Below are 55,541 nucleotides of genomic sequence, written 5' to 3' on the forward strand. Positions count from 1 at the left end.
CATCGTTACTCCACACAAGTCACGATGATCAACGGTGGCCGCACCCGTCTCCGCACCGGCCTCGCCCAGCAAGATCACGATCTACAGCTGGAGTATTAGGGGTCCTTTCACCATGCCCGTGCGGGTCGCGCGGCCTGGCACCGCACCTCGCCGCGTTGCCGAAACGCCCACGTGGCTCCTCCCCCACTCTCGGCTTCGTTCGAGCGGGGGGACTCCCATCGAGGGCGCTCCTGCGCCTTGCGATGCACGGCACCAGACCACGCGACCTGATCGGACGCGCATAGTGAGAGGACCCCTTAGGTGCGCCATCCGAGTTGACGTCCCCAGGAATTTTCTGACGGCGTGTGACCTGCGCCGATATCCGATTGTGCGGTAATCGGTCGGCGTGTCCTCTCACCAGGACGGACCAGCGCCGAAATGCGCGCTCGTGCACGACATCTGAGGGTCTTTCTGGGAGACGCTTTCTCGCCGATCGACCGGGGACGGGTCCCGGGGCGTCTTCCGCGGAGGATCACATGCGTACCACTCGTGCCCTGGCGGCGTCCGCCGCCGCGGTCGCCGTCCTCGGGATCGTCGCCCCCGCGTCCGTCGCGCGGGACGGCATGCCCAGCCCGAGCAACATCGTGGCCCTGCCCAGCGTCATCGCCCGGGGCGGACAGCTGACCATCACCGTCAACAACTGCAGCACCCCTGCCACCGCGAGTTCGGACGCCTTCCGGCCGGTCCAGCTCACCTCGCGCAACGGCACTCTGGCGACGGGCACAGCGACCGTCAACCGCGACGCACGCCAGGGATCGCACAGCATCAGCGTCGTCTGCGCCAACGGCACCGTGATCAACCCCGCGGCCTTCTCCGTCATCGGCGGCGTCCAGGGCGGTCTCGGCGGCAGCAGCTCCAGCGGGGCCACACCGACCGACGTGGCGATCGGTGGCGGGCTGGTGGCCGCGGCCGTCGTCGGCGGCGGGGTGTTCTGGATGCGCCGCAGGGCGGAGCGGCGGATCTGAACCTGCACCCGTTGGGAGGACCGATTCGCAGGACCCGTCGCACGTGAAACGCCGTGGTCTCGGATTCCGTCGAGGATCCGGGACCAAGGCGTTGAGTCAGGCGCCGCGGCGCTGCGAGAAGTAGTGGGCCGCCCCGATGGAGCCCAGGATGAGCGCGGCCCCCATGCCGATCTCCTTCAGGTCGAACCCGGTGATGGTGCCGCCCTCACCGGCCTGCACGGCGCGGTGGGGATTGACGGGGTTCACCGGCACCGGCGTGGGGCCAACCGGTCGGCCGCCCGCGATGGTCAGCCCCGCGGAGCCGCTCGCCCCGTCACAGGTGAACGTCACCTGATGGACCGCCCCCGGCTTGGCGTCCCAGTCGACGGTCGCCACGGCCACGGAGCTGCCCCGGGGGATGGTGACCGTGTCGAACACCGCCGAGCTCACCGTGGCCGGTCCTCTGCAGCCGCCGTCGCGGTGGAGTTGCAGCGCGACCTCGCCGCCCGGGGCGACGGTCGAGGGCAGGACGCTGAAGCCGAACGGTGTGATCGGTGCGATGGTGCCGGCAAGGGAGGCCGGTGCGGTGAGGGCGAGGGCGCTGACGGCCAGCAGTGCGGCCGAAGCGACGCGTATCGCGCGCATGGTGGATCCTCCGGTCCCCGAGGAGCAGCTGCGAACCTTTTCCGCTTGCGCCAGGAGATTGCGCCATGAATGCACCTCGATGACCGAAACGCTAGGAACAGGTGTGCGCCTGCGCGATCGCAGTCGGGCGAATGGGGCACGCGTGTGGGCCACCCAGGGGACACGCGCGGCGTGGCGGGTGTCGTCCGGGTGGCCCGTCGGGTGAGGGCCTGTCAGCCCTTGATGTGCGGGAAGAGATTCAGGAAGGGCTCCGCCGAGGCGGTGATGCCGCGGCTGTAGGGCGCGTCGAAGTCCCAGATCAGGAAGAGCAGGAAGGCGATCAGGGCGGAGAACAGCCCGGCCAGGATCAGTTCGCGTCCGGTCCGCCGGATCTGCAGGGCGAAGATCATCCCGATGGTGATGACGGCCCCGGACAGCAGCCCGAACCAGACCACGCCCGGCATGGTGGCCCCCAGCGAGTCCGCGCGGGCGGTACGCGCCTGATCGGCCGCGGTCACCTGGTCCAGCAGCGGCTGGTAGGCCTGCCCCTCGAAGTCGTTCTTCGGCTGGTAGTCGGTGACGTCCTCGCGGATGCGCTGGAAGAGCTCGTCACCGCGCGCGGTGACCTTGCCGTGGTCCGCCATCGCCTTCCAGTCGACCGCGACGACGTGTCCTGCATAGGCGTTGACATCGGCGCGAATGTGGTCACGGACGTCGGGAGGATAGACCCGTACCCGCTCCGAGATCTCGTGCAACGCCATCGCCTCCGCCTGCACATGGTCCTGGGCGGCGCTGCGGCCCTCCCAGACCCCGGCGATGGCCAGGCCCAGGACGATGGCGTACACCACGCCGATCCACATCGTCATGTACTCGATGACGTCCGGGGTCTCGCTGGGGTCCTCGTCGTCGGGTGCCGCCTTGTGCCGTACGAGGGTGATGACGACCACCACGACACAGGCGGCCAGCATCGCGAGGGTGAGGGCAAGCCAGTCCGGCAAGAGGTGCCTCCAGATTCAGCGCGGGCGCAGCGCGGCGACGGCGATCGCGGCCGGTGCGGTGATGAGCAGGACGAAGGTGAGCGGCGACGGGCCGTCGTGCGTGGGCCGGTGCGGGGCCGGCGGGCGGTAGTGCGGATAGCTCACCGGGGTCACGGACGGGCGCGGGGTGGGCTTGGGCGGCGGCGTCGGCTTCGGCGGCGGAGGTGGAGTCGGTGCCGGGGGAGGCGGGGGTGGGGTCGGGCGGGGTGCCACGTGCCGGGGCGGTGGTGGGGGCACGGGTTTCGGGGTGGGTCTGGGGGCCGGGGGCGGGGTCGGTCTGGGGGCGGGCCGGGGCTTCGGGGGCGGGGTGGGCGTCGGAGTCGGGCTCGGGCACGACGGCGTCGGGGTCGGTGGCGGAGGAGGTTCCGGACAGGCCGGAGGGGTCGGCCAGGACGGGCTTCCGGCGACCGCCACCGCCTGAATGCCGTCCGGGCCGGTCGAGGCGTACGCGCAGGCGTCGGCGGCGGCCGGCGCGGCAGGCGCCCCCACCAGCAGCCAGGTCAGCGCCACCAGCGCCAATGCCCGCGCGGCGAAGGCGGTTTGCGTCGGTTCGGGTCCATGCACGACCGAGATCATGAGCCCTGTCGGGCGCTCCCACGCCGGAGGGCGGGGGGATTGGCCCGATCGGGGGATCACGGGCGTACTCGGGTTTGACCGGCGCCACTTCGAGGGTCCTTCGATGCGCACGCGCGTGCGAGTCGGGGGGGGCGGTGGCACAGGTTCCGAAAAGAAATTTGTGAGGCGGTTGAACACAACCGCTGGTCCCATGCGTACCCATGCTCGTGCGGCGGCGCAGCAGGGCGCTGCAACACCCGTGCGATTATGGGGAGTTGTTGACGATGAAGACCTCCTGGCGGAGCGCCTCCATGGTGGTGGGTGCCGCGGCCATCCTGGCTCTGACGACCGCGTGCGGCCAGGGGAGCGGAACCTCTTCGGTGGGTAGCCAGAACGTGGGCGCCACCGCGCCGGCCGGCGGCGGCTACGGCAGTGTCGGCACCAGCACCGGTGCCGGTGCCGGTGTCAGCGCGAGCCCGAGCAACGGTTACGGCGCCGACGGCCAGCAGGGCGCGGCGAGCCAGAACTCGCCCGCCGGCCAGCTCGCCGTGACCCAGAACGCCGAGCTGGGCAAGGTGCTGACCGACAGCGCCGGTCTGACCCTCTACCGCTTCGACGAGGACACGGCCGAGCCGCCCAAGTCCAACTGTGAGGGCGACTGCGCCAAGGCCTGGCCGCCCGTCTCCGCGGACGACGCCTCGGCCGGCGCCGGTGTCGACAAGTCCCTGCTCGGCGAGGTCACCCGGCCTGACGGCACCAAGCAGCTGACCATCGCCGGCTGGCCGGCGTACCGCTACGCCAAGGACGCCAAGGCCGGCGACATCGCGGGCCAGGGCGTGGGCGGCAAGTGGTTCGCGCTGGCCCCCACCGGCAAGAAGGCCACCCTGGCGAGCCTGCCCGGGCTGTCCGTGCGCAAGGACCCCAAGCTCGGCGACATCGTCGTCGACAAGAACGGCATGACGGTCTACCGGTTCATCAAGGACCAGGCCTGGCCGAAGGTCATCTCCAACTGCACCGGTTCCTGCCTGGAGAAGTGGCCGGCCGTCGCGCCGGTCGACCCCGGCGACACCAAGGGCATCGAGAAGAAGGGCCTGATGGGCTTCACCCGACCCGACGGCGTCAAGCAGATGACTGTCGACTGCTGGCCGGCGTACACCTTCTCCGACGACACCAAGCCGGGGGACACCAACGGTCAGGGCGTCGGCGGCACCTGGTACGTCATGGCCCCCTCCGGAAAGCCGATCGGCGCGCCGAAGAAGTAGGCGTCACCTCCCCAGGGTTGATCGCACCGAGGCGCGTTCGATCGCAGGTCCGCCCCCTCCGCACCGCACGGAGGGGGCGGACCGCTTTTCACGTGCGGCCCGTGTGCGGCCGACGCGGCCGTTTTGCTATGTTTTGGCCGGGCGAATGCGGCACGTGCCGCAGGCAGTGACCGGGAACGGATGGTCAATTTCCGTTTCTGCTCGCCCGGTTGGCAGGCGATCAGTAGCCTCAGCTCGAACACCGGATCGCCTACGCCCTTGGAGAGATAGATGGAGCGTCCCGCCTGGGCCCCCCGGAGCATCGACATCTCGGTGCCGAGCGTCTCGCGGATCTACGACTTCTACCTGGGCGGTTCGCACAACTTCGAGGTCGACCGGGAAGCGGCCCGCAAGGCCATGGAGTTCATGCCGGGACTGCCCAAGATCATGCAGGCGAACCGGGCGTTCATGCGGCGCGCGGTGCGCTTCGCCGTCGACGAGGGCATCGACCAGTTCCTGGACATCGGTTCGGGCATCCCGACCTTCGGCAACGTCCACGAGGTGGCCCAGGCGGCCCGCCCCGGCGCGAAGGTCGTCTACGTCGACCACGACCCGGTCGCCGTCGCCCACAGCCAGGCGGTTCTCGCGGGCAACGAGGACGCCGGCGTGGTCGCCGCCGACCTCCGCAAGCCCCGGGAGATCCTCGCCGGCGCCGAGGTGGAGCGGCTGATCGACCTGAACCGGCCGGTGGCGCTGCTTCTCATTGCCATACTGCACTTCGTGGAAGACGCGGACGACCCGTACACGGCGGTGGCCGAGCTGCGCGAGGCGCTCGCGCCCGGCAGCCTGCTGGTGCTCACCCATGCCTCGTACGAGGGAATCCCGCTGCCGCCGGAGCGGGCGGAGGGCGCGGTGGACGTGTACAAGGACATTCGCAATCCGCTGATCATGCGCTCGCGCGACGAGATCGCGCGGTTCTTCGAGGGGTACGACATGGTGGAACCGGGATTGGTGCCGCCGCCGCTGTGGCGGCCGCAGGAGGCACCGGAGGACGAGGATCCATATGCCTTCTCCGGGTTCGCCGGCGTTGGGCGCACGGCGTGATCGCGGAGCCGGACGGGCCGGAGGACAGACTGCGCCGGTTCGCGACGATCTGGAGCCGGGCGGTGTTCCCGGTGACCTCCACGTCGCTGACCCGACCGGAGTTCGAGGAGCGGCTCCTGCCGCTGGCCCGGCGGTTGAGCCAGGCCCTGCACGCCCGCCCGCTGGACGCGGACGAGGGCAGGGCGGTGGGCGCCGGCCTGGTCACCGCGCACTGCACCGACCCCGAGGCGCTCAGCCGCACCCTCGACTGCGTCGACGCCTACCTCGTGCTGTACTGCGGGGCCGGCGGCGACCAGGAGGAACTGCGGGCGCGCTGCTCGCGGTTGCAGCACGCCATGGCCGCCGGGTTCGCCCAGGCGCTGCGTGAGCGGACGCTGGCCGAGCAGGAGGCCATCTCCGCCGCCGCGCTGCAGGCGCAGGGCGTGGTGGCGCAGGCGTTGCACGCCACCGAGGCCCGCTTCCGCGCGGTGTTCGAAGGCGCGGCCATAGGGATCGGCATGGCCGACCTGGACGGCAACATCCTCCAGGTCAACGGTGCGTTGCTGCGGATGTTCGGCCACTCCGAGCAGAACATGCGCGCCCGCAACGTCAAGGAGTGGACCCACCCCGAGGACGCCCCGCAGACCTGGACCCTCTACGAGGAACTCGTCCGCGGCGAGCGCGAGCACTACCACCTCGAGAAGGCGTTCTACCGCCCCGACGGAACGGTCCTGTGGACCAACCTCACGGTCTCCCTGCTGCGGGACGCGGACGGTAACCCGCAGTACCAGCTCGCGCTCATGGAGGACACCACCGAGCGCCGGCTGCTCAACCTCCGGCTGCGCTACGAGGCCACACACGACGCGCTCACCGGCCTGCCCAACCGCACCTTCTTCTTCGAACGCCTGGAGAAGGCGCTCGGCGCCGGCCAGGGCCAGCGCTTCGGCCTGTGCTACCTCGACCTCGACGGCTTCAAGACCGTCAACGACAGCCTCGGCCACGCGGCCGGTGACCGGCTGCTCGTCGAGGTCGCCGACCGGCTCCAGTCCTGCGCCACCGCGCCCGGCGAGATGGTCGCCCGGCTCGGCGGTGACGAGTTCGTGGCGCTGACCACCGGCCCCGACACCGAGCGCGAGGTCGACGAGCTCGCCGCCCGCATCATGAACGCCCTGCTCGCGCCGATCAGCATCGACGGCCGTGAGCTGACGGTCCGCGGCAGCATCGGCATCGTCGAGGGACCGGCCGGCACCCGCAGCCCGGCGGAGGTGCTGCGCAGCGCCGACATCACCATGTACCGGGCCAAGTCGGCGGGCGGCAACCGCTTCGAACTGGCCGACGAGGAGGCCGACGCCCGCGCCATCACCCGGCACGGCCTGACCACCGCGCTGCCCGCCGCGCTGGAGCGGGGCGAGTTCTTCATCGAGTACCAGCCGCTGGTCCACCTCGGCGACGGCAGTGTGCGCGGTGCGGAGGCGCTGGTGCGCTGGCTGCATCCGCAGCACGGTGTCCTCGGACCGGACCGCTTCATCCCGCTCGCCGAACACACCGGCCTCATCGTGCCGCTGGGGCGCTGGGTGCTGGAACAGTCCGTCCGGCAGGCGCGCGAATGGCGAGAACGGTACGACGACGCAGGGCCCCTGCGGATCAATGTCAACCTCTCGCCCTGCCAGCTCACCCACCCCGGCCTGGTCCAGGACACCGTCGACATCCTGGAACGCGCGGGCGTCGACCCCGACGTGCTGTGCCTGGAGGTCACCGAGTCGGCGTTGATCGGCGCGGACGACGACCTGCTCAAACCCCTGCGCCGGCTCGCCGAGATGGGCGTCGACATTGCCCTCGACGACTTCGGCACCGGCTACTCGAACCTGGCGAACCTGCGCCGCCTGCCGGTCAGCATCCTCAAGCTGGACCGCTCCTTCACCCAGAGCATGCAGCAGTTCCCCGCCGACCCCGTCGACCTCAAGATCGTCGAAGGGATCGTTTCCCTCGCCCACAGCCTGGACCTCGCGGTCACGGTCGAGGGCGTGGAAACAGGCGCACAGGCCGAGCAGTTGCGGATACTGGGCTGCGACACGGCCCAGGGCTGGTACTACGCCCGCCCCGGCCCACCGGACCGCCTCCACGAACTGGCCCTGGTCGACGCGACGGGCTGACCCCCCGGGCCCCCGCCCTCTGCCCTGAGCCCGAGGCGGCCCCGGGCAGCAGCGTGCGTCATGCACGCATGACAGGTGCGGGTTCCACCGCGGGGCGTGCACGGGAACGCGGTGAGCCGACCCGACGCCCGGCCCCACGCAGCGGATCCGGTGCCCGGGAGAGTGCCCTGCTGGACGTCACGGCCCGCGCAGGCGACGGAGCTGGGGGCAGCGGCGTCGTACGGGTGGCCGGGGCGGAGCCGAGGGCCGGGCTGGGCACCAGCGGTTGGCCGACGCGGCCGTGCTCCCGGGCGGCCCACTATCCGCTGTGCGCCGTCGTGTTGAGGCGGTGACCGGGTGGTGTTGGCGGGGCTGCACCGGGGTTGGCCGCTGCGGCGGTGTTGTGGGGCGGGGTCTGCTGTGCGGTGGGCTGTCGCGTTGCGGCGGTGGCGGGGGTGGTGTTGGCGGGGCTGCACCGGGGTTGGCCGCTGCGGCGGTGTTGTGGGGCGGGGTCTGCTGTGCGGTGGGCTGTCGCGTTGCGGCGGTGGCGGGGGTGGTGTTGGCGGGGCTGCACCGGGGTTGGCCGCTGCGGCCGTGTTGTGGGGCGGGGTCTGTTGTGCGCTGGGCTGTCGCGTTGCGGCGGTGGCGGGGCCGCACTGGGGCTCGCCGACGCGGCCGTGCTCCCGGGCCGGGACGCCATCCGCCGCGCGCCGTCGTACGCGGCCGGTCACCGCTCCAGCAGCATCCGCTGCAACTCCCGTGCCGCCCGCGGCGGGGCCACATCGCTGCGGTGCGCCAGCGCGATCGTGCGGTGCAGACCGGGCCGGGCGATCGGGGTGACCCGTAGTCCCCGCCCCGACCGTGTCGCGACCATTCGGGGTACGACGGCCACCCCCAGCCCCGCCCGGACGAACCCCAGCACCGCGTCCATCTCCCCGCCCTCCACCGCGAACACCGGCTCGAACCCCTCCGCACGGCACGCGGCCACGGTGAGTTCCCGCAGGTCGTAGGCGTGCCGGAACATCACCAGGCGCTCGCCCTCCAGGTCCGGGACACGGACGGTACGGCGGCCCGGACCACCGGGCGCGGGCGCCTCCGGGGAGGAGACCACGACCAGGTCCTCGCGCAGCAGCTCGACCGTGGTCAGGGCGGGGGAGGGCGTCGGCAGCGGCAGCACCACCAGCGCGAGATCCAGCGCGCCCCGTGCCAGAAGCCGTACCAGATCGTGCGAGCCGCCCTCCTCGATCAACAGCCGGATGCCCGGATAGCGGTCGTGGAAGGCGCGCAGCACATCGGGCAGCAGACCGGTGCACAGGCTCGGCGTCGCCCCCAACCGCACACGGCCGCCCCGCAGTTGGGCCAGCTCCTGCACCTCCTGCCGGGCGGTGTCCGCGTCGGCCAGGATGCGCCGGGCGAGCGGCAGCAGTGCCTCGCCCGCGTCGGTGAGCGTGATGTTGCCCCGCGCCCGCTGGAACAGATCCGCGCCGAGCTCCCGCTCCAGCGCCCTGATCTGCTGCGACAGGGACGGCTGGGCGACATGGACCGCCTCGGCGGCCCGGGTGAAATGCCGGGTCTCCGCGACCGCCACGAAGTACTGGAGCTGCTGGAACTGCACCCCCTCAGCATAGTCTGCGTCTATCGAAACGAGCCGGACCATGTCTTGGACCGATGGGGCCGTTCGGCCCTAGCGTCTGGAGGCATGGCTCTGGCAACGCGGACGGACCGACGGCCGTCCATGGCACGCACCGTGTGGGACTCCTCCGTCGGCAAGAAGACCGTGATGGCGGTCAGCGGCCTGATCATGCTGCTGTACCTGGTCGTCCACATGATCGGCAACCTGAAGATCTTCTTCGGCGCGGGCGAGTTCAACCACTACGCACACTGGCTGCGCACCATCGGCGAACCGTTCATGCACTACGAGTGGACGCTCTGGCTGATCCGCGTCGTCCTCGTCGTCGCCGTCGTCGCGCACGCCGTCTCCGCCTACCAGCTCAGCCGCCGCGACATCAGGGCGCGGCCCAGCAAATACGTGCACAAGAAGCCGAAGGCCACCTACGCGACCCGGACCATGCGCTGGGGCGGGATCATCCTCGGCCTGTTCATCGTCTGGCACATCCTGGACCTGACCACCGGCACCGTGCACTCCGGCGGCTTCCAGCCGGGCCATCCGTACCAGAACGTCGTGGACACCTTCTCCACCTGGTACGGCGACGTCATCTACATCGTCGCGATGCTCGCGCTCGGGCTGCACGTGCGGCACGGCTTCTGGAGCGCCGCCCAGACCCTCGGCGCCGGCAGTCGCACCCGCGACCGTGCCCTGAAAGCCGTCGCCAACGTCCTCGCGCTGCTGCTCACGGCCGGTTTCATCGCCGTACCCGTGGGCGTCATGACCGGAGTGGTGAGCTGACATGACCTACACCGACTACGTCACCGGTGAACCCGTCGCCGACACCAAGGCGCCCGCCGGGCCGGTCGCCGAGCGCTGGGACAAGCGCCGTTTCGGGGCCAAGCTGGTCAACCCGGCCAACCGGCGCAAGCACACGGTGATCGTCGTGGGCACCGGCCTCGCGGGCGGCTCCGCCGGCGCTACCCTCGCCGAACAGGGCTACCACGTCGTCCAGTTCTGCTACCAGGACTCCCCGCGCCGCGCCCACTCCATCGCCGCGCAAGGAGGCATCAACGCGGCGAAGAACTACCGCAACGACGGCGACTCCGTCCACCGGCTCTTCTACGACACCGTCAAGGGCGGTGACTTCCGGGCCCGCGAGTCCAACGTCCACCGCCTCGCGCAGATCTCCGTCGAGATCATCGACCAGTGCGTGGCACAGGGCGTGCCCTTCGCCCGCGAGTACGGCGGTCTGCTCGACACCCGCTCCTTCGGCGGCGTCCAGGTCTCGCGCACCTTCTACGCACGCGGCCAGACGGGCCAGCAGCTGCTGCTCGGCGCCTACCAGGCCCTCAGCCGGCAGATCGCGGCGGGCAACGTCGAGATGCATCCGCGCACCGAGATGCTCGACCTGATCGTCGTCGACGGGCGGGCGCGCGGCATCGTCGCCCGGGACCTGATCACCGGGAAGATCTCCACGTACTTCGCGGACGCCGTCGTCCTGGCCAGCGGCGGTTACGGCAACGTCTTCTACCTGTCGACGAACGCGATGAACTCCAACGCCACGGCCATCTGGCGGGCGCACCGCCGCGGCGCCTACTTCGCCAACCCCTGCTTCACCCAGATCCACCCCACCTGCATCCCGCGCACCGGCGACCACCAGTCCAAGCTGACGCTGATGAGCGAGTCGCTGCGCAACGACGGACGGATCTGGGTGCCCAAGGCCAATGGCGACGACCGGCCGCCGAACCGGATCCCCGAGGACGAGCGCGACTACTACCTGGAGCGCATCTACCCCTCCTTCGGCAACCTGGTCCCGCGTGACATCGCCTCCCGCGCCGCGAAGAACGTGTGCGACGAGGGACGCGGGGTGGGCCCCGGCGGACAGGGCGTGTACCTGGACTTCGCCGACGCGATCAGGCGGATGGGGCGAAAGGCCGTCGAGGCCAAGTACGGCAACCTCTTCGACATGTACCAACGGATCACCGACGAGGATCCGTACGAGGTGCCGATGCGCATCTACCCGGCCGTGCACTACACGATGGGCGGGCTGTGGGTCGACTACGACCTGCAGACCACGATCCCCGGCCTGTTCGCGATCGGCGAGGCCAACTTCTCGGACCACGGGGCGAACCGGCTGGGCGCCTCGGCGCTGATGCAGGGCCTGGCCGACGGCTACTTCGTCCTCCCGGCCACCATCAACGACTACCTCGCCCGCAACCCGCACCAGGAGCCGGTGACCGATCAACACCCGGTCGTACAAGATGTGTTGGCGGAGACCGAGGACCGGCTCAACCTGCTCCTGTCGGTCGACGGCGACCGTACCCCCGACTCCTTCCACCGCGAAGTCGGCGAGCTGATGTGGGAGTTCTGCGGCATGGCCCGCACGGACGCCGGTCTGCGCAAGGCCCTGGAGCGCATCCCGCAGATCCGCGAGGAGTTCTGGCGGCGCATCAAGGTGCCCGGTACCGGCGAGGAATTCAACCAGTCGCTGGAGAAGGCGAACCGCGTCGTCGACTACCTCGAGCTCGCCGAGCTGATGTGCCTCGACGCGCTGCACCGCGCCGAGTCCTGCGGCGGCCACTTCCGCGAGGAGTCGCAGACCCCGGACGGCGAAGCGGCCCGTAGGGACGAGGAGTTCGCCTACGCGGCCGCCTGGGAGTTCACCGGCACCGGCGAGGCTCCGACCCTGCACAAGGAAGACCTGGTCTTCGAGTACGTCCATCCCACCCAGCGGAGCTACGCATGAAGCTCACCCTGCGCGTCTGGCGGCAGCGCGACGCCGACGCCGACGGCGCAATGTCCACGTACGAGGTGGACGGCATCTCCTCCGACATGTCGTTCCTGGAGATGCTCGACGTCCTCAACGAACAGCTCATCCTGGCCGGCGAGGACCCGGTCGCCTTCGACCACGACTGCCGTGAGGGCATCTGCGGCGCGTGCTCGCTCGTCATCAACGGCGACGCGCACGGCCCCGAGCGCACCACGACCTGCCAGCTGCACATGCGGTCCTTCAAGGACGGCGACACGATCGACGTCGAGCCGTGGCGGGCCGCGGCCTTCCCGGTGATCAAGGACCTGGTCGTCGACCGCTCGGCCTTCGACCGGATCATCCAGGCCGGCGGCTACATCACCGCGCCGACCGGCGCTGCCCCCGAGGCGCACGCCACACCGGTGCCCAAGCCGGACGCCGACTTCGCCTTCGAGCACGCCGAGTGCATCGGCTGCGGGGCCTGCGTGGCCGCCTGCCCCAACGGCGCGGCGATGCTGTTCACCTCCGCCAAGGTCAACCACCTGGGCGTCCTGCCGCAGGGCGCGCCCGAGCGGGAGACCCGGGTGCTGGACATGGTGGCGCAGATGGACGAAGAGGGCTTCGGCGGCTGCACCCTGGCCGGGGAGTGCGCCACTGCCTGCCCCAAGGGCATCCCGCTGGTGTCGATCACGAGCATGAACAAGGAGTGGCTGCGCGCCACGCGGAAGGTGGCGAAGAGGTAGCGGCCACCCGGGCATGAAGACGTTCGCCTCAAGGTGCGGACGGGCGGGGTCGGGAGGTGCTCCCCGGCCCCGTCTCGCCTGTCCGGGGTGTGTAGGGTTCGCGCATGATCTTCGGGCGCAAGGGGAGGAAGCGGTTTCTCGAGGCCGTCGCCGGGTTCGAGGCCGCTGTGCGGGAGAAGGACGGGGAGCGTTCGCAGCGCGCCGTGCGGGAGATACAGGAGTGCTATGCGGACGCCACCGACGACGAGTTCCACGAGGCCGGGCCGCGCTTGGCGGCACTGCTGCCGCAGGTGCCACCTGGTCCCTCCGGCCTGATCGCCGTACTGATCGGAGCCTGTGTCGAGCGCGGTGCGGACGCGACCGACTGCGCGCCCCACATCTTCGACGGGCTCGCTGAAGCACTGGGCGCGGCAGGGGAGTTCTGCGCACGCTGGGAAGCGACCGGCGGCGGGGAGATGCCGGAGCCGGACTCGGTGGACGAGGAGGCCCTCCAACGGGTCGGCCAGGACGCGGCGGTGGGCTGGTGCACGCTCCCGCAGTGGGAGATGGCGTCCGTGGCCATGCTCAACCACCCGGCCGTCCGCACCGGACCGGGCGCCGCCCGGCGCACGGATCTCCTGCGGGCGCTGCACCCCGTACAGGAGGCCTCCGGACACGACTTCAAGTGCCTCCACTACGCCCTGCTCGTCCTCGACGACGAGCCCCTGATCGTGCTGCACCGCCCGACCGGCACCGGCTACGCCCTGCGCATGTCCGGCATCGGCGACAACTTCCAGCTCCACACCCTCCTCGCCGACGCCCTCGTCGGCGGCGGCCACGTGCCCGGACACGCACCCTCGGCGCAGGAGGTCGCCGTGTGCCGTGACGCGCCGGGCCAGGTGCCGACGACCGGCTCCTTCAACCTCGCCACCCCGGGCGGGGAATGGGTGTGGAACGAGGGAACTCCCTCCGACATCCCCGTCGTCGACGGCGTACGACTCCTCGTCCTCGACCCGCCGCCGTACGCCCGCGGCTGGCCCGCCGGCCGGTTCTTCCCCGGCATGGCCGGAGACCTCGTCCTGGAGCGCGTGCTCGACCGGGCGGAGACCGGCAGATGGCTGGAGCACTGCGCACCGGCGAACTGACCGGTACCGTCCGAGCCGTTCAACAACCGCACATCAACGCTCTCTGCGCCCGTCACGCGAAGGTCAGCCGGCATCGGAAGAACAGGGGCGGCAGATCGCACGCCCCGGGTCTGCTCCCCGCTCCGCCGACCCGGCCCGTGACCAGGAGAGAGCCATGACCGGCGTAACGACCCTCGACCGTCCCCCCAAGCCCGCGGCCCCCACCCGCTACACCGTCTCCCTGGCCCGCGACGAGGCCGACGTACGCGCCGCGCAGCGGCTGCGCCACGAGGTGTTCGCCGGTGAGATGGGCGCCCTGCTGTCCTCCCCGCAGCCCGGCCACGACATCGACGCCTTCGACGCCTACTGCGACCACCTGCTGGTCCGCGAGGAGACCACCGGGCAGGTCGTCGGCACCTACCGGCTGCTGCCGCCCGAGCGGGCCGCGGTGGCCGGACGCCTCTACTCCGAGAGCGAGTTCGACCTGACCCCGCTCGACGCGATCCGCCCGGGCCTGGTCGAGGTCGGCCGCTCCTGCGTCCACCCCGACCACCGCGACGGCGCCGTGATCGGCCTGATCTGGGCCGGCATCGCCCGCTACATGGTCGACCGCGGCCACGAGTGGCTGGCCGGCTGCTGCTCCATCCCGCTCGCCGACGGCGGCGCGCTCGCCTCCGCGACCTGGGACCGGGTGCGGGCCAAGCACCTGGCGCCGCAGGAGTACCGCGTACGGCCCCTGCTGCCCTGGGTCCCGAACGCCGCCGCCCCCGCCGCCCCGGCCGAACTCCCGGCCCTCCTGCGCGGCTATCTCCGCCTCGGCGCCTGGGTGTGCGCCGAGCCCGCCCACGATCCCGACTTCGGGGTCGCCGACCTGTACGTGCTGCTGTCGATGCGCCGGGTCAACCCGCGCTACCTGCGGCACTTCCTGTCCCTCGTGCCGGCCTGATGAGTGTCTGGCAGCCCAGCGCGCCCTGTACCCCTCGGGCCTGCATAGAGGCGACGGCGTCCGCCACGGCCGTACCCCGTGCCGTGCTGCGGCTCGCGGCGGTCACGGTCCTGATGCTCACCGGGATCGTGCTGTCGCCGCTCGGCGGGAGGATCCCCGCCGAGTGGGTCAGGCGGTGGTGCCGGTGGATCGTACGGGCCGCAGGGGTCCGGGTCCGGATCACCGGCACCACCGTCCCCACCGGTGGCCTGCTGCTGGTCGCCAACCACATCTCCTGGATGGACATCCCGCTGCTCGCCGCCGTCCGACCGGCCCGGATGCTCGCCAAGTCCGACATCCGGGACTGGCCGGTGGCCGGTCCCGTCGCGGCCCGCGGCGCGCTGTTCATCGACCGCAACCGGCTGCGTGCCCTGCCCGGCACGGTCGCCCGCATCGCGGACGCGCTGCGTGACGGGCAGGCCGTCGGGGTCTTCCCCGAGGGCAGCACCTGGTGCGGCCGCGCCCAGGGCAGCTTCCGCCGGGCCGTCTTCCAGGCCGCCCTCGACGCGGACGTGCCCGTCCAGCCCGTCCACCTGCGCTACCGGATGACCGAGGGCTCGGCGAGCACGGCCCCGGCCTTCATCGGGGACGACTCCCTGCTGGCCTCGGTGTGGCGGGTGGTCCTCACCCGCGGCCTGGTGGCCGAGGTCGACGTCCAGCCCCTCATCCCGCCCGGCACCCACCCCGACCGCCGCTCCCTGGCCCGCGCGGCCCAGCCCGGAGCCACAGCCCAGCCCGACTGGACCCACGCGGCACTGGTGGCCTGACCACCCGCCTCCACCCGCCTCCGCCCGAACTGCCGGGGCGGGGGCTCTGGGTCCGTCCCGGCAGATCCGGGTGACCGCGTCCTCCACGGCGGTCGGTGTCGGCGGTCGGAAATTCCGAGGCCCGGGCGTGACGCAGCTGCTAGCGTCGAGGTCATGAACGTCATCAGGCGAACCAGCACCGCAGCCGCGCGAGCGACCAGCTCGCCGGCTGCCGACGCCTGACCTCACCACACACCCCGGCGGCCGGAAACGGACCGCCGGGGCGTTCTCGTAAGTGACTCCCGTGTTCTCGCGCGGTTCTTTCCGGTCCCCGTGATCCGAAGGAAGACCGCCATGAACAGCAACATGCACAGGAACATGAACACGGACCAGGTCATTCGGACCTTCACCGACTTCTACCAGGACCGCGGACACCAACTCGTCACCGGCAGCACACTGTTGCCGCCGCCCTCGGACCCGGTGCTGTTCACCACGTCCGGCATGCACCCGCTCACCCCCCATCTGCTCGGCCGTCCGCATCCGCAGGGGCGGCGCCTGGTCAATGTCCAGCGCTGTCTGCGCACGACCGATCTCGACGAGGTCGGTGATTCGACGCATCTGACGGTGTTCGAGATGCTCGGCTCGTGGTCCCTCGGTGACTACGGCCACTCGCAGAGCCTGCGATGGGGGTACGAGCTGCTGCGGGACGGCTTCGGCATCCCGCACGAGCGGCTGTACGCCACCGTCTTCGGCGGCGACGACCAGGTCGGCCCGGACACCCATTCCCTGCGCACCTGGCGGCAGTCGGGCGTCCCCGTCGAGCCGACGGGCGAGGACAACTGGTGGTCCAACGGCCCGGTCGGCCCGTGCGGCCCCGACTCCGAGATCTTCGTGTGGACCGGTGGTCCCGGCACGCCGCCCGAGGGCACGCCGACCACCGACCCGCGCTGGGTGGAGATCTGGAACCACGTCCACATGCGCCACCTCCGCCGCCAGGACGGCACCCTGGAGCCGCTGCGGCAGCCCGCCGTCGACACCGGCATGGGCCTGGAACGCCTGGTGACCGTCCTGCAGGGGCACGACTCCGTCTACGGGACCGACCTGTTCGAGCCGTGGATGCGGACCGTGCCCTCGTTGTGGCACCTGGACGACGAGCCGTCGGTCCGCCTCGTCTGCGACCACCTGCGCTCGGCCGTCGTCGTCCTCGGCGACGGAGTACGGCCCTCCAACACGGGCCGTGGCTACGTCCTGCGGCGGCTGATCCGCCGTCTGCTCACCACCCTGCGGCGCGACGACCCCACCCGCACCCTCGCCGACCTGCCTCCGGAGCCGATCGGCCACACGCTGGACCACTTCCGCCAGTCACGTGGCGTCGAGGCCGTGCGTGACCAACTCCTCGACGAGGAACGGAGGTTCACCCGGCTTCTCGAACGCGGGCGGCGCGTGTTGTCGCGGCCGGAGTTCCAACGGCCGCTGACCGACGAGGACTACGGCTACCTCCACGACACCCACGGCCTGCCTCGGGAGCTCGTCGCCGGGATGCTCACCACGCGATGACGCCGGCGAGGCGGCGTCCGGGGCGGCGGGTGCACGTACCGCCCCGGACGCCGGCCGCGTCAGCGCTGGGTGTAGATGAAGCCGATCTTGTCGACCTCGTCGCCCGAGCGTCCGTGGAAGCCGGCGATCTGCCAGCCCGACGGCGCGGTGCGGGTCACGCAGTCGGAGGTCGTGGTGCCACCGGCCAGGGTACGGCCCAGGTTGGTGGTGAACTTGGCGTAGAAGACACGGGTGTGGTCGTTGTACGAGCCCTGGCACAGGTAGGCGGTCGTGACGTACTCGCCGTTGCCCAGGGCCAGGGAGGACGCGGTCCCGCCGGTGCCGCCGTGGGCGAGCGTCGTGCCGTTGGCCAGGGTGAGGTTCATCTGGTCGACCCGGGAGCCGGAGCGCAGGCCGATGGTGGTGGCGCGAGCGCCGGCCGGCACGCTGTCGATGTCGTTGTAGTAGTCGCCGTGCGGGCCCCCGAACTGGTCGCTGAGCTGGAAGGCGGAGTTGCGCGACCAGGTGAAGCCGACCGTGATCGGGTCGTGGTCGGAGAGCATGAGCCCGTCGTCGGTGAGGAACTTGGCGTGCTCGTTGTTGTACGAGGTCGCGTTGAGCGAGACGAGCTTGCTGCCGCGGTAGAGGACCTTGTCGACGACCTCGCAGGTGTTGGGCACGGTGGCGCCGGACTGGTCGCAGACCAGCGCGTCACTGCCCTTGGCCGGAGGGGTGCCGCCGCGGACCAGCTGGACCCAGGCGTCGGTGAGCCCGTTGGACGAGGCGAACTCGGCGATGGTGTCGGCCGTGCGGGTGTAGCGGGTGTTGGTGTCGCCCATGACCACCACGGCGTTGCCCGCCGAGTGCGTCTTGATGAAGGCGGTGAGCTGGTTGAGGTTGTCGGCGCGGGAGGCCTCGTCGCCGTCATTGGTGCCCGCGTTGGTGTGCAGGTTGTAGAAGTCGACGTAGACGCCCTCGGCCAGACGCTCGCGCATGAAGGTGAAGCCCTTGGGGGTCAGACAGTCACCCGAGTCGATCTGGCAGGAGTTCCAGTGCACCCGCTCGAAGTCGTCCGTGTCGTACGGGATCTTCGACAGGGTGTTGAGCCCGCTGCCGATGCCGGCCCCGCCGCTGGTCGGCGTGCGGTAGGCGTGCGTGGTGTCGCCGGCGTAGAGGTACGCGTGGTAGTTGAAGTCCTCCTCGACGTGCACGATGTCGTACGGCGCGATTCGCTGGCCGATCGCCGTGGTGCTGGTGTCGCGGGGCGTGGACGCGCTGGAGAGGCTCTGCGGCAGGCCGGCGACGTTGTAGCTGAGCACGCTGAAGCTGCCCGAGTCGGCGGCGGCCGCGGAGGGCGCCGCCATGGTGAGCCCGCCGAGGGCGGCGGCTGCCGCCGCCAGGCAGGCGAGGAGTCTGCGCATGGGGGTGTGTCTCCTGGGGGAGTGAAAGCGGTTGCGGTGAGCCAGTGATTGAAGTTACCGCTGGTTACCCCAGTCTGTCGCGACCCTGACAGGAGATCGTTCTGTGGGAGTGGAGGACGGGTTAAAGGTGCGGGAACTCAGTGCACGCCCGATGGCGTGCCCACCCTCCACCTCTCGTCCATCTATGTGAATGCGAAACAAGCACCGGGACTATTGACGGGCTCGGGGCGGCGGTTTTACGGTCCGCGAGAAAGCGCTTTCCATCTGTCTGTCTCTTCGTGCCTCCGTCAGACGCCCCAACCGTCCTGGAGATCAACGATGAATCCGAGACCCCTCATCGCGTGCGTCAGCCTGATCGCAGGCACCCTTGTCGCCCTGTCCGGCACCACCGCGCAGGCAGCCCCCACCCGTTACGAGGCCGAGAGCTCCTCGGCCGTGTGCACCGGCACCGTCGACTCCGACGGGACCGGCTTCTCGGGCAGCGGTTTCTGCAACGGCACCAACGCGTCAGGCGCGTACGCGCAGTTCACCGTGACCGTACCCGCATCGGGCACGGCGACCCTGCAGATCCGCTTCGCCAACGGCACCACCACCGCGCGCCCCGCCTCCGTCAGCGTCGACGGCGTGAGCGCCGGCACGGCGGCCTTCGGGACCACCGGCGCCTGGTCGGCATCGTCGACCGAGACACTCACCGTGCCGGTGGCCGCGGGCTCCAACACCGTCCGGCTCGCCCCGACCACCTCCGCGGGCCTGCCCAACGTCGACTACCTCGACGCGGACATGTCCTCCGCGGCGGCCGGCACCGTGCTGTACGTCTCGCCGAGCGGCACCGACAGCGCGGCCGGCACGCAGTCGGCGCCGACCACGCTCACCTCGGCGATCAGCCGGATCACCGCCGGCGGCACGATCTACCTGCGCGGCGGGACGTACAACTACTCCTCCACGGTCACGATCCCGGCCGGCAAGGACGGCACCTCCGGCGGCCGCACCACCCTGTCCGCCCATCCGGGTGAGACTCCCGTGCTCGACTTCTCGGCACAGAGCGAGAGTTCGTCCAACCGGGGTATCCAGCTGAACGCCACCTACTGGCACCTGTACGGGCTGACCGTCGAGCGCGCCGGCGACAACGGGATCTACGTCGGCGGCGGCAACAACGTCGTCGAGCGCACGGTGACGGCGTACAACCGCGACACGGACTGCAGCTGGGCCGGATCGCCTCCACCACGCCCAGCTCGCAGTGGCCGTCGAACAACCTCGTCGTCAGCTCGGAGTCGCACGACAACGCCGACCCCGACGGCGAGGACGCAGACGGCTTCGCGGCGAAGCTGACCACCGGCACCGGGAACGGCTTCCGCTACGACGTCTCCCACAACAACATCGACGACGGCTGGGACCTCTTCACCAAGACCGACACGGGCGCCATCGGGCCGGTGACCATCGAGTACTCCCTGTCCTACGACAACGGCACCCTCAGCGACGGCAGTCAGAGCGGCAACGGCGACCGCAACGGCTACAAGCTCGGCGGCGACGACATCGCCGTCGGCCACGTCGTCCAGCACAACATCGCCTACCGCAACGGCCATCACGGGTTCACCTACAACAGCAACCCGGGCACGATGACCGTCACGGGCAACGCGAGCATCGACAACGCCCAGCGCAACTTCTCCTTCGACGCGGGGACTTCGGCGTTCCGGGGCAACACCTCGTGCCGCTTCTCCGTCAGCGGCTCGAACGACAAGACCGTCGGCGACGCCGACAGCTCCAACCAGTTCTGGACCGGCACCAACGGCTCCCGCTGCTCCTCCTACTCCGGCGCACTGGGCTGGTCGTTCGCCTCGGACGGAAAGCTCGCCGTCACCTTCGGCGGCAAGGTGGTGACGCAGTAACCACACGCTCGGCTCACGAGCCGCCGCCCGCGCGACCGGCCGCCTCAGCCGCGCAGATGGCGGCTCACGTCGCCGACCGGCTGGATGTGGACCTGCCGCTCCGCGAACCTCTCTGGATACGCAAGGTTCAGGTGGGCCACGGCCGCGATGTCTGCTGCGCTCATGACCGGCGAGGACAGGTCACCGTACGGGCCGGGACGGTGTCCCGTATTCGGTGGACAGAGATCATCGCCCAGGCAGACTGGCCGCATGAGCATCGAATCCGACCCCAAGGACGTCGTTCGCTTCTATCTGCAGAACGCCCGGGACGCGCTGCTGTGGAAGCTCGAGGGTCTGTCCGAGTATGACATCCGCCGGCCCTTCACACCCACCGGCACCAATCTGCTGGGCCTGGTCAAGCACGCCACGTCTGTCGAACTCGGTTATCTGGGCGACACGTTCGGGCAGCCTTCCGATCTGCCAAAACCCCTCTTCGGGGAGGGCGCGGACGCCAACGCCGACATGTGGGCCAGGGCCGACGAGTCGCGCGAGGAGATCGTCGCCCGCTATCGCCGCGCGTGGACGCACGCGGACGCGACGCTGGCGGAACTGGAGTTGGACGCGGTCGGCACGGTGCCCTGGTGGCCCAGCGGCGCCGACGAGGTGACCCTGCACCACGCGATCGTGCGCGTCATCGCCGACACCCACCGGCACGCCGGGCACGCCGACATCATCCGCGAACTCATCGACGGAGCAGTCGGGATGAACGAGAACAACACCAGCATGCCGCAGGGGGACACGGCTTGGTGGGCGGAGTACCGGCAGCAGTTGGAGAGCGTGGCCCGAAAGGCGTCGGGGCAGGAGTGAAGTCGGGGCCGGAGTGAAAACGCCTGCCCACCCCGGGGGCGGGGTGGGCAGGGGGGTGGCATGGGTGTTGACGGGTCGTCAGCCGGCCGCGAGCAGCTCCAGCGTGTCGATCACGCGGTTGGAGAAGCCCCACTCGTTGTCGTACCAGGCGACCACCTTGACGTGCCGGCCGTCGACGCGGGTGAGCGCCGAGTCGAAGATCGAGGAGGCGGGGTTGCCGGTGATGTCGGAGGAGACCAGCGGGTCCTCGGAGTACTCCAGGATCCCGGCGAGCGGTCCCTCGGCCGCCGTACGGTAGGCCGCCAGCACGTCCTCGCGCGTCACGTCACGGGCGACGGTCGTGTTGAGCTCGACGATGGAACCCACCGGCACCGGCACCCGGATCGAGTCGCCCGACAGCTTGCCGTCGAGGCCCGGCAGCACCAGACCGATGGCCTTGGCGGCGCCGGTCGTGGTCGGCACGATGTTGACGCCCGCGGCCCGCGCCCGGCGCGGGTCGCGGTGCGGCCCGTCCTGCAGGTTCTGCTCCTGCGTGTAGGCGTGCACGGTCGTCATGAAGCCGTGCTCGATACCTGCGAGTTCGTCGAGCACCGCGGCGAGCGGAGCGAGCGCGTTGGTGGTGCAGGAGGCGTTGGAGACGACGGTGTGCAGCTCCCGATCGTAGGCGTCGGTGTTGACGCCGTACGCGAGAGTGACGTCCGCGCCGTCCGAGGGGGCGCTGACCAGCACCTTGCGCGCGCCGGCGTCGAGGTGGGCGCGGGCGGCCTTGGCGGAGGTGAAGCGGCCGGTCGCCTCCAGCACGATGTCGACGCCGAGCTCGGCCCACGGCAGCTGGGCCGGCTCACGCTCGGCCAGCACCCGGATGCGCCGGCCGTCCACGACGAGGGTGTCCCCGTCGACGGTGACCGGGCGGCCGAGGCGGCCGGCCGTGCTGTCGTAGGCGAGCAGGCGCGCCAGAGCCGTGGGCTCGGTGAGGTCGTTGACGGCGACGATCTCGAGAGTGCTGTCGCGTTCGAGCAGGGCGCGCAGCACGTTGCGTCCGATGCGGCCGAATCCGTTGATGGCGATGCGCGTCATGAGGGGTGTTCCACCTTTGAAGTCGTCCCTTGGGTTCGCCCCCAGGGTCGCTCGCGGCATCCGTCCGGGACAGCGGCGCGATCGCCATGGTTCAAAAGGATCCCGCCAGGCCGGCCGCGACAGGTCACTCGCCTCGTGCGAAGGTGTGCCGGTACTCGCTGGGCGTGGTGCCGAGGATCCGCTGGAAGTGCAGCCGCAGGTTCGCCCCCGTACCGAGCCCCACGTCGGCCGCGATCTGCTCGACGCTGCGCTGCGAGCGTTCCAGCAGCTCACGGGCCATGTCGATGCGGGCGCGCATCACCCACTGCATCGGTGTGTAACCGGTGTCCTCGACGAAGCGCCGGGACAGGGTGCGCGCCGACACCCCCGCGTGCCGGGCCAGCACGTCGAGGCTCAGGTGCTCGTCGAGCCGGCGCAGCGCCCACTCCCGGGTGGCGGCGAAGCGCTCACCCAGCGGCTCGGGCACACTGCGCGGCACGTACTGCGCCTGACCGCCGCTGCGGTAGGGGGCGGCGACCAGGCGCCGGGCGGCGTGGTTGGAGGCGGCCACGCCGAGATCCCCGCGCAGGATGTGCAGGCACAGGTCGATGCCGGAGGCGGCCCCGGCCGAGGTGAGGACGCTGCCCTCGTCGACGAAGAGCACGTTCTCGTCGACCTTGACGCGCGGATGCTTCGCGGCGAGCGCCCGCGTGTAGTGCCAGTGCGTGGTCGCGCGTCTGCCGTCGAGCAGTCCGGTGGCGGCGAGGGCGAAGGCACCGGTGGAGATGGCCGCGAGCCGCGCGCCCCGCTCATGGGCGGCGATCAGCGCGTCGACGACGGCCCGCGGTGGATCCTCGCGGTCCGGGAAGCGGTATCCGGGGATGAACACGATGTCGGCCCACGCGAGCGCGTCGAGGCCGTCGGCGACGGAGTACGACAGCCCGTCGCCGCCGTTGACGAGCCCCGGTGCCGCCCCGCACACCCGCACCTCGTAGGGCATGCTCGCCCGCGTCGTGAAGACCTGGGCGGGAATCCCGACGTCGAGTGGCTTGGCACCCTCCAGCACGAGGACGGCGACACGGTGGAGACGGGAGGCTGACACGGGGACAGGGTACGAGGCAGGTCAGGCCGGGCCGCCGCACCGGACACGCGCCGCGGCGGCGGGTCGCGGGGTCGGCAGGCTTGTGTCGTTCGTCGACTCGGCCGCAGCCTGCTGCCGCCGCAGACCGGACAGGGAGCGCTGGTAAGGAAGCGTTCCGCCCGGGCGCGCAGGGTCGCGCTCCTGGAGTCCGAGAAGGTCTTCATGACATACCGGTGGGCGCTCATGTACGTGCCCTGGTACGGCCGTTGGATACGGTCCGCGTCCCGCACCGGGTGCACGGTGACGACCGGCTGTTCCTCGGTGAACAGGATCCACTCCCGCTGCTCGGCGGGCAGTGCACGCCAGGGCCGGTCCACGGCGTGGCACTCCGGGCAGGCTCCGACGGCCGTGTTGGGGGAGAAGGAGTCGGAGTCGAGGCGCTCGGCGGGTAGTCGCCGGCGCGGGAGAAGAGCATGCGCGGCGAGTTGGAGAGTTGGTGACCGTGCCGACGCAGGAGCGGGAGGTCGGCGCCGAGCGGCGCTGTTCGAGCGAGACCGCCGGCGGCAGCCCCGTGATCTCGCCGACCTTGGGCGCGCCCGCCTGGTGGATCAGCCGGCGGGCGTACGGGGCGACCGACTCGAAGTAACGCCGCTGCGCCTCGGCGTAGATCGTGCCGGACGCCGGCGAGGACTTCCCCGACCGGGACACCCCCGTGAACACCGCCACCACGTCCCGGGGAATGTCGACGTCCACGCCCTTGACTTTGTGCTCCCGGGCTCCGCGGACACGGACGTACGGGTCGTGTGGGCTCGACATGCGGGGACTCCGTACGGACGTCGACCAGGGCGGGACAAACTCCGTAATTCTATGCGAGCGACGCACGCGACGGCCGTGCCCTGCCCGAGCACGGGCATATTCGGCATGGCACCCGGTCTGAGGTGTCACGATTCAATTATCTTGGCGGCGGGGAGACGGCTCTCGCAGAGAGGGCTGTCTCACGGAAGGAGTTCCGCACCATGCCGATGTTCGGCAGACGTGAGAGAAGCGAAGAGGCCTTCGGCGAAACGCGGAGGTCGGCGTTACGGGCCTTCGCGATCTCCGACGAGGACCTGCGCACCCTCGAACGCGTCACAAGCCACGCGCGCACGCAGCTTCTGCGGCTCAGCGACAGTGACCTGGAAACGATCGACAACGGCAGCGGGTACCGGCTGATGCCGCTCATGTACCAGCGCGCCGGCGCGGCACGCGTCCTCGGCCACCCGGGCATACCCATGCTGGTCACCGAGGTGGGCAACGTGCAGGCCGCGGTGCTCAACCTCGAGTCGTACCAGGGCGATCCCATGCTGGTGCTCGAGGGCTACGACCTGCTCAACAGACTCACGCTCCTTGCCGAACTGGCCCACGTACCCGAGGAGATCGGCGGCGTGGTCACCCTGCCGAACGAAACACCGGGCGCCCCCGCCCACCGCTGAGGGCGGCCAGGATCGGCAACTGCCCAGTGACTACTGGCGGGCGAAGATTCCGGCCAGGCTCCGGTAAGAGTCCAGCAGGGCCGTCCGGTCGTGCGTGCTCGTCGTCACCAGGACCTCCTGGGCTCCCGTCTCCTTCAGGACCGTCTCCAGCTCATGGGTGACCTGCTCCTCGGTCCCGGCGAGATGGCCGGTGAGCCCGGACTCGTAGAAGCCGCGTTGCTTCTCGGTCATCGTCAGCGCCTCGACGCGCTCGGCGGGCGGCAGGGGCGGGAACGTGCCGTGCGTGCGCGAGTACGCCATCGACCAGGCCTCCGGAATCAGCAGCCGCCGCGCCTCCTCCGGCGAGCCGGCCACCGCGATCGTGCCCGAGATGACGACGTACGGCTCCCGGGCCCAGGAGGAGGGGCGGAACCGTTCACGGTAGTGATCGATGCCGCGCTGCATCTGCTGCCTGTTCCGGAGGTCGCCGATGACCATCGGCAGACCGGCGCGGGCGGCGATCGCGGCGCCCTCGCCCATCGCCAGCACGAAGGGCGGCACGGACAGCCCCTCGGCGGGGCGCGCGTGTACGCCCGTGGGGGACGATCCGGTGAACCAGCCGAGCAGTTCCTCCAGTTGGCCGGCGAAGTCCTCGGCGTCCCCCTTGTCGCGGCCCAGCGCCCTGCGCACCCCGTCGGTGAAGCCCACCGACCGCCCCAGCCCCATGTCGATCCGGCCCGGGAACAGCGACTCCAGCACCCCGAACTGCTCGGCCACGACGAGGGGTTGATGATTGGGCAGCATCACACCACCGGTGCCTACCCGTATCGTCCGAGTCGCCGCCGCGACGGCGGAGGCCAGCACGGTCGGCGCGGAACCGGCGACCCCGGGCACGCCATGGTGCTCCGACACCCAGAAGCGGTGATATCCCAGCCCCTCCAGCTCCCGCGCCAGCCGCACGGTGTCCCGCAGCGCCTCCGCGTCGGTGTGCCCCTCGCGGGTCCGGGAACGGTCGAGAACGGAGAAGCGGGTCCGGGCGATCAGGGAGCTCATACAAAGCTTCAACGCCTGACGGACCCCAGGATTCCTGCCCCTGCTCCGACGCGCGGAGATGAAATCGATTGGGTCGGGAGCGGCCGGCATGGTCCGATGCTCGTTGTGAAACAGCGGGTGCACATCCACGGAGTTCGGCTGGGGAGCAACGAGTTCCGGGTGGTCCGGGCCGACTCGACCCCGGCCCGACTGGCCTTGCGCGACGACCGTCACTGGCTGTCGATGTACGCGGACCGGCCGGGCGCTGCCTCACTCGTCGCCCTGTGGGCCTTGGCCGCCCGGTCCGCCCATTCGCTGGTCTACCTGCCGATCCGGGCCAACCCGGTCCCTGACGGCGTCATGAGTGAGGGGGAGCCGGTCTCACTGGACCTGGTGCTGGTCCACCACAGCCTGCGGTTCCCGACCGCCTCGTGGAAGCAGATCCGGGCACGGCTCGGCGTGGGCAAACCGCACACGACGGCCACCCCGGCCGAGGACTTCCCCGACGAGAGCGCCATCGACTACGCGCGGCGACACCACCCGGCGTACCGCGACCACCTCGCATTCCACATCGCCGCGCACACGCTCTTCGTCGTGGGCAGTTCCACCGCGTTCCGCGAGTACGGCACCGCGCTCCGCGGTCTCGTCGACGAGGCCCCGTCCTATCTCCACCGCCATCCGAACGCGGGGCATTTCTGCGTGGAGATCAATCCGGGCTCCTGGCCCGTACGGACCCGTCGCCATGTACCTGGAAGCCTGCACATCCAGTACTCCAGCACCTGGCAGATCTGAGGGCCCCCGAATGAGGCGAGGTCAACCACCAGGCCCTGTTCGGCCGGGTCGCGGCCGTCGTGCACCATGGAGGCGCGGGCACCACGCAGACGGCCGCCCGGGCCGGGGCGCCCCAGGTGATCGTCCCCCAGATCGTGGACCAGCCGCGCTGGGCCGCCCGCGTCGCCGAACTGGGCATCGGCGCCGCCCACGACGGCCCGACACCGACCGTCGAGTCCCTCTCCGCCGCCCTCAAGACGGCCCTGACGCCGGAGACGCAGGACCTCGCGAGGTCCGTGGCCGCCAGGGTCCGCACGGACGGAGCGAAGGTGGCCGCCCAGCTGCTGCTCGACGGGTTTCCGGACGCCTGAGCAGGCCGGCCACATGCGGGCGTGAGTGCCGGAAGGTGTCTGCCTAAGGTGGGGGCGTGACCGACAGCAGTGATCGTCCCCTCGCCGTCTTCGACCTGGACAACACCCTCGCCGACACCGCCCACCGTCAGCGCTTCCTGGAGCGCAGTCCGCGGGACTGGGACGCGTTCTTCGCCGCCGCGCCGCAGGACCCGCCGCTCGTGGAGGGCATCGCGCTGGTGCTGGAGAGCGCGAAGGAGTGCGAGGTGGTCTATCTGACGGGGCGGCCCGAGCGCTGCCGCCGGGACACGCTGGCGTGGCTGACGGCGCAAGGGCTGCCGGAAGGGCGGGTGTTCATGCGGCGCGACGACGACCGCAGGCCCGCCCGGCGTACCAAGCTGGAGATCCTCCGCCGTCTCGCCCGTACCCGGGAGATCCGGGTGTTCGTGGACGACGACGAGCTGGTGTGCGAGGACGCGGAACGGGCCGGGTTCCGGGTCGTATGGGCACGCTGGACCGCCCCCTCCGCGGCGCTGAAGAAGGCGCAGGAGGGGGAGGGGCGTACCTGAGGTTCGGGGAAGGCCCGGTGAAAGCGGTCCGTCAGTCGGACTCGTCGAGCCGGAATCCCACCTTCAGGCCCACCTGCCAGTGCGCGATCTCTCCCTCCTCGATCTGGCCGCGTACCTGCACCACCTCGAACCAGTCCAGATTGCGCAGCGTCTGGGAGGCTCGGCTGATGCCGTTGCGGATGGCCTGGTCGACGCCGTCCTGCGAGGTGCCGACGATCTCGGTGACCCGGTAGGTGTGGTTCGACATGCGGGTGCTCCTCTCCGTACGCCCCTGATGACCGGAGCGTCACGTGTGTCGCGCGTCACTCCACCGTGCCCCAAGCTGCGGCGGAGCGCGAGACGTCCGGTTACTTGCCACGGCGCCCCTTGACGCCCGGTATTGGTCCATACCAAACTCCCGGGCACGCCCGTACGAGCTACCGCTCGTCCCCCCACGCCGGGACCTTCGCCCTGTCCGTCAGACAGAACAGGACCCCCCGTGAGACGTCGAAGCCTTCTCTCCCTCGCCTCCCTCGGCCTGCTCGGCGGGTGCGGATTCATGCCGGGCGGGGGAGGCAGACGCACCGTCACCGTGTGGCTGATGAAGGACAGCGCCTCGCCGGACTTCCTGCACCGCTTCACCGAGGCGTTCGAGCGCGACAACGGCCATTTGCGCCTGGACATCCGCATCCAGCAGTGGAGCGGCATCGGCCAGAAGGTCCAGCGCGCGCTCGACGACGACTCGGGCACCGGCCCCGACGTCATCGAGGTCGGCAACACCCAGGTCCCGCAGTACGTCGAGGACGACCGGCTGCTGGACCTGACACTGGAGTCGGCCCTGCACTGGGGCAGCCGCGACTGGCTGGCCGGCCTCGCCGAGCCGGGGCAGCTCATGTCCCACCAGTACGGCATCCCCTGGTACGCGGCCAACCGTGTCGTCATCTACCGCAAGGACCTCTTCGCGAAGGCCGGCATCACCTCCCCGCCCCGCACGCACGACGAGTGGCTCACCGTCACCGAACGCCTCAACTCCCGTGGTAATCAAGGCATTTACCTCGCGGGACAGGACTGGTACACCCTGGCCGGCTTCATCTGGGAGGAGGGGGGCGGCCTGGCGGACGACGGAGGCAGCGACGGCGCCGGCTGGCGGGGCTCGCTGGACACCCCGGCCGCCCTGCGCGGCATGGACTTCTACCGGCGCCTGCAGGCACTCGGCGACGGTCCGACCGGCGCCGACGAGGAACACCCGCCCCAGGCCGGCGTGTTCGCCAAGGGGCGGGTCGCACAGATCATCGCGCTGCCCGGTCTGGCCCGCACCGTCGTCCAGCAGAACCCCGGCCTGCAGGGCAGGCTGGGCTTCTTCCCGGTGCCGGGCAAGGTCGCCGGGCGGCCCGGCGCCGTCTTCATCGGCGGCTCCGACCTCGTCGTACCGAACAACACCCGCGACCAGGACGGCGCGGTGGCCGTCGTCGCCGCGCTCACCGGCGCCCGGTGGGACACCGAGCTGGCGCGCGCCATGAACTACGTCCCCAACAAGAGGTCCCTCGCCAGGCACGTCGCCGGTGAGGAGGGGGTCGCGGCCATGGCGGCCGGTGCCGCACGGGGCCGGGCGACCCCCGCCACCCCGCAGTGGGGCGCGGTCGAGGAGGACAACCCGATCAAGCAGTACATGACGCGGGTGCTCACCGGCGCGGACCCGGCGACCGAGGCCCGCAAGGCCTCCCGGCGCATCACGGCGGTCCTGAACCGCCTGGACTGAGGAGTCCGGCGGTCAGCGCACCACGCTCAGCGACAACGCGAACCGCCCTTCTTCGTCCGTCCACCAGTGCTCCAGATCCAGCCCCGCGGAGGCCAGTTCGGCGCGGATGCCCTCCTTGCGGAACTTCGCCGACACCTCCGTGCGCAGCTCCTCGTCCTCCGCGAAGTCGACGGCGAGATCCAGTGCCGGGATCTTCACCGTCTGGGTGGTACGGGAGCGCAGCCGCATCTCGATCCACTCGTTCTCCCGGTCCCACAGGGCCACGTGGTCGAAGGCGCCGGGATCGAAGTCGGCGTGCAGTTCCCGGTTGACGACGGTCAGGACGTTCTTGTTGAAGGCTGCCGTCACCCCGGCCGCGTCGTCGTACGCCCGCACCAGCACCTTCTCGTCCTTGACCAGGTCCGTGCCGAGCAGCAGCGCGTCACCGGGGGAGAGCAGGGAGCGGATCGCGGCGAAGAACGCGGCCCGTTCGACCGGCAGCAGGTTGCCGATCGTCCCGCCCAGGAAGGCGATCAGCCGGGGACCCGGCGTGTCCGGCAGGGCCAGACTCGCCGTGAAGTCGGCGATGAGAGCGTGTACCTGGAGCCCCGGGCGTTCGGCGATGAGCGCGTGCCCGGCCTGCGTGAGCGCGCTCTCGCTGACGTCCACGGGGACGTAGGTGTGCAGTTCGCCGAGCGCGTCGATGATGTACCGGGTCTTCTCCGAGGAGCCGGAGCCCAGTTCGACGAGCGTACGGGCCCGGGTCGCCGCGGCGATGTCGCCGGCGCGGGCGACGAGGATCTCGCGTTCGGCGCGGGTGGGGTAGTACTCGGGCAGTTCGGTGATCTGCTCGAAGATCTCGCTGCCGTGGGCGTCGTAGAACCACTTCGGCGGCAGGGTCTTCGGCGTGCCGGCCAGGCCCTGCTGGACGTCGGCGCGCAGGGCGGCGTCGGTGGCGTCCTCGGGCAGGGTGCGGGTGAGAAGGAACGGACTCACGTACGGGGCTCCTTCGACGGTGCGGTGGCCAAGGTCTCGCTCGGCTCCTTCAGAGGGGTGAGCAGCACGTCGGTGCGGCTCGCCGCGAGCAGGGTGCGGTCGGGGACCTCCTGCCAGTGCGGATCGTCGTCGTAGGGCTCGGAGGCCACGACGGTGCTGCGGCCGGGGGAGGTGAGATACCAGAGGGTGTCGCCCCAGGCGGTGGCGGTGATGGTCTCGCCGTTGGTGAGCAGCAGGTTGAGCCGGGAACCGGGGGCCGCCTCGGCGACCTCCAGCACGGTGTCGGCCAGCGCCTGCCCCTCCTCGTCGCCGGCCCGCAGCCGGGCCAGGACCAGCGCCCAGACGAGCGCCGAGTCGTTGCGAGCTTCCAGGGACAGCACGTCGACCGCGGGCAGGCTCTCCACCAGCGGCGCGAGCGACCGCGGCCAGCCCTTGACGGCACCGTTGTGGCTGAACAGCCAGGGCCCGGTGGCGAAGGGGGCCGCCGCGGCCTCTGCGTCGGCGCCCGAGAGGGTCGCGTCGCGTACGGCGGCCAGCAGCGCGCCGGTGCGGATCACCCGCGCGAGGTCCGCGAAGGACAGGTCCGCCCAGATGGGTCCGGCCCGCCGGTAACGGGCCGGCACCGGGTCGCCCTCGGCATACCAGCCCACCCCGAAACCGTCGGCGTTGACCGTCCCGTACCGCTGCCGCCGGGGCTCCCAGGACTGGCGGTACAGGCTGTGCGCGGGCTCCACGAGGAGCCGGCCCAGCGGCTCCTCGGGGCCCAGATACGCCAGATGACGGCACATCAGACGTCTCCCGCGGACCGGGCGGTGCGGAACCCGGAGAAGATCTGCCGCCGGATCGGGTAGTCCCAGTTGCGGAACGTGCCCCGGCAGGCCACCGGGTCCACGGCGAACGAGCCGCCGCGCAGCACCTTGTACTCCGGTCCGAAGAACACCTCCGAGTACTCCTTGTACGGGAACGCCTCGAAGCCCGGGTACGGCAGGAAGTCGCTCGCCGTCCACTCCCACACGTCACCGATCAACTGCCGTACGCCGAGGGGCGATTCCCCGGCCGGGTAGCTGCCCGCCGGGGCCGGGCGCAGATGCCGCTGGCCGAGGTTGGCGTGCTCCGGGGCAGGGTCGGCGTCGCCCCACGGGTAGCGCGTCGAGCGGTTCCCGGCCGGATCGTGCCGGGCGGCCTTCTCCCACTCGGCCTCGGTGGGCAGCCGCCGCCCGGCCCAGCGGGCGTACGCGTCGGCCTCGTACCAGCACACGTGGACGACCGGCTCGTCGGGCGGCACGACCTCGGTGACGCCGAAGCGGCGCCGCAGCCACTGCTTGCCGTGACGGCGCCAGAACAGCGGGGCGGTGATGGAGTGTTCGCGGATGTGCGCCCAGCCCTCCGCCGTCCACCAGCGTTCGTTGTCGTAGCCGCCGTCGTCGATGAACGCCTGGTAGGCGCCGTTCGTGACCGGTGTGGTGTCGATGTGGAAGGAAGCCACCTCGCGCCGGTGCGCGGGGCGTTCGTTGTCCAGCGCCCACGGCTCGCTGGAGGTGCCCATGGTGAACGGGCCGCCGGGGACGAGGACTTCGGCAGGCCCGGTGGACAGCGGGACCGGCTCCGGGTCGGGAGCCGTCAGGGCCTGCGGACCCTTGCGGAGCTGATGGGTGATCAGCATTGTCTCGTCGTGCTGCTGTTCGTGCTGGGCGATCATCCCGAAGGCGAAGCCGGCCTCCGTCAGCCGAGTGCCGTGGAAGTCGGCGCGCTCCAGCACGTCCATCACCCGCCCGCGCACCTCGGCCGCGTAGGCGCGGGCCTCGGCGGGCGGCAGCAGCGGCAGCGAGGGCCGCTCCGAACGCGGGTGCTCGAAGGCGTCGTACAGGCCGTCGATCTCGGGACGTATCGCCTCCCGGCCGGCGACGCCCCGCAGCAGCCACAGCTCCTCCTGGTTGCCGATGTGGGCGAGGTCCCACACCAGCGGGGACATCAGCGGCGAGTGCTGGGCAGTGAGGTCGGGCTCCTCGACGCAGCTGGTCAGCAGCGTGGTGCGGTCGCGCGCGGTGATCAGGGTGGTCAGGGCCCGCTCACGGAGCGTCTCGGCGTCGATGGCGGGGTCGGTCATGTGCGGAGGTCCTTCCCGTGGGTGCGCCCGGCCGTGTCGTACACACGATCGAGCAGCTCGTCGGCCGGGGTGCGGCCCTGAACGACATAACGGTCCCGGTACGCCGTGACGGCGGCCGTGACCTCGGGGGTGGCGCCGATCCGGGGCAGCGCCTCGATCGCCGCGGCGAAACAGGTGATAGCCGCCTCGTGCAGCTCGGGGTCCGCGAGACCCGAGCGGGCCGCGTCCAGCCACAGCGGGTTGTGCGGCGCGGGCAGTGCCATGGCCCGCTCGGCCAGGGGCTTCACCGTGCGGTAGGCGGTCTCGGCGGCCCAGGGGTCGTCGAAGAGCGCCGTGGTCACGGCGAGCGGGACGATCCAGCCGTCCTCGCCGGGCTGCGCGTCGATCATGCGCAGCTCCAGGAAACCGCGCGGTCTGACCGGCGGGAACAGGGTCGTGATGTGGTAGTCCAGATCGGCGCGGGTCGGCCGCCCGGACCTGGTCCATTCCCGGAAGGTCAGCCCCTCCGGAACGTCCCAGGGCCCGCCGTCGCGCCGTACGCACATCACCGGCGAGTCCAGGACGTGCCGGGCCCAGGCGGCACGCGGATCGCCCTCCAGCGGGGGTCCGCCCGCCCGGTCGGCGCCGATCTCCATCCAGGTCAGCTGCCGGGTGGAGCGCCAGCCCGTGGGCTCGCGGTCGGCCAGCGGCGAGTTGGCGAAGGCGGCCACCAGGACCGCGCCCAGCTGGTGCGCCAGCCACCAGCGCCGTCCGTGGCCGAGGGGACCGGGCTCCTCGTACCCGGCGTCCAGGCACACCTGCACCGACGCCGAGGTGCACATCATGCGGCGGCCGGCCGGACCGGTGCGGTCCAGGCAGGTCTCCATGGCGTCGTAGCGCGGCTCGTGCAGGAACCGGCGCGGGGAGTGCCAGGGGTCGTGGCCGATGCCGGCCAGGCCGAGACCGTGCCCGGCGAGCGCCGTACGGACGGCGTCGAGGTCGGCGGACACGATACCGATGCACTCCGTCAGGGAGGCGGCGGGCGGCGAGCTCAGCTCCAGCTGGCCGCCGGGCTCTATGGTGAGCGCCGACCTCAGGGGCACGGTCCGCACTGCGGCGTAGGCCGCTCGGAGTCGTTCGTGTGTCACGGGGAGCCGCGGGTCGCGCAGCTCGTGGACGAGCCATTCCAGTTCGACCCCGACGCCTCGGGGCGGGCCGGTCTTGAAACATATGCCCCGTACCAGGGCCTCCACCTCGGCTTCGGTGAGGGCGGTGCGAGGCTCCGTACAGTCGCTGCAGTCGGTCGCTGAATCGGACATGTCGGATCCCTTCTGAGGTTCCACCGTGCCGTCGACCGGAGCGCCGGGGCGCCCGGACGGCGACACCCGTCCCACCCAAAACCCTCGCGTCGATTCGCACAAGGGTGCGTACCGGCACGTTCCGACTCGGTAATCTCCTCGATCCGTGTGTTTCCTGCGGTTTTCCAGGGTGTTCACGGGAGCGGAAAACTCCGTTGCACCGCATGTCCAGCATCACCCAGGATGCGTTCATGAGCACGACGGGGGAGCGCGCACGGGGTGCGCACATGGCGCCGACGGGGGTGGCGCCATGAGCGCGCGCCTGCGCGGCATCGCACACGAGACCGAGCAGATCGTGGCGGCGGGCACGTATCGCGCGCCCGACGGACGCGAGGTGTCCATCGCGGCGGCGGTGGCGGCGGCCCGAGCCGGTACGGCCATGTACGGGCCCGATCCGATACGGACACCGCGGGCCGTTTCCGCCGAGACGTTCTTCGAGGTAACCGGCGAGAGCAGTCCGGAGGCGGCCCGCCGGGTCGGCGGCGAGGTCGCGGTGCTGAACTTCGCCTCGGCCCGCAACCCCGGCGGCGGCTTCCTGAACGGCGCACAGGCCCAGGAGGAGGCTCTGTGCCGCGCCTCCGCGCTCTACCCGTGCCTGCTTCAGGCGCCGGAGTTCTACGAACACCACCGCGCCCACCGTGACCCGTTCTACACGGACCGTGTCATCCACTCACCGGCCGTCCCCGTCTTCCGCGACGACCGCGGCCGCCTGCTCGACGAGCCGTTCACCGCCGGCTTCCTCACGGCGGCGGCCCCGAACGCCGGCGTCGTCCGCCGTACGGCGCCCGAGCGGGCCGCCGAGCTGCCGCGGGCCCTGACGACACGCGCCGAGCGGGTGCTGGAGACGGCCGCGGCCCAGGGCTACCGCCGCCTGGTGCTGGGCGCCTGGGGCTGCGGAGTCTTCCAGAACGACCCGGCGCAGGTGGCGGGGGCCTTCCGCGCGCTGCTCGGCCCGGGCGGCCGCTTCGCCGGGACCTTCGAGCACATCACGTTCGGCATCCTGGACCGCACGGCCGGTCAGATGGTCACAGCGGCGTTCGTACGGGCCTTCCCGCAGCGCCGGCTCCAGCCGTAGCCGAACCCGCTTGTCGCGCGCCGGAAGCCGGCGAGTCCCCCGCAGACGGGGGATGCTGCGGGGGACCCACCCGGCTAGACGGACGAAGGACGGGCGGAGTTCCCGAGTCGGCGAGATTGTTCAGCCCGCCCGGCTGATCCGCATGCCGGGGCGGCGGCGGTGGTGGATGGTCAGACAGGCGAGGCCGCCGGCAGATCGCCCGGGGTCAGCCCTCTCGACGGTGTGAGGCAGGCAGCCGGGTCAGCTCCACCCGTAGCGTTCCGCGAGCCGCTGCCGCACCAGGTTGAACCGTCCCCGGTCGAGCGCACAGGCCTCGCGGCGCATTCCCTCCTCGTGCAGGCGCAGCACCCTGTCCACGTCGACCCATGAGTCACGCCCCGAGCGGTCCCAGGGCCCGCTGCCGATCGCGACCCACTCGCGGTCGTCGTCGTGCCGCTTGCTGGACAGCTGGACGGCGAGCAGGGTGCCGGTGGCCTCGCGGGCGACGACCAGGACGGGGCGGTCCTTGCCGCGGCCGTCGTTCTCCTCGAACGGCACCCACGTCCACACGATCTCGCCGGGGTCGGGGTCGCCGTCATGCGCGGGGGAGTACTCGGTACGCACCGCGCCCACCTGGCGCGGATCGGCGTCGGTGGTGGCACTGGAGCCGCAGCGGCCGGGAACGTTCTCATCGGTAAACGCAGTCACGCACGCACCTTAAGGTCTGTCCGCACGGCGGTGCGCGGGCAGGTTCAGTCGGAGGACTCTTCCGCGGCCTGTGCGCGCAGCCGCTCCACCAGGTCCTTGGCCTTCTCCACGCCGGTGTCGATCTGGTCGCCGTACTTGCCGTCCGTGCGGTCGTCGATGATGTCGCCCGTCTTCTCCAGCCCTTCTCCGATGGCCTCGCCGTGCGCTTCGGCGATGTCCTCCGCCTTGTCCTTGAGGTTCTTCAGGGGCTCGAACACGGGGCGTCCTCCTCGAGTCGCGGCCGTGACCGCGTGACCGGATACAGGGCGATGCTCGCCGGGTACGACGGCGGCGGACAAGAGGGCGCGTGATGCACACGGGGCACGAACCGCGAGCACCGGCGGCGCACACGGGCCGGGGGCCCTCGAAGCCGAGGACCCCCGGGTGTGCTGTGCGGACCCCCGTCCGCTAACCCTCCTTCTCCACCGGCACCTTCTGCGACGGCGGCGCCGCGATACCGTTCAGTGACGGGGAAGTGCCGTTCGTGGGCTGGGAGTTCTGGTTCATCGAGGCGAGCAGCTGGCGGGCGAGGCCAAGGCCCGTACCGCCCATGGTCAGTGCCTTGGCGAGCATGTCGGCCATGCCGTCGGCCCCGTTGAGCACCACCATGTTGTCGACGCTGCCGAAGGCGGACGCGCCCGCCTTCACGATCTCCGGCCAGTTCTCGGCCAGTTGCTGCGCGACGACGGCCTCCTGGTTCTCGGCGAGGGCGGCGGCGCGCGCCTTGATGGCCTCCGCCTCGGCGAGCCCCTTGGCCTTCGTCGCCTCGGCGTCCGCCAGACCCCTCGCCTGCGCGGCCGCCGCCTCGGCCTCACCCGTGGCCCGGGTGGCGGCCGCCGTGGCGGACCCCCGGGTCTTGGTCGCCTCGGCCTCGGCCCCCGCGGCCGTCTTGACCCGCGTCGCCTCGGCCGCCGCCGCGAGCTCCGTCTCCTTCGCCTTGGCCTGCGCCGCCGAGATCCGCGCGTCACGCTCGGCCTCGGCCAGCGTGCGCTTCTCGTAGGCCTTCGCGTCCGCCGGCTTGCGGACGTCCGCCTGCAGTTGCTGCTCCCGCCGGTGCGCCTCGAGTTCGGCGACCCGTGTCTCCTGGACGACGACCTCCTGCCGTGCGCCCGCGTCCGCCAGCGGACCGGCCTGCCGCGCCTTCGCAGCCGCCTTGTCCCGCTCGGCCTGGTAGCCGGCCTGCAGGATCTCACTGTCCCGGGTCGCCTCGGCCATCCGCGCGAACGACTGCTGCTCGGCCTCGGTGGCCAGCCGGTTCGCCTCCGCCTGGGCGATGCGGGCGTCCCGCTGGACGGCCGCCGCGTGCGGCATCGCCAGGTTCTGGATGTACCCGGTGGGATCCTCGATCTCATGGATCTGCAGGGAGTCGACGATGAGCCCCAGCTTCTCCATCTCCGTGCCGCAGGCGGCGCGGGTCTGCGCGGTGAGCTTCTCCCGGTCGCGGATCATGTCCTCGACCGTCAACCCGCCGACGATGGACCGCAGATGACCGGCGAACACGTTGTGCACCCGCTCCGCCATCAGCTTCTGCTGGTCCAGGAACCGCCGGGACGCGTTGGCGATCGACACGAAGTCGTCGCCCACCTTGAAGATGACCACGCCCCGCACCTTGAGCGGGATGCCCTGGTGGGTCACGCAGTCCACGTGCAGTTCGGTCTCGTTCAGGTCGAGCGAGAGCTTGCGCACCGCCTGCACCCCGGGCAGCACCAAGGTGCCCCGCCCGGTGACGATGCGAAATCCCATGCCCTCCTCCAAGCCCTCGGTACGGTGCTTGGAGCCGGAGATGACCAGCGCCTCGTTGGGTTCCGCGACACGCCACATCGCCTTGAACAGACCGATCAGAACGAGAATGGCGGCGACCACCACTCCCGCAACGACGCCGACAACCATCGGCATACGCCCCCTTTGCATGGTGCCCTCTCGGCACCGAACGAAGGGAGTGTGCTCCCGCGCGGCGCTGGGGTGAAGACGCCTGCGAATCCTTGTCGTTTTCTTGACGCACACCCCCTTGAACAGGCTCTCACCTGCGCGGGAGCGGGCTCACGTGTTGTCAGGGAGCCGGGCGAGGGGGCGGCTCAGACGTCGTACGCCTCGGTCACGTAGACCGTCCGCGGCGGCAGGTACTCCACCACCATCACCACCGTGCCCCGCTCGATGCGCGCCGTCCCGGTGGCCGGATACGCGAGGAAGTGCTCGGCTCCGCCGCGCACCCGTACGATCACCTCGCCGACCAGCCCGGGCCCGACCGTGCCGGTGACCCGCCCCATGAGCCCGACCATCGACGCATCGTCCATGGTCACAGGGTACGGGCCCGCCCCGCCTACGCCGCCGGTGAATCGGTGACGACCTGCGGCGGCCACGCCTGGTGCCAGCGCAACTCGGCCTCCGCCTGCGCCGCGAGCGAGATCAACAGCGGTTCGCTGCCCGCGGGGCCCAGGAGTTGGGCGCCGACGGGCAGTCCGTCGACGAACCCGGCCGGGATGTTGACGCCGGGCCAGCCCAGTACGTTCCACGGCCAGGCGTAGGGGCAGGCGGCGATCATCGCGCGGTCGGTGGCGAGCCCGCTCAGCGGCAGCATCGCGCCGATGCGCGGCGGTGGAGCGGCCGTGGTGGGCGCGAGGACGACGTCGTACGAGCGGAAGAACGCGCCGATACGACGGTGCAGTACCGCCTCCTGCTGCCGCGCCACCCGTAGCGGTGCCCCACCGAGCAGCCGCCCCAGCCGCGCGGCGTCGCGGGTGCGCCGGTCGAGGAGGGCGGGGAAGGGGGCCTCGCGGACGCGTTCGGCGAGGCCGACGGTCGCGCGGGGGATGAAGGTCAGCCCGATCTGGCCGTACGGCGGGTCGGCCTCTTCCACCAGGTGCCCCAAGGAGCCGAGTTTTTCGGCGAGTTGGACGACGCGTCGGCGCACCTCCGGCTGCAGGCGGGCCGGCAGGGCGGTGAACGGCGGCTTGAGGGCGAGTGCGATGCGCAGCCGGCCGGGATCGCGGCCGACCGCCTCGGAGGCGTCGATGCGGGCCGGGCGGTGGGGGTCGAGGTCGTGGTTGCCGCTCGCCGCGTCGAGCAGCAGGGCCGCGTCGGCGACGGTACGGGCGAGGGTGCCGTTGACGGTGATGCCCTGGAAGGACTCGCCGCGGGGCCAGGTGGAGATGCGGCCACGCTGGGGCTTGATGCCGATCAGGTGGGTCCAGGAGGCGGGGATGCGGACGGATCCGGCGCCGTCGGAGCCCAGTGCGGCGGGCACGAGCCCGGCGGCGACGGCGGCGGCCGAACCTCCGGAGGAGCCGCCCGGGGTGTACTCCGGATTCCACGGGTTGCGGGTCGCGCCGAACGCGGGGCCCTCGGTGAAGGGCCACTGCCCGAACTCGCAGGTGTTGGTCTTGCCGACGACGACGGCTCCGGCGGTCCGCAACCGCCGCACCGCCTCCCCGTCCTGGGCCACCGGCGGGAACGTCCCCTCGCACCCGAACGCGGTCGGCTCGCCGGCCACATCCATGTCGTCCTTGACGGCGACGGGCACGCCGAGCAGCGGTTTGCGGACGCCGGCGGCCAACTCCCGGTCCGCGGCGTCCGCTTCGGCGAGGGCGGCTTCGCCGCGTACGACCCGAAAGGCGTTGAGGGAGGACTGCGTCGCGTCGATCCGTGCCAGCGCCTGCTCGACGAGCGCACGGGAGGTCACCTCACCGGCGGCCAGCGCCCGTGCGGACTCAGCCAGTCCTGCGGCACGGTCGAGCGTCATGGGGCCACCTCCGGGAACGTCTGTCTACCGAACGGTAACGTCCGCGGACCCGTGGCGGTACGGAATCTCGAACATCCCTGCCCTGAGGGGGACTTGATCGAGCAGTCAGGGCATCAGGGGGGTGTCGGGGAGGTAGTCGTCGGCGCGTTCGCCCGTGACGAGGTAGACCACGCGGCGGGCGACGGAGACGGCGTGGTCGGCGAAGCGCTCGTAGTAGCGGCCGACCAGGGTGACGTCGACGGCCGTCTCGACGCCGTGGTGCCAGCGGTCGTCCATCAGGTGGTGGAAGATCATGCGGTGCAGCTCGTCCATGCGGTCGTCGTCCTGCTCGAGCCGCAGGGCCGCGTCGACGTCCTGGGTGATGAGCACGTCGGCGGCCTGGGCCATCAGCCGCTGGGCGAGCTGGCCCATCTCCAGGATCGTGGGACGAAGATCCTGCGGCACGGCGTGCGCGGGATAACGGCGGCGGGCCACCGTGGCGACATGCCGGGCCAGCACACCGCAGCGCTCCAGGTCCGCGCTCATCCGCAGCGAGGTGACCACCATCCGCAGGTCCGTGGCGACCGGCTGCTGGCGGGCCAGTACCGCGATCGCCCGCTCCTCCAGGTCCCGCTGCAGCTCCTCGATCCGCTCCTCGGTGGAGATCACCTGCTCCGCCACCTGCAGGTCGGTGTCGAGCAGGGCACCGGTGGCGCGCCCCATGGCCGAACCGACCAGGTTCGCTATCTCGACCAGTGCCTCGGTGATCGTCTCTAGTTCCTTGTGATACGCCTCGCGCATTGGATCTTCACCATCCCGTTCCTGGGCCCGTGCCACCCCTGCCAGACTCGCACATCGCACCGGCCCGGAGGCGAAAGGACCGGTCAAGACCTGCGGCACCGGAACGGCTCCTCACCACTGATCAATACGGGTGATCGACCTGACGTTCCCGGGTGAATTCTCCGTGAACGTTGCCCGGTGGCGTCGTGGCATTCCCGCAGCATGCTCCAGCTCCCCCAACTTGACCTATTAGACGGCGTGTTGAAGTTGCGCAGGAAGGGGAGGGCGGCTCTTGGAAGCGTGACTTCCGGTGGTAGCATCCCCGCATCTGCGACCTTGATCCACTCACTTCAGGCGCTGACTTGAGGTCAGCCTGCTCTCCGCGCCACCGCGCTCGGGCAGGCGCTGTGTGTGTCGCGGGTGCGTACTCGCGGGGGAGTGCATCCGTCTACGTCTGCATTTCATGCGTCGGGAAAGGTTTCCATGAGTCGAGACGTGCTTGCGTGGTGCCTGGTTGCGGTGACGGCGATAGCCGTCGCGGTGATCGTGGTGCTCGTCGTCCGCAACAGGGCCCTGGGGGAGAGAAAGCGACAGACCGAGGCATCGCTGACGAGCCAGCTCAACGCCGCCCAGACCCAAGTGCTGTCTGTTCAGGCCGCCTTGCAGAAGTACCAGCAGGAGTTCGATGGCACGATCCGGGAGGCCGAGGAGGCCTCCGAGGAGAGCACCAAGGCGGTGCTGAAGGGCTCGGCCCGCTTCCTGCAGGGTCTGGCCGCCGAGCAGATGGCGGTCCTGGAGGAGCTCCAGCGCAAGTACGGCGGCCACGCGGTGCTCGGCGATCTTCTGGAAGTGACCCACGCCAACGCGCAGATGCAGCGCAAGTCGCAGGGCATCGCCGTGCTGTGCGGTGCGCCGGTCGGCCGCCGCAACCGGGCCGCGAGCGTCTACGACGTGGTGCGCAGCGCGCAGGCGCAGATCCGCAGCTTCCGCCGCGTCGAGATCATGCAGCAGACCGGTTTCGCGCTGAAGGCGTCCGCGGTCTCGCCAGTCTCCCTCGCGGTGGCCGAGCTGCTGGACAACGCGGCGAGCTTCTCGCAGCAGGACGCGCCGATCGAGGTGACCTTCCAGCGCGTCCAGCGCAACCTGTGCATCATCATCGACGACGCCGGCGTCGGCATGAACGACGAGGACCGGCAGCGGGCCAGCGCCCTGCTCTCCGGTGACTTCGTCCCGCGGCTGTCGCAGCTGGGCACCCAGCCGAAGTTCGGTTTCCCCCTGATCGGCCTCCTCGCCCGCCAGCACGGCTTCCGGGTGGACGTCACCGGTGTCTCCCGCTACGGCGGAGTCCGCGCCGTGGTGCTGCTGCCCGAGGAGCTGTGGACGGAGGAGCAGCCCTCCCCGGTCGACCAGGCCACCCCGGTGAGCATCGTCCGAGGGGCCGACGGCGGGACGGGTGACAGGCCCCGCACGGTGCACGGGCTGCCCAAGCGGACCAGTCGGCAGACGCCCGTCGCGGGCGTCTCGGGTCAGGACGGGCGCGCGCCGTCCCGGGCGGGCCAGGACGCGGGCCGCGCCTCCGGCCGCAGTCTGGGCGCCCTCGGTGCCCTGCAGCGAGGCACGCTCTCGGGCCGCAACCTCGACTCCGCGTCCAGCGAAGGGTCCCAAGACGCATGACCACCGACCTGTCGTGGATGCTCACGGACATCGTGACCAATGTGCCCAAGGCACGTCACGTCGTCCTGCTCTCCGCGGACGGCATCCCCCGCGGGGCCACCGACGGCCTGCTGGAGAGGGATGTCGAGACCATCTCCGCCGCCATGGCCGGGATGCAGTCGCTCAGCCGGGCCACGGCGCACTTCATCGAGCCGGTGGAGGACCCGCAGTGGCACCAGACGATCATTGAGTTCTCCCACGGGTGGATCTTCCTGATCGGCGCGGGGCAGGGGGCCTACCTGGCCGCCGCCGCGGAACCCGACGTCGACATCCAGCAGATCTCCTTCCGTATGCACCGGCTCGTCGCCCGGCTGGGAAACAACCTGACCGCGCCGCCGCGTGTGGAGGCGGAGGAGCCGCCTCAGGGCGCGGCCGGCACGGCCCGGGACGCGGGCGCCGACCGTTCGGGACTGGTCCTTGACGACCTCGACGAGGTGATCGCCGACGTGCGCGGAGCCCGGCACGCCGTGCTCCTCGGGATCAACGGCCTTCCCCGCGGGGCGACTTCGGGCATCAACCGGGATCTCGTGGACACCATCTCCGCGGCCATGACGGGCATTCACGCCTACAGCCGTGTGACGTCCCGGTTCGCGGGCGTTCAAGACGACGCCGGGTGGCGGCAGACGGTCATCGAGTTCCAGCACGGCTGGATCTTCCTGATCGCGGCCAGCGGCGGCTCCTTGCTGGCCGCGGCCGCCGAACACGACACCGACATCGAGGAGTTCACCACTCGCCTGCACCAGGCGGTGGCCCGGCTGGGCGAGTACCGGATGCCGCGGGAGGGGGTGCGCAGCGATGTCTGACGAGTACGGGCAGGAGCCGCATCTGGAACTGACGTCCTCATTAGTGCCACTGTTCGTGATCACGAACGGGCGTGCTCTGCCTCCGGACCAGGAGTACGAGCGCACCGCTCTCGTGACCGCGCGCAAGGAGGGCGCCGCCGCGGCCCGCACGCTGTCGCCGGAAGGCCAGGTGATCATGGACCTGGTCGCCGACGGCTTCCTGTCCGTGGCCGAGGTGGCCGGCCATACGCACCTGCCCCTGGGTGTCGTGCGCATTCTCCTGGCACAGCTGGAGGAGAGCGGTCTCGTCCTCGTCAGAAAGCCCGTGCCGCGCGCCGATCCTCTCGACCGAGAGCTGCTCGGTGCCGTCCTCGATGGCCTGAAATCCCGATTCGGAGCGTAGCCCGTGTACCTGGATCCAGACGTCCTGCGCTCGGTGAAGATCCTCGTCGTGGGGCCCTTCGGAGTCGGCAAGACCACCTACATCGGCAACATCTCCGAGATCGAACCCCTGCAGACCGAGGAAGAGATCACCGAGGCCAGCGTGGGCTTCGACGACCTCTCCCGCACACCCGACAAGACGACCACGACCGTCGCCATGGACTTCGGCCGGCTCACCCTCAGCGAGGAGCTGGTCCTCTACATCTTCGGAACGCCCGGACAGGAGCGCTTCAAGGAGATGTGGGAGGAACTCTCCCGGGGAGCGCTGGGCGCGCTGGTCATCGTCGACCCCCAGCGGTTGGACGAGTCCTTCGCCGTGCTGGATCTGGTCGAGCGGTTCGGCCTGACCTACGCCATCGGCGTCAACCACTTCGAGGGCGCCACCACGTATCCGCTCGACGAGGTCCGCGAGGCGCTGAACCTGCCCGCGGACACCCCGGTCGTGGCCTGCGACGTGCGCGACCAGCACTCGGCGGCCCAGGCCCTCATCACCCTCGTGCAGCACCTGAAGTCCCTTCTCGCCTAGGAGCCCCGCCATGCACCAGCACGACGACGCGCAGGAGATACCGCCCGGGTGCCCAGCCCACGGCAAGGTCCCGCTGTACGGCCCCCAGTTCGGCTCCGACCCCGAGGCCACCTACGCCTACCTGCGCTCCCTCGGCCCCAGCGCCGCCGTGGACATCGCGCCCGAGGTCGAGGTCGAGCTGGTCACCAGCTACGACGCCGCCCTGTACATCCTGCAGAACCCCGGCTCCTTCGTCCGTGACTCGCGCCGCTGGAACGCGCTGAACGAGGGGCGCGTGCCCGAGGACAGCCCGGCGCTGCCCATGATGGGATACCGGCCCAACGCGCTGTTCAGCGACGGAGCGGCGCACGCCCGTCTGCGCCAGGCGGTCGTCGACAGTCTCGCCACCGTCAACGAACTCAAGCTCGTACGGCAGACCCAGCAGTCCGCCGACTACCTGATCAGCCAGTTCGGGGCCGAGCCGCGCGGCCAGGCCGAGTTGATGGCCGCCTACGCCCAGCCGCTGCCGCTGCTGGTCTTCAGTGATCTGTTCGGCTGCCCGCCGGAGCTCGGCGACCGGGTGATCGTCGGCATCAGCGGCATCTTCGAGGGGACCCCCGGCGCGGACGAGGTGCTGGGCGGGGCCCTCGCGGAGCTGATCGCCCTCAAGCGCCGCCGGCCCGGTTACGACCTGACGACGAAGCTGATGGAGCACCCCGCCCAGCTGACCGACGAGGAGGTGCTGCACCAGCTGGTCACCCTGCTGTCCGGCGGCACCGCGCCGCTGGCGGCCGCCATCGGCACCAGCGCCGCGCTGTTCCTCAGCGAGGACGGCCAGGCCGCGCTGCCCGTCGAGGACGCCGTCGCCCGGACTCTGTGGAACTACGCGCCGATCGCCAACTACGCGGGCCACTACGCCACCCACGACGTCGAGTTGGGCGGCCGGGTCCTCAAGGCGGGCGACCCCATCCTGATCTGCTTCGCGGCGGCCAATACCGACCCGAAGCTGGCTCAGCACCGCGAACAGCTCAGCACCAAGGCGCACTTGGCCTTCGGTGCGGGCCCGCACGCGTGCCCCGCGAAGGACCCCGCCTTCATGATCGCGGTCACCGCCGTCGAGTCCCTCCTCAACCGGCTGCCGGACATCGAGATGCGGGTCCCGTTCAAGGACCTGACCTGGGCACCGACCCCCTGGAGCCGCTCCCTGGTGACCCTGCCGGTGCGATTCACACCGCGGACCCTGCGCGCGGCGGCCGCCGCCGATCCGGCGCGTGCCCACACGGCGCAGCCGACCGCGGCCGCTCCCCAGCGGACCGCGACGCCGACGCCTCAGGCACCCAAGGCCCCCGCGCAGCCCCGGGGTCTGTTCAGCCGATTCCTGGCATGGACCAGAGGGGAATGACCAAGGGAATTGACGAACACAAGTGACGAAGGTAACCCTCACTTAACTCGGTATAGTGGATGGTTCAATTTACCCATGGGTACGTATGGCGGCTGATTCCCCAAGAAAAGGAGCCGTCATCGTGGTGGTTGACGCACACCCGTCGCACGACCGCCGTTCGGCCGTCGCCCTCTTCTCCCGTCTCCGCACGGCGAAGGGGCAGGCCGACCCCTTCCCCCTCTATGCGCAACTCCGCTCCATGGGCCCGGTCACCCCGGCCCCGTGGGGCGGCCTGCTCGTGACCGGCTTCGACATGTGTGACCAGGTACTGCGCGACCGCGAGTGGCTGGAGCCGGACAAGCGCTGGCGCGAGAGCCAGGGCCCGCGCACCCGCTGGAGCGCCCCCTCCTCGCGGGAGATGAGCAACACCATGCCCGCGCTCAATCCCCCTGAACACACCCGAATACGCAGGGCGGCCGGCACGTTCGGCCGCACTGCCATGCAGCGGATCGGCCGGATGATCAGTCAGGCCACCGATCAGCTCCTGACCTCGCTGGCCGAGCAACTCCACCACGGAGAGGCGGACTTCGTCGCCCTCGTCAGCGAGGAACTCCCGGTGGCCGCCATCGGCGACTGGCTGGAGGTGCCGGCCGCCGACCGGCCCCGACTGCGCGAACTGACCCACGACCAGGTCTTCACCCAGGAACTGCTGCCGACAGCCAGCCAGTTGGCGCTCTCCGACGCGGCCACGGCCGAACTGCGGGCCTACTTCACCGACTTGGTCCGCCAGCGGCGCAAACGCCCCGGCGAGGACCCCGTGTCGATGTGGATCCAGACCTGGGACACCCTGGAACCCGACCGCGACAAGGCCGACCAAGCCGTCTATTTCATCGCCCTCTTCGTCCTCCTCGCCGCGCTCGAGACCACCTCGACGCTGCTGTCGACGATGGTCCTGCGGCTCGTCGAGCATCCCGAGCGCTGGGACCAGCTCGCCGCCGACCCCTCCCTCGTCCCCGCGTTCGTCGAAGAGACCCTGCGCCACGACCCGCCCACGCACGTGATCAGCCGGATCGCCGCCACCGACAACGTGATCGGCGGATTCCCCGTCCGCGGGGACGACATGATCCACCTCATGGTGGGCGCGGCACACCGGGACCCGACCCGGCACCCGGATCCGGACCGGTTCGACCTCCGGCGCGAGCGGCCCGACCATCTCGCCTTCAGCGGCGGCATCCACTACTGCCTGGGCGCACCCCTCGCCCGCCTCGAGGCGCAGACCCTCCTCCACCACCTGCTCAGACGCCTGCCCCGCCTCACCCTGGTACGACGCCCGTCCTGGGCGCCCCGGGTCGCGTTCCGGCGTCTGCTGAACCTGGACGTCACCTTCGCATGAACGAAACCGGCGACACCCTCCTCGCCCGCGCGCACAAGACCGTGGCCGTCGACCAGGACGGCCCGGTGCTCCACGTACGCCTCAACCCCACCCGGCAGGACGACACGCTCGGCGTCGCCGTCCTGGACGACCTCATCGCCGTACTCGACGACCTCCACGGGCGGCCCGACATCCGCGTTCTGGTGCTGTCCTCCGAGGGGGACGACTTCTGCCTGGGAGCCGACCGCACCGAATACGAGACGGCACTGGCCACGGACCCGACCGGCGCCGCACTGCGGCGGATCACGGACCGGGCCCACCGGCTGTGCAACGCCCTGGAGACCACTCACGCGATCACCATCGCCCGCCTCCACGGCAAGGTGATCGGTGCCGGTCTCGCGCTCGCCGCCTTCTGCGACCTGCGGGCAGCCGCCGACACCTGCCGCTTCCGGATGCCGGAGGTGGGCCTCGGTCTCCCGCCGGCCTGGGGTGGAGCCATGGGCCGCCTGATCTCCGAGGCGGGCGTCGCCAGGATCCGCGAACTCCTGCTGACCTGCGACGTGTTCGACGCGGACACCGCCCACCGGCTCGGCCTGGTCCATGAGATCGCGCCCCTCGACCAACTGGACAAGAAAGTCGGCGCATGGACGCGGCCCCTGCTGAGGCGCTCGCCGGAAGCCCTCGTCCTGACCAAACGCATGCTCGCCGGCTACGCACGCGCCGACCGCACGGCCGACGTGTCCCTGCTCGACTCCCACCTCCTGACCCCGTATCTCGTCCCGATCCGAAACCAGGGTCCGGCCGCCGACTGAGAACTCCTCGAAGGGCGCGGCCGAAAGGACGCGCATCGCCGCGGGCGACGACCCGAGTTCGTCGCCCGCGGCGATCGCGTATCCCTGTGGAGCGAGCCGGTCCTACGAGGCGGTGAACGCCTTCACGCGGACACCGGTGTCGCAGATGCGCACGGTCGTCTTCTTCCCGCCGCCGCCCGTGAACGCCGGGCCGAGGGGGCGGGACTCGCCGGGCGGGACGACGTCGACGCCCGCGACGACGTCACAGTCTTCGACGCTGGTGAAGGTGAGCGCGGCGGAAGCGGAATCACCGGGGGAGAGGCTGACCTTCGCGGCGTCGGCGGCCGACCCGGCCCAGTCGACCGGGAGTTCCATGCGGCCGGCCGTCCCGACGAACATGAGGGACGGGAAGCCGCGCACCGTGCACGAGCCGTCCCCCTTGTTGGTGATCACGACCGAGGCCCGGCCCTGACCGGTGCTGACGGCCGTGCCCTTGAGGTCCTTGGTGCGGCAGTGGTCGGCCGCGGGGCTCGGCAGGGAGTCCGCTCCGAAGAGCACCCCGGCCGACGGGGACGCCGTACCACCGCTCTCGGCCCGGCCCTTGGCCGCCGTATCCGACGAACTCGACGAGCCCGGCGACCTCGAAGCGGAACCGCTTTCCGGACGGTCCGCCGACCCGGGCGACGACGAGGAGGAGGCCGACGAACACCCCGCCGCCCCGACGAGCACCAGGAGGGTGACGGCGATCGGTAGTCGGCGCATGGCTCCTGCCTGCTGTCGGACGGACGCTGTTGAACGGACGGTTTCGAGCAGATTGACGGCCCGGGACTCGCAAGGGTGAGCGTATTGCATAGAATCCTCGCCGATCACGTTCACCGGCGCTGCGGAGCGTGCACCGCCACGGGGGGAGAGGTACGCGCGTGCAGTCGAGCAGCGACGCCACGGGCACCGACGGGATGCGCAGAAGGCGCTTTCTCGGCGCGGGGGCCCTCACGCTGGGAGCCGCCGGCGCGGTGGCGGGCGGACAGCTCCTGACCGGGAACGCCTCGGCCTCGGTGGGCGGTTCGACGGCACCGGCCGGTGCCGGTGCGTCGGTCTCCGGCACGGTCTTCAAACTGGGCGTCGCCTCCGGTGACCCGCTGCCCACCGCGATCGTGCTGTGGACCCGGGTGACACCCGTCAACCAGGGCAACTCCGGGATCCTGCCGTCCAGTGTCCCGGTGACCTGGGAGCTGGCCTCGGACAGCGGCTTCACCAAGATCGTCAAGAGCGGTACGGCGACGGCGAGCAGCAGCCTCGCGCACAGCGTCCACGTCGACGTGACGGGCCTCACCCCGGCGACCGACTACTGGTACCGGTTCAAGGCGCTCGGTCACACCTCCCGCACCGGACGCACCCGCACGGCACCCGCCGCCGGGAGCACTCCGGAGAAGCTGCGGATCGCGCTCGCCTCCTGCCAGAACTGGCAGCACGGCTACTTCACCGCCTACCAGGACATGCGCGCCCAGAGGCCCGACCTGGTGCTGTTCGTCGGTGACTACATCTACGAGAGCTCCGCCTTCTCCTACCGGGTACGCCGTCACGAGGGCTCGGCCGCTCCCGTCACCCTCGCCGAGTACCGCTCCCGCCACGAGCAGTACAACACCGACCCGGACCTGCAGGCGATGCGCGCCGACGCCCCCTTCGTCGTCGTCTACGACGACCACGAGGTCGAGAACGACTGGGCCGGCGACGTGGCGAACGACCCGGCCGCCTGGCCCACCGACAAGTTCCTGGCCCGTAGGGCGGCCGCCTTCCAGGCCTTCTACGAGCACATGCCGATCCGCTCCGCGCAGAAGCCCAACGGCCCGGACGTTCTGATGTACCGCAAGCTCGACTTCGGGTCCCTGGCCCGGCTGCACGTCCTGGACACCCGCCAGTACCGCGACGACCAGGCCACTACCCAGCAGGGCGCCATGGCGAGCGGCCGCGTCATCATGGGTGACACCCAGCGCGACTGGCTCGTCGACAGCATGCGCACCTCGGGCAAGCGATGGAACCTCGTCGCCTCCCAGGTGATGATGGCCGAGACCGACATCCTCGCCGGCGAGGGCAAGGAGTGGCTCTACGACGCCTGGGACGGCTACCAGGTCGAACGCAACGCCCTGCTCGCCGACTTCAAGGACGTCCGCAACCCCGTGGTGCTCTCCGGCGACCGCCACCGCACCATCGTCAGCGACCTCAAACTGGACTACTCCGACCCCGGTTCGACGGTCGTCGGCGCGGAGTTCGTCGGCACCTCCATCTCCAGCAACGGCGACGAGGACCTCGAGGCCTTCGCCGCCGAGTGGGCGCCCAAGCTGGCGGACAACCCGCACTGGAAGATGATCGACGCCCGCCGCGGCTATCTGCTCCTGGACATCACCCCGACCGGCATCGACGCCCAACTGCGAGCCATCTCAACGGTGTTGACCAAGAACGGTACGACCAGTACGGCAGCGACCTTCCGGGTCGACAACGGGGTGCCGGGCGTCCACCGGGCCGACGCGCAGCCGGAGGCACCGGCGAGCGAGAGCGCGGACGCACCCTCGAGCCCGACGGATCGGGCGACCCCGACGGACACGACCGAATCGCCGACCGAGAGCCCCGCCGGCAGCTCCACCGGCACCTCCACCGAGGTGTCACCCACCGACGTGACGACCACCGCCTGACTCCCGGGAGAGAACGTGCTCACCCTTCGATCCCGGCGCGACGGGAACCACCGACACCGGCGCCCCGTCGCCGTCAAGGCGTCCCTGCTCGCCGGCACCGCGGCCGTGCTCGTGGCCGGCGTGCTGACGGTGCTGCCCTCCGACGCGGACGCGAGCGGGCCGGCCCGCGGCGACTTCGACGGCGACGGCACCTCGGACCTCGTCTACCGCAATGTGGCGGGCCAGTTGTACATCAACACCGGTTCGGCCGAGACCATGGCCCTCGACGCGGACGTCTCCAAGGTCAAGGACGTCCTGGCCCCGGGCGACCTCGACGGCGACGGCGTCCAGGACGTGCTCACCCTGAGCTCCAGTGGTGTCCTGTCCTTCCACTACGGCATCTTCGCCCGCGTCCCCGGCGGTCTGGGCTCACGCAAGACGGTCGCCACCGGCTGGCAGGTCTACAACAAGATCGCCGCTCCGGGTGACATGAACGGCGACGGCAAGGTCGACCTGCTGGCCCGCACCCCCGCCGGAACCCTGTACTTCTGTCCGGGCCTGGGCACCGGGGCCTTCGGCAGCCGGGTCAAGATCGGCACCGGCTGGCAGCAGTACGACGAACTGATCGGCGCCGGCGACCTGAACCGGGACGGTGTGGGCGACCTGCTGGCCCGTACTCCGGCCGGCGTCCTCTACCGGTACCTGGGCAAGAAGGGCGGCACCTTCAACGCCAAGGTCAAGGACTCCAGGACCGAGTGGGGGTCGTACAACCAGATCGTCGGAGGCGGCGACTGGGACGGCAACGGCAAGACCGACCTGCTGGCCCGGGACTACTCCGGCAACCTCTGGTTCTACGCGGGCAACGGCAACGGCACCTTCGCGACCCGCGCCGCCCGCAGCAAGGGCTGGGGCGGGGTGACGCAGTTCGCGGGGGCGGGTGAGACCCCGCACTTCGGCAAGTACGGGATCATGGCCCGTACGTCGTCGGGGTCCGTCTACAGCTACCAGGTCACCGGCACCGGCAACCTGAGCGGCAAGCTGCTGATCGGATCGTCCTGGCCGACGTCCTCCACCCGCCTCGCCTACGCCTCCTCCCTGCGCGACAGCGGCCTGGGCGACCTGGTCGTCCACTCCGTCAGCAACGGCAAGCTGACCAACCCGGCGTTCTACGCCCTCACCGACCCGCTGATCGCCGCCGGCTCCACGACGTACAGCCGGATCGTCGGCCCCGGCGACGTCACGGGGGACGGCAAGGGCGACCTGCTGGCCGTGACCGGCTCCGGCACGCTCTACCTCTACGCGGGCAACGGTTCCGGCACCTCCGTCGCCGGGCGGGTGAAGCTGGGCACCGGCTGGCAGCAGTACAACGCCCTGGTCGGCGGCGGCGACATCACCGGCGACGGCCGCCCCGACCTCCTGGCCCGCGACTCCTCCGGCGCCCTGTGGCGCTACGCGGGCACGGGCAGCGCGTCCGCTCCCTTCTCGGCCCGCGTCAAGATCGGCACCGGCTGGCAGCAGTACAAGAAGCTCTTCTCGCCGGGGGACGCCAACGGTGACGGCAAGGCCGACCTCATGGCCACCAACTCCTCCGGCGCCCTGTACTTCTACGCCGGCACCGGCACCGGCACCTTCAAGGGCCGCGTGACGAAGGCGACGAGCGGTTGGAGCAGCTGGTCGGACCTGCTGTGACCCCGGCCCACCGCCTGCAACTGCTCGGCGGTGTCGTCGAGGGGCTGGATGCCGCGCTTGGCGCGGCACATGGCGAGGACGGGGCAGCCCGTCCGGAAGTCGCTGTCCACGACGATCTTGCGCCATAGGGCGAGGAAGGCCCGCAGGCCGGCCACCTGGCCCGCCGCCGGTTCCGTGCGCAGGCCGCGCCAGACCCGCGCGCCCGTGTAGCGGACGACTTCCGTCGCCAACTGCTGCTTGCCGTCATGGTCTCAGGCGGTGGGGTGCTGCTCTGCCGGGCTGACGGCTTCGTGACGTCTACATCGACGCCGTCGCCGCCGCGCGGGAGCCGTCCCGGGTCGGCGCCAACCTCGTGCACTTCATGCCCGGCGCGCGCACCCACTGGCACCGGCACCCGCTCGGCCAGACCGTGTTCGTGACCGAGGGGGTCGGTCTGTGCCGGCGCCGGGGCGGGCCGATCGAGGTCATCCGGCCCGGCGACCGCGTCCTGTTCGAGGCCGACGAGGAGCGCTGGCACGGCGCCGCCCCCGACCGCCTCATGGTCCACCTCGCCATCAACGAGAGCGATACCGACCGCGACGTCGTCCACTGGCTGACCCCCGTCACCGACGAGGAGTACGCCACCGCCCCGGCCACCGGCTGACCTGCCGCCCCGAACCGGCCACCCGCGTCCCGAGGTGCGCCTGCGGATGCGCGTCGACGCGGCAGCCGCCGCGCCGCTGTCGTGCGCCGGCATCACCGCCCACGCCCGGCTACGCCGGTGGGGCGCGAGATGCTCGACTTCTGCGGCGAGCACGGCATCGGCGCGGACGGCGAGGTGATCTCCGCGGAGGATCAACGAGGCATGCGGGCGGGTTCCTGGCCTCAGGAGGCCTGCGGGCGGGTTCCTGGCCTCAGGCGTCCGCTGCCGCTTCGTCATCGACACGAGCATCATCGCCCGAGCGGACGACCGCCGACGCCGACGGGGTGTCATCGCCCGGCTCCTCGCCGTGGGGAAAGTCTGTCACGGCGAGGCCAGATCTTCGGGGCTGCGGGACTAGGGTTGGGGGGTACCAGGCACCTGGCGCCGATTCCCTCGGCCGCCCGTGCCGGTTCCTTCGGAGCCCCGAAACGAAAGGCGGCCATGCCCGCTGAGAACGCCCCTGTCGCCGGGAACCTCGACGACGACGACTACCCCGCGTACACCATGGGGCGCGCCGCCGACGTTCTCGGCACCACCCCCGCCTTCCTGCGGGCCGTCGGCGAAACCGAGTTGATCGCTCCGCTGCGGTCGGGAGGCGGTCACCGCCGGTACTCCCGCCGCCAGCTGCGCGCCGCCGCACGCGCGCGCGAGCTCGTCGACCAGGGCACGCCCGTCGAGGCCGCCTGCCGCATCGTCTCCCTCGAGGACCAGCTCGACGACGCCCTCCGGCTGAGCCGGGAGCTGCGCCGCAAGCTGGACGAGGACGGCGCGAATATCTAGTACCGCCGGAACAGAAATGCGGGTCACGGCAGGGTGAGAATAGCTGGATGCCCGCGAAAACCCAGGACGTCTCCCCGCCCGACCTGTGTTAGCGTGACTACGGTTGCAGTTTTGGTTGCCAGAGACTTGTTTCTTTGCAGAGCTTTCCGGATCTTTCCGGAGGGGTGATCATCGCGGCGACTCGGATTCCGTAAAGTGCGGAACCCGGCACTGCCCCCAAAGGGAGATTCAATATGGCATCTGGCACCGTGAAGTGGTTCAACGCGGAAAAGGGCTTCGGCTTCATCGAGCAGGACGGCGGCGGCGCTGACGTGTTCGCCCACTACTCGAACATCGCCACCAGCGGCTTCCGCGAGCTTCAGGAAGGCCAGAAGGTTACCTTCGACGTCACGCAGGGCCAGAAGGGCCCGCAGGCCGAGAACATCGTTCCCGCCTGACACACACGCGTCGCGTTCCACGTGATCGGGGCCCGCACCCAGGGTGCGGGCCCCGTTTCGTTGCATTTTCACGGCAGACCACGCCAGATCCACGGCACCCGGGCAGGCCCATTCTTGCGAATCTCGGTACGGCGCCGCGCCGCCTCCCGGAATTCCTCGACACGTGCCGCATCGAGGAAGGTTCCGCATGGACCGCAAGAGTCGCACGACCGATGACGTCGCCCGCTCCCAGCGTGAGAACCCGGCGCGCCGCAACACGCGTGCCCGTCCGGGCGAGAGCGGGTGGAGCGGCCGTAGGAGCCGTTCCACCGTGTCTCGTTCCGCCGCGTCCCGCGAAGAGGTCGCGCCCTCGGCCGCCTCCCCGTCTCTGCCCCCTGCCGACTCCTTCGCCGACCTTGATCTGCCCGAGCCGCTGCGGGCCGCACTGCTGGCCAAGGGGGTGACGGCGCCGTTCCCCATCCAGGCGGCGACCCTGCCGAACTCGCTGGCAGGCCGTGATGTGCTGGGCCGTGGGCGTACCGGTTCGGGCAAGACGCTCGCCTTCGGGCTCGCCCTGCTCGTCCGCATCCACGGGCGCATGGCCGAGCCTCGCCGGCCGCTGGCCCTCGTCCTGGTCCCCACCCGAGAACTGGCACAGCAGGTCACCGACGCGCTCACCCCCTACGCCCGGGCGCTGCGCCTGCGGCTCGCGACCGTGGTCGGCGGTCTGTCCATCGGCCGGCAGGCGAGCGCGCTGCGCGCCGGCGCCGAGGTCGTCGTCGCGACACCCGGGCGGCTGAAGGACCTCATCGTCCGGGGCGACTGCCGTGTGGACCAGGTCGCCGTCAGCGTCCTCGACGAGGCCGACCAGATGGCCGACATGGGATTCATGCCGCAGGTCACCGCCCTGCTCGACCAGGTGCCCGCCGACGGTCAGCGGATGCTGTTCTCAGCCACCCTCGACCGGGACGTCGACCGCCTGGTGCGGAGGTACCTGCACGACCCCGTCGTGCATTCGGTCGACCCCGCCGCGAGCGCGGTCACCACGATGGAGCACCACGTGCTGCACGTCGAGGAGGAGGACAAGCACGCCACCGCGGCCCGTATCGCGGCCCGCGAGGGGCGGGTCCTGCTGTTCCTCGACACCAAGCACGCGGCGGACCGGCTGGCGAAGAAGCTGCTGGCGGTCGGGGTGCGCGCTGCCTCGCTGCACGGCGGCAAGTCCCAGTCGCAGCGCAGCCGCACGCTCGCCCAGTTCAAGGACGGCCAGGTCACGGCCCTGGTCGCCACCAACGTCGCGGCCCGCGGCATCCACGTCGACGATCTCGACCTCGTCGTGAACGTCGACCCGCCCGGCGACCACAAGAACTACCTGCACCGCGGCGGCCGTACCGCACGGGCCGGCGCGTCCGGCACCGTCGTCACCCTGGTCCTCGGGCATCAACGGCGCGCGATGAGCCGTCTGCTGGCCGACGCCGGCGTCACCGCGCGCACCGTCCGCACCCGCTCGGGCGACGCCGAGCTGAGCCGTATCACCGGAGCCCGGGCGCCGTCCGGCACGCCCGTCACCGTCCCCGCCCCGGTCACCGCCGGACCGGGACGCACCCGCTCCTCCGGGCGCCGCCGAGCCGGGCAGCCCGCCCGGCCCCGGCGGACCGGATGAGACCCGGTCTCCCCGCGCGCCCCGCAGAAGACCCGTCCCGGAGGAGAAGGGCCGCCGTCGGGGTGCCGGCGCCGGACGTGTCACGCGTGATCGGTGAACACGGCCACACCCTGGGCGTCCTCGCCCCTCTGTCCTGACTGCCCGTACGTCGTCGGCCCGCCCGGCGGCGCTGTCTCATCCCTGTGGAGGCACCATGCGCTGTGTCATCGCCCGTTACCCCTTCGACCTCACCAAGAGCGAGGTCGAGCAGTCGATGCGGGGCATCAAGCCCGAGGACGTCGTCGGCGTGTCCGTGACCATCGGCCGTCGCACCTACCCCGTCATGCAGGTCGGCGAGGTGATCACCCGGCAGGACCGCCGTGACTTCACCGCGGGGGAGGTCCGCAGGGCGCTGGTCCGCCTCGGCTTCACCTGCCACGAGGCGCCGCCGGCCCCGTCCGTGGATCTGCCCGCGCCCTGGGAGACGACGGCCACGCCGTGGACGTGAGCCGTAACGACGGCCCTGACGGCGATATCAGTGCCGACACGCGCACCCGGCCGCGTTCTTGGCCTCGCTCACGGTGACGGACGGGTCGGCCGACTGTTCCGCCGGGGTGCAGCAGGCGCTCACTC

53 protein-coding genes and 3 pseudogenes (1 of these 56 running past the window's edge) are annotated in these 55,541 nt (G+C 71.0%); 33 read left to right on the plus strand and 23 right to left on the minus strand.

All coding sequences use genetic code 11. The features are described from left to right. Nucleotides 1-515: 515 nt before the first annotated feature. Complete coding sequence (locus ABZ453_RS39245; protein ID WP_359022931.1) at nt 516-1,004, plus strand: hypothetical protein; 489 nt, start codon at nt 516-518, stop codon at nt 1,002-1,004. 96 nt (nt 1,005-1,100) lie between these two features. Here the strand turns inward: ABZ453_RS39245 and ABZ453_RS39250 are convergent, their stop codons facing one another. The 3 genes from ABZ453_RS39250 to ABZ453_RS39260 form a co-directional block, all read right to left on the minus strand. Then, nucleotides 1,101-1,628 carry a hypothetical protein gene (locus ABZ453_RS39250; RefSeq protein WP_359022933.1) on the minus strand — a complete coding sequence of 176 codons (528 nt, stop codon included), beginning with the start codon at nt 1,626-1,628 and terminating at the stop codon, nt 1,101-1,103. Between the two features lie 212 nt (nt 1,629-1,840). After that, the gene (locus tag ABZ453_RS39255) at nt 1,841-2,605 is read right to left on the minus strand and encodes a DUF4239 domain-containing protein (RefSeq protein ID WP_359022935.1); all 765 of its coding nucleotides are present in this window, start codon (nt 2,603-2,605) and stop codon (nt 1,841-1,843) included. Between the two features lie 15 nt (nt 2,606-2,620). Further along, nucleotides 2,621-2,758 carry a hypothetical protein gene (locus ABZ453_RS39260; RefSeq protein WP_165954989.1) on the minus strand — a complete coding sequence of 46 codons (138 nt, stop codon included), beginning with the start codon at nt 2,756-2,758 and terminating at the stop codon, nt 2,621-2,623. Between the two features lie 725 nt (nt 2,759-3,483). Between ABZ453_RS39260 and ABZ453_RS39265 the strand changes: the two genes are divergently transcribed. From ABZ453_RS39265 to ABZ453_RS39275, 3 genes are all read left to right on the plus strand, one after another. After that, a complete protein-coding gene (locus tag ABZ453_RS39265; protein ID WP_359022937.1) occupies nt 3,484-4,461 on the plus strand; it encodes an SCO0930 family lipoprotein in 978 nt (325 codons plus the stop codon). Between the two features lie 270 nt (nt 4,462-4,731). After that, on the plus strand, nt 4,732-5,544 hold the full coding sequence (locus ABZ453_RS39270; protein ID WP_359022939.1) for an SAM-dependent methyltransferase: 813 nt from the start codon (nt 4,732-4,734) through the stop codon (nt 5,542-5,544). Continuing rightward, complete coding sequence (locus tag ABZ453_RS39275; RefSeq protein ID WP_359022941.1) at nt 5,541-7,676, plus strand: EAL domain-containing protein; 2,136 nt, start codon at nt 5,541-5,543, stop codon at nt 7,674-7,676. Before ABZ453_RS39270 ends, ABZ453_RS39275 begins: the two co-directional genes overlap by 4 nt. Nucleotides 7,677-8,382: 706 nt before the next feature. On the opposite strand, the gene ABZ453_RS39280 is transcribed toward ABZ453_RS39275, so the two are convergent. Further along, nucleotides 8,383-9,270 carry a LysR substrate-binding domain-containing protein gene (locus ABZ453_RS39280; RefSeq protein ID WP_359022943.1) on the minus strand — a complete coding sequence of 296 codons (888 nt, stop codon included), beginning with the start codon at nt 9,268-9,270 and terminating at the stop codon, nt 8,383-8,385. A gap of 120 nt (nt 9,271-9,390) precedes the next feature. Between ABZ453_RS39280 and ABZ453_RS39285 the strand changes: the two genes are divergently transcribed. From ABZ453_RS39285 to ABZ453_RS39315, 7 genes are all read left to right on the plus strand, one after another. Beyond that, nucleotides 9,391-10,062 (plus strand): succinate dehydrogenase, encoded by a 672-nt coding sequence (locus tag ABZ453_RS39285; protein ID WP_359023055.1) that lies wholly within the window; start codon nt 9,391-9,393, stop codon nt 10,060-10,062. 1 nt (nt 10,063) lies between these two features. Further along, entirely contained in the window at nt 10,064-12,010 is a 1,947-nt protein-coding gene (locus ABZ453_RS39290; protein WP_359022945.1) for a fumarate reductase/succinate dehydrogenase flavoprotein subunit, read from the plus strand. Then, nucleotides 12,007-12,756: a succinate dehydrogenase/fumarate reductase iron-sulfur subunit gene (locus tag ABZ453_RS39295; protein ID WP_359022947.1), complete on the plus strand. Its 750-nt coding sequence runs from the start codon at nt 12,007-12,009 to the stop codon at nt 12,754-12,756. The genes ABZ453_RS39290 and ABZ453_RS39295 overlap by 4 nt, the downstream gene beginning before the upstream one ends. Before the next feature lie 104 nt (nt 12,757-12,860). Next, nucleotides 12,861-13,880 (plus strand): hypothetical protein, encoded by a 1,020-nt coding sequence (locus ABZ453_RS39300; RefSeq protein WP_359022949.1) that lies wholly within the window; start codon nt 12,861-12,863, stop codon nt 13,878-13,880. A 154-nt stretch (nt 13,881-14,034) separates the two neighbouring features. Next, on the plus strand, nt 14,035-14,805 hold the full coding sequence (locus ABZ453_RS39305) for a GNAT family N-acyltransferase (RefSeq protein WP_359022951.1): 771 nt from the start codon (nt 14,035-14,037) through the stop codon (nt 14,803-14,805). Further along, nucleotides 14,805-15,611, plus strand: coding sequence for a lysophospholipid acyltransferase family protein (locus ABZ453_RS39310; protein ID WP_359022953.1), 807 nt, complete (start codon nt 14,805-14,807; stop codon nt 15,609-15,611). The genes ABZ453_RS39305 and ABZ453_RS39310 overlap by 1 nt, the downstream gene beginning before the upstream one ends. A gap of 357 nt (nt 15,612-15,968) precedes the next feature. Then, nucleotides 15,969-17,147, plus strand: coding sequence for an alanine--tRNA ligase-related protein (locus tag ABZ453_RS39315; RefSeq protein WP_359023057.1), 1,179 nt, complete (start codon nt 15,969-15,971; stop codon nt 17,145-17,147). A gap of 59 nt (nt 17,148-17,206) precedes the next feature. On the opposite strand, the gene ABZ453_RS39320 is transcribed toward ABZ453_RS39315, so the two are convergent. Then, entirely contained in the window at nt 17,207-18,547 is a 1,341-nt protein-coding gene (locus ABZ453_RS39320) for a jacalin-like lectin (protein ID WP_359022955.1), read from the minus strand. Nucleotides 18,548-18,865: 318 nt separating this feature from the next. Here ABZ453_RS39320 and ABZ453_RS39325 point away from each other — a divergent pair. Together ABZ453_RS39325 and ABZ453_RS39330 are read left to right on the plus strand one after the other, a co-directional pair. Then, a pseudogene (locus tag ABZ453_RS39325) lies at nt 18,866-20,433 on the plus strand (CBM35 domain-containing protein). 249 nt (nt 20,434-20,682) lie between these two features. Next, nucleotides 20,683-21,279: a DinB family protein gene (locus ABZ453_RS39330; RefSeq protein WP_359022957.1), complete on the plus strand. Its 597-nt coding sequence runs from the start codon at nt 20,683-20,685 to the stop codon at nt 21,277-21,279. 78 nt (nt 21,280-21,357) lie between these two features. Here the strand turns inward: ABZ453_RS39330 and gap are convergent, their stop codons facing one another. The 3 genes and pseudogenes from gap to ABZ453_RS39345 all read right to left on the minus strand — a co-directional run. Continuing rightward, nucleotides 21,358-22,356, minus strand: a complete 999-nt coding sequence (gene gap, locus ABZ453_RS39335; RefSeq protein WP_359022959.1) for a type I glyceraldehyde-3-phosphate dehydrogenase — start codon at nt 22,354-22,356, stop codon at nt 21,358-21,360. A 124-nt stretch (nt 22,357-22,480) separates the two neighbouring features. Continuing rightward, the gene (locus tag ABZ453_RS39340; protein WP_359022961.1) at nt 22,481-23,437 is read right to left on the minus strand and encodes a helix-turn-helix domain-containing protein; all 957 of its coding nucleotides are present in this window, start codon (nt 23,435-23,437) and stop codon (nt 22,481-22,483) included. A gap of 14 nt (nt 23,438-23,451) precedes the next feature. Further along, nucleotides 23,452-24,232 (minus strand): annotated as a pseudogene (locus ABZ453_RS39345) (hypothetical protein); the annotation flags it as partial. A gap of 200 nt (nt 24,233-24,432) precedes the next feature. Here ABZ453_RS39345 and ABZ453_RS39350 point away from each other — a divergent pair. Then, nucleotides 24,433-24,888, plus strand: a complete 456-nt coding sequence (locus tag ABZ453_RS39350) for a hypothetical protein (protein WP_359022963.1) — start codon at nt 24,433-24,435, stop codon at nt 24,886-24,888. Nucleotides 24,889-24,918: 30 nt separating this feature from the next. Here ABZ453_RS39350 and ABZ453_RS39355 read toward each other — a convergent pair whose 3' ends face one another. Continuing rightward, on the minus strand, nt 24,919-25,920 hold the full coding sequence (locus tag ABZ453_RS39355) for an LLM class flavin-dependent oxidoreductase (protein WP_359022965.1): 1,002 nt from the start codon (nt 25,918-25,920) through the stop codon (nt 24,919-24,921). 96 nt (nt 25,921-26,016) lie between these two features. On the opposite strand from ABZ453_RS39355, the gene ABZ453_RS39360 reads away from it, so the two are divergent. From ABZ453_RS39360 to ABZ453_RS39370, 3 genes and pseudogenes are all read left to right on the plus strand, one after another. Then, entirely contained in the window at nt 26,017-26,691 is a 675-nt protein-coding gene (locus ABZ453_RS39360; RefSeq protein ID WP_359022967.1) for a hypothetical protein, read from the plus strand. 14 nt (nt 26,692-26,705) lie between these two features. After that, a pseudogene (locus tag ABZ453_RS39365) lies at nt 26,706-27,041 on the plus strand (nucleotide disphospho-sugar-binding domain-containing protein); the annotation flags it as partial. 56 nt (nt 27,042-27,097) lie between these two features. Continuing rightward, on the plus strand, nt 27,098-27,589 hold the full coding sequence (locus ABZ453_RS39370) for a hypothetical protein (RefSeq protein WP_359022969.1): 492 nt from the start codon (nt 27,098-27,100) through the stop codon (nt 27,587-27,589). A gap of 31 nt (nt 27,590-27,620) precedes the next feature. Here the strand turns inward: ABZ453_RS39370 and ABZ453_RS39375 are convergent, their stop codons facing one another. Next, the gene (locus tag ABZ453_RS39375; RefSeq protein WP_359022971.1) at nt 27,621-27,836 is read right to left on the minus strand and encodes a dodecin; all 216 of its coding nucleotides are present in this window, start codon (nt 27,834-27,836) and stop codon (nt 27,621-27,623) included. A 291-nt stretch (nt 27,837-28,127) separates the two neighbouring features. Between ABZ453_RS39375 and ABZ453_RS39380 the strand changes: the two genes are divergently transcribed. Beyond that, the gene (locus ABZ453_RS39380; protein WP_359023059.1) at nt 28,128-29,327 is read left to right on the plus strand and encodes an extracellular solute-binding protein; all 1,200 of its coding nucleotides are present in this window, start codon (nt 28,128-28,130) and stop codon (nt 29,325-29,327) included. A gap of 12 nt (nt 29,328-29,339) precedes the next feature. Here the strand turns inward: ABZ453_RS39380 and egtD are convergent, their stop codons facing one another. Genes egtD through egtA form a run of 4 tightly spaced genes read right to left on the minus strand, consistent with a single transcriptional unit; the run spans nt 29,340 to nt 33,707 of the window. Continuing rightward, entirely contained in the window at nt 29,340-30,302 is a 963-nt protein-coding gene (egtD, locus tag ABZ453_RS39385) for an L-histidine N(alpha)-methyltransferase (protein WP_359022973.1), read from the minus strand. Then, nucleotides 30,299-31,090, minus strand: coding sequence for an ergothioneine biosynthesis protein EgtC (egtC, locus tag ABZ453_RS39390; protein ID WP_356765253.1), 792 nt, complete (start codon nt 31,088-31,090; stop codon nt 30,299-30,301). Before egtC ends, egtD begins: the two co-directional genes overlap by 4 nt. Further along, on the minus strand, nt 31,090-32,409 hold the full coding sequence (egtB, locus tag ABZ453_RS39395) for an ergothioneine biosynthesis protein EgtB (RefSeq protein ID WP_359022975.1): 1,320 nt from the start codon (nt 32,407-32,409) through the stop codon (nt 31,090-31,092). Before egtB ends, egtC begins: the two co-directional genes overlap by 1 nt. Beyond that, a complete protein-coding gene (gene egtA, locus ABZ453_RS39400; RefSeq protein ID WP_359022977.1) occupies nt 32,406-33,707 on the minus strand; it encodes an ergothioneine biosynthesis glutamate--cysteine ligase EgtA in 1,302 nt (433 codons plus the stop codon). Before egtA ends, egtB begins: the two co-directional genes overlap by 4 nt. Before the next feature lie 289 nt (nt 33,708-33,996). Here egtA and ABZ453_RS39405 point away from each other — a divergent pair, with 289 nt between their 5' ends. Continuing rightward, nucleotides 33,997-34,821 carry a TIGR02452 family protein gene (locus ABZ453_RS39405; RefSeq protein WP_359022979.1) on the plus strand — a complete coding sequence of 275 codons (825 nt, stop codon included), beginning with the start codon at nt 33,997-33,999 and terminating at the stop codon, nt 34,819-34,821. A 240-nt stretch (nt 34,822-35,061) separates the two neighbouring features. Here ABZ453_RS39405 and ABZ453_RS39410 read toward each other — a convergent pair whose 3' ends face one another. The 6 genes from ABZ453_RS39410 to phoU all read right to left on the minus strand — a co-directional run bounded on the left by ABZ453_RS39410 (nt 35,062) and on the right by phoU (nt 40,066). Beyond that, on the minus strand, nt 35,062-35,508 hold the full coding sequence (locus ABZ453_RS39410; RefSeq protein ID WP_359022981.1) for a type II toxin-antitoxin system PemK/MazF family toxin: 447 nt from the start codon (nt 35,506-35,508) through the stop codon (nt 35,062-35,064). Nucleotides 35,509-35,552: 44 nt separating this feature from the next. After that, nucleotides 35,553-35,765: an antitoxin gene (locus ABZ453_RS39415; RefSeq protein ID WP_359022983.1), complete on the minus strand. Its 213-nt coding sequence runs from the start codon at nt 35,763-35,765 to the stop codon at nt 35,553-35,555. A 190-nt stretch (nt 35,766-35,955) separates the two neighbouring features. Then, entirely contained in the window at nt 35,956-37,443 is a 1,488-nt protein-coding gene (locus ABZ453_RS39420) for an SPFH domain-containing protein (protein ID WP_359022985.1), read from the minus strand. A gap of 179 nt (nt 37,444-37,622) precedes the next feature. After that, nucleotides 37,623-37,841, minus strand: coding sequence for a hypothetical protein (locus ABZ453_RS39425; protein ID WP_356765265.1), 219 nt, complete (start codon nt 37,839-37,841; stop codon nt 37,623-37,625). 26 nt (nt 37,842-37,867) lie between these two features. Then, nucleotides 37,868-39,286: an amidase gene (locus ABZ453_RS39430; protein WP_359022987.1), complete on the minus strand. Its 1,419-nt coding sequence runs from the start codon at nt 39,284-39,286 to the stop codon at nt 37,868-37,870. 105 nt (nt 39,287-39,391) lie between these two features. Next, nucleotides 39,392-40,066, minus strand: coding sequence for a phosphate signaling complex protein PhoU (gene phoU / locus ABZ453_RS39435; protein WP_359022989.1), 675 nt, complete (start codon nt 40,064-40,066; stop codon nt 39,392-39,394). A 462-nt stretch (nt 40,067-40,528) separates the two neighbouring features. Here phoU and ABZ453_RS39440 point away from each other — a divergent pair, with 462 nt between their 5' ends. The 7 genes from ABZ453_RS39440 to ABZ453_RS39470 all read left to right on the plus strand — a co-directional run bounded on the left by ABZ453_RS39440 (nt 40,529) and on the right by ABZ453_RS39470 (nt 47,051). Further along, a complete protein-coding gene (locus ABZ453_RS39440; RefSeq protein ID WP_359022991.1) occupies nt 40,529-41,719 on the plus strand; it encodes an ATP-binding protein in 1,191 nt (396 codons plus the stop codon). Continuing rightward, a complete protein-coding gene (locus tag ABZ453_RS39445) occupies nt 41,716-42,561 on the plus strand; it encodes a roadblock/LC7 domain-containing protein (RefSeq protein WP_359022993.1) in 846 nt (281 codons plus the stop codon). Before ABZ453_RS39440 ends, ABZ453_RS39445 begins: the two co-directional genes overlap by 4 nt. Next, on the plus strand, nt 42,554-42,943 hold the full coding sequence (locus tag ABZ453_RS39450; protein ID WP_133049787.1) for a DUF742 domain-containing protein: 390 nt from the start codon (nt 42,554-42,556) through the stop codon (nt 42,941-42,943). Before ABZ453_RS39445 ends, ABZ453_RS39450 begins: the two co-directional genes overlap by 8 nt. Before the next feature lie 3 nt (nt 42,944-42,946). Further along, nucleotides 42,947-43,507, plus strand: a complete 561-nt coding sequence (locus ABZ453_RS39455) for an ATP/GTP-binding protein (RefSeq protein ID WP_359022996.1) — start codon at nt 42,947-42,949, stop codon at nt 43,505-43,507. 10 nt (nt 43,508-43,517) lie between these two features. Next, nucleotides 43,518-44,888, plus strand: a complete 1,371-nt coding sequence (locus ABZ453_RS39460; RefSeq protein ID WP_359022998.1) for a cytochrome P450 — start codon at nt 43,518-43,520, stop codon at nt 44,886-44,888. Nucleotides 44,889-45,009: 121 nt separating this feature from the next. Beyond that, on the plus strand, nt 45,010-46,260 hold the full coding sequence (locus ABZ453_RS39465) for a cytochrome P450 (protein ID WP_359023000.1): 1,251 nt from the start codon (nt 45,010-45,012) through the stop codon (nt 46,258-46,260). Then, nucleotides 46,257-47,051 (plus strand): enoyl-CoA hydratase/isomerase family protein, encoded by a 795-nt coding sequence (locus ABZ453_RS39470; RefSeq protein ID WP_356766057.1) that lies wholly within the window; start codon nt 46,257-46,259, stop codon nt 47,049-47,051. The genes ABZ453_RS39465 and ABZ453_RS39470 overlap by 4 nt, the downstream gene beginning before the upstream one ends. A 102-nt stretch (nt 47,052-47,153) precedes the next feature. Here the strand turns inward: ABZ453_RS39470 and ABZ453_RS39475 are convergent, their stop codons facing one another. Continuing rightward, nucleotides 47,154-47,792 carry a DUF4232 domain-containing protein gene (locus ABZ453_RS39475; protein WP_359023002.1) on the minus strand — a complete coding sequence of 213 codons (639 nt, stop codon included), beginning with the start codon at nt 47,790-47,792 and terminating at the stop codon, nt 47,154-47,156. Between the two features lie 194 nt (nt 47,793-47,986). On the opposite strand from ABZ453_RS39475, the gene ABZ453_RS39480 reads away from it, so the two are divergent. Together ABZ453_RS39480 and ABZ453_RS39485 are read left to right on the plus strand one after the other, a co-directional pair. Next, nucleotides 47,987-49,720: an alkaline phosphatase D family protein gene (locus ABZ453_RS39480; protein WP_359023061.1), complete on the plus strand. Its 1,734-nt coding sequence runs from the start codon at nt 47,987-47,989 to the stop codon at nt 49,718-49,720. Between the two features lie 15 nt (nt 49,721-49,735). Further along, nucleotides 49,736-51,388, plus strand: a complete 1,653-nt coding sequence (locus ABZ453_RS39485; RefSeq protein WP_359023004.1) for a VCBS repeat-containing protein — start codon at nt 49,736-49,738, stop codon at nt 51,386-51,388. Here ABZ453_RS39485 and ABZ453_RS39490 read toward each other — a convergent pair. After that, nucleotides 51,304-51,618 carry a hypothetical protein gene (locus ABZ453_RS39490; RefSeq protein ID WP_359023006.1) on the minus strand — a complete coding sequence of 105 codons (315 nt, stop codon included), beginning with the start codon at nt 51,616-51,618 and terminating at the stop codon, nt 51,304-51,306. The two genes, ABZ453_RS39485 and ABZ453_RS39490, sit on opposite strands and share 85 nt — an antisense overlap. 131 nt (nt 51,619-51,749) lie before the next feature. On the opposite strand from ABZ453_RS39490, the gene ABZ453_RS39495 reads away from it, so the two are divergent. The 5 genes from ABZ453_RS39495 to ABZ453_RS39515 all read left to right on the plus strand — a co-directional run bounded on the left by ABZ453_RS39495 (nt 51,750) and on the right by ABZ453_RS39515 (nt 55,416). Then, entirely contained in the window at nt 51,750-52,031 is a 282-nt protein-coding gene (locus tag ABZ453_RS39495) for a cupin domain-containing protein (RefSeq protein ID WP_359023008.1), read from the plus strand. A 480-nt stretch (nt 52,032-52,511) separates the two neighbouring features. Continuing rightward, nucleotides 52,512-52,850, plus strand: coding sequence for a MerR family transcriptional regulator (locus ABZ453_RS39500; RefSeq protein WP_359023010.1), 339 nt, complete (start codon nt 52,512-52,514; stop codon nt 52,848-52,850). Between the two features lie 233 nt (nt 52,851-53,083). Further along, on the plus strand, nt 53,084-53,287 hold the full coding sequence (locus ABZ453_RS39505) for a cold-shock protein (protein WP_007383480.1): 204 nt from the start codon (nt 53,084-53,086) through the stop codon (nt 53,285-53,287). Nucleotides 53,288-53,474: 187 nt separating this feature from the next. Then, entirely contained in the window at nt 53,475-54,929 is a 1,455-nt protein-coding gene (locus ABZ453_RS39510) for a DEAD/DEAH box helicase (protein WP_359023013.1), read from the plus strand. Nucleotides 54,930-55,122: 193 nt separating this feature from the next. Next, nucleotides 55,123-55,416, plus strand: coding sequence for an SCO5918 family protein (locus ABZ453_RS39515; RefSeq protein ID WP_359023015.1), 294 nt, complete (start codon nt 55,123-55,125; stop codon nt 55,414-55,416). A 27-nt stretch (nt 55,417-55,443) separates the two neighbouring features. Here the strand turns inward: ABZ453_RS39515 and arsM are convergent, their stop codons facing one another. Further along, a protein-coding gene (gene arsM, locus ABZ453_RS39520; RefSeq protein WP_359023017.1) for an arsenite methyltransferase crosses the window boundary here: on the minus strand, nt 55,444-55,541 show its 3' end. The gene runs 778 nt beyond the window's last position; the window shows 98 of its 876 coding nt (coding positions 779-876); its start codon lies off the right edge, out of view; the stop codon is at nt 55,444-55,446.

The organism is Streptomyces sp. NPDC005799 (assembly GCF_040630525.1).
Classification (GTDB): domain Bacteria; phylum Actinomycetota; class Actinomycetes; order Streptomycetales; family Streptomycetaceae; genus Streptomyces; species Streptomyces griseorubiginosus_B.

Excerpts from the sequence above, each read along its gene's own strand:
- ABZ453_RS39305 (WP_359022951.1), top strand. The coding sequence starts at position 14,035 with ATGACCGGCGTAACGACCCTCGACCGTCCCCCCAAGCCCGCGGCCCCC.
- ABZ453_RS39380 (WP_359023059.1), top strand. The coding sequence starts at position 28,128 with ATGCCGGGCGGGGGAGGCAGACGCACCGTCACCGTGTGGCTGATGAAG.
- egtA (WP_359022977.1), bottom strand. The coding sequence starts at position 33,707 with ATGTCCGATTCAGCGACCGACTGCAGCGACTGTACGGAGCCTCGCACC.
- ABZ453_RS39350 (WP_359022963.1), top strand. The coding sequence starts at position 24,433 with ATGCCGATGTTCGGCAGACGTGAGAGAAGCGAAGAGGCCTTCGGCGAA.
- ABZ453_RS39265 (WP_359022937.1), top strand. The coding sequence starts at position 3,484 with ATGAAGACCTCCTGGCGGAGCGCCTCCATGGTGGTGGGTGCCGCGGCC.
- ABZ453_RS39515 (WP_359023015.1), top strand. The coding sequence starts at position 55,123 with ATGCGCTGTGTCATCGCCCGTTACCCCTTCGACCTCACCAAGAGCGAG.
- ABZ453_RS39425 (WP_356765265.1), bottom strand. The coding sequence starts at position 37,841 with ATGGACGATGCGTCGATGGTCGGGCTCATGGGGCGGGTCACCGGCACG.
- ABZ453_RS39460 (WP_359022998.1), top strand. The coding sequence starts at position 43,518 with ATGCACCAGCACGACGACGCGCAGGAGATACCGCCCGGGTGCCCAGCC.
- ABZ453_RS39320 (WP_359022955.1), bottom strand. The coding sequence starts at position 18,547 with ATGCGCAGACTCCTCGCCTGCCTGGCGGCGGCAGCCGCCGCCCTCGGC.
- ABZ453_RS39505 (WP_007383480.1), top strand. The coding sequence starts at position 53,084 with ATGGCATCTGGCACCGTGAAGTGGTTCAACGCGGAAAAGGGCTTCGGC.
- ABZ453_RS39495 (WP_359023008.1), top strand. The coding sequence starts at position 51,750 with ATGCCCGGCGCGCGCACCCACTGGCACCGGCACCCGCTCGGCCAGACC.
- ABZ453_RS39300 (WP_359022949.1), top strand. The coding sequence starts at position 12,861 with ATGATCTTCGGGCGCAAGGGGAGGAAGCGGTTTCTCGAGGCCGTCGCC.
- ABZ453_RS39285 (WP_359023055.1), top strand. The coding sequence starts at position 9,391 with ATGGCACGCACCGTGTGGGACTCCTCCGTCGGCAAGAAGACCGTGATG.
- ABZ453_RS39450 (WP_133049787.1), top strand. The coding sequence starts at position 42,554 with ATGTCTGACGAGTACGGGCAGGAGCCGCATCTGGAACTGACGTCCTCA.
- ABZ453_RS39420 (WP_359022985.1), bottom strand. The coding sequence starts at position 37,443 with ATGCCGATGGTTGTCGGCGTCGTTGCGGGAGTGGTGGTCGCCGCCATT.
- ABZ453_RS39330 (WP_359022957.1), top strand. The coding sequence starts at position 20,683 with ATGAGCATCGAATCCGACCCCAAGGACGTCGTTCGCTTCTATCTGCAG.
- gap (WP_359022959.1), bottom strand. The coding sequence starts at position 22,356 with ATGACGCGCATCGCCATCAACGGATTCGGCCGCATCGGACGCAACGTG.
- ABZ453_RS39290 (WP_359022945.1), top strand. The coding sequence starts at position 10,064 with ATGACCTACACCGACTACGTCACCGGTGAACCCGTCGCCGACACCAAG.
- phoU (WP_359022989.1), bottom strand. The coding sequence starts at position 40,066 with ATGCGCGAGGCGTATCACAAGGAACTAGAGACGATCACCGAGGCACTG.
- ABZ453_RS39470 (WP_356766057.1), top strand. The coding sequence starts at position 46,257 with ATGAACGAAACCGGCGACACCCTCCTCGCCCGCGCGCACAAGACCGTG.
- ABZ453_RS39440 (WP_359022991.1), top strand. The coding sequence starts at position 40,529 with ATGAGTCGAGACGTGCTTGCGTGGTGCCTGGTTGCGGTGACGGCGATA.
- ABZ453_RS39405 (WP_359022979.1), top strand. The coding sequence starts at position 33,997 with ATGAGCGCGCGCCTGCGCGGCATCGCACACGAGACCGAGCAGATCGTG.
- egtB (WP_359022975.1), bottom strand. The coding sequence starts at position 32,409 with ATGACCGACCCCGCCATCGACGCCGAGACGCTCCGTGAGCGGGCCCTG.
- ABZ453_RS39500 (WP_359023010.1), top strand. The coding sequence starts at position 52,512 with ATGCCCGCTGAGAACGCCCCTGTCGCCGGGAACCTCGACGACGACGAC.
- ABZ453_RS39360 (WP_359022967.1), top strand. The coding sequence starts at position 26,017 with ATGCTCGTTGTGAAACAGCGGGTGCACATCCACGGAGTTCGGCTGGGG.
- ABZ453_RS39315 (WP_359023057.1), top strand. The coding sequence starts at position 15,969 with ATGAACACGGACCAGGTCATTCGGACCTTCACCGACTTCTACCAGGAC.
- ABZ453_RS39475 (WP_359023002.1), bottom strand. The coding sequence starts at position 47,792 with ATGCGCCGACTACCGATCGCCGTCACCCTCCTGGTGCTCGTCGGGGCG.
- ABZ453_RS39245 (WP_359022931.1), top strand. The coding sequence starts at position 516 with ATGCGTACCACTCGTGCCCTGGCGGCGTCCGCCGCCGCGGTCGCCGTC.
- ABZ453_RS39250 (WP_359022933.1), bottom strand. The coding sequence starts at position 1,628 with ATGCGCGCGATACGCGTCGCTTCGGCCGCACTGCTGGCCGTCAGCGCC.
- ABZ453_RS39510 (WP_359023013.1), top strand. The coding sequence starts at position 53,475 with ATGGACCGCAAGAGTCGCACGACCGATGACGTCGCCCGCTCCCAGCGT.
- ABZ453_RS39445 (WP_359022993.1), top strand. The coding sequence starts at position 41,716 with ATGACCACCGACCTGTCGTGGATGCTCACGGACATCGTGACCAATGTG.
- ABZ453_RS39430 (WP_359022987.1), bottom strand. The coding sequence starts at position 39,286 with ATGACGCTCGACCGTGCCGCAGGACTGGCTGAGTCCGCACGGGCGCTG.
- ABZ453_RS39375 (WP_359022971.1), bottom strand. The coding sequence starts at position 27,836 with ATGTCGAACCACACCTACCGGGTCACCGAGATCGTCGGCACCTCGCAG.
- egtC (WP_356765253.1), bottom strand. The coding sequence starts at position 31,090 with ATGTGCCGTCATCTGGCGTATCTGGGCCCCGAGGAGCCGCTGGGCCGG.
- ABZ453_RS39480 (WP_359023061.1), top strand. The coding sequence starts at position 47,987 with ATGCGCAGAAGGCGCTTTCTCGGCGCGGGGGCCCTCACGCTGGGAGCC.
- ABZ453_RS39270 (WP_359022939.1), top strand. The coding sequence starts at position 4,732 with ATGGAGCGTCCCGCCTGGGCCCCCCGGAGCATCGACATCTCGGTGCCG.
- ABZ453_RS39355 (WP_359022965.1), bottom strand. The coding sequence starts at position 25,920 with ATGAGCTCCCTGATCGCCCGGACCCGCTTCTCCGTTCTCGACCGTTCC.
- ABZ453_RS39295 (WP_359022947.1), top strand. The coding sequence starts at position 12,007 with ATGAAGCTCACCCTGCGCGTCTGGCGGCAGCGCGACGCCGACGCCGAC.
- ABZ453_RS39310 (WP_359022953.1), top strand. The coding sequence starts at position 14,805 with ATGAGTGTCTGGCAGCCCAGCGCGCCCTGTACCCCTCGGGCCTGCATA.